General features: G+C 69.1%; 44 protein-coding genes. 31 read left to right on the top strand and 13 right to left on the bottom strand.

Annotated features, from left to right (window positions below; genetic code table 11):
* Together ON26_RS29035 and ON26_RS29030 are read left to right on the top strand one after the other, a co-directional pair.
* Positions 1–1,164, top strand: a 1,164-nt coding sequence (locus tag ON26_RS29035; RefSeq protein ID WP_306307263.1) for an NAD(P)/FAD-dependent oxidoreductase, incomplete at its 5' end; no start/stop codon positions are given.
* A gap of 11 nt (positions 1,165–1,175) precedes the next feature.
* Complete coding sequence (locus tag ON26_RS29030) at positions 1,176–2,096, top strand: LysR family transcriptional regulator (RefSeq protein ID WP_040801113.1); 921 nt, start codon at positions 1,176–1,178, stop codon at positions 2,094–2,096.
* 25 nt (positions 2,097–2,121) lie between these two features.
* On the opposite strand, the gene ON26_RS29025 is transcribed toward ON26_RS29030, so the two are convergent.
* Positions 2,122–2,736 (bottom strand): TetR/AcrR family transcriptional regulator, encoded by a 615-nt coding sequence (locus ON26_RS29025; protein WP_040801111.1) that lies wholly within the window; start codon positions 2,734–2,736, stop codon positions 2,122–2,124.
* Between the two features lie 363 nt (positions 2,737–3,099).
* Here ON26_RS29025 and ON26_RS29020 point away from each other — a divergent pair, with 363 nt between their 5' ends.
* The 9 genes from ON26_RS29020 to ON26_RS28980 all read left to right on the top strand — a co-directional run bounded on the left by ON26_RS29020 (position 3,100) and on the right by ON26_RS28980 (position 12,477).
* Positions 3,100–4,077: a phosphotriesterase family protein gene (locus ON26_RS29020; RefSeq protein WP_040801110.1), complete on the top strand. Its 978-nt coding sequence runs from the start codon at positions 3,100–3,102 to the stop codon at positions 4,075–4,077.
* 52 nt (positions 4,078–4,129) lie between these two features.
* A complete protein-coding gene (locus ON26_RS29015; protein WP_040801107.1) occupies positions 4,130–5,083 on the top strand; it encodes a phosphotriesterase family protein in 954 nt (317 codons plus the stop codon).
* Positions 5,084–5,164: 81 nt separating this feature from the next.
* Positions 5,165–6,283, top strand: coding sequence for an FAD-dependent oxidoreductase (locus ON26_RS29010; protein ID WP_040801106.1), 1,119 nt, complete (start codon positions 5,165–5,167; stop codon positions 6,281–6,283).
* A gap of 15 nt (positions 6,284–6,298) precedes the next feature.
* Entirely contained in the window at positions 6,299–7,228 is a 930-nt protein-coding gene (locus tag ON26_RS29005; protein ID WP_040801105.1) for an alpha/beta hydrolase, read from the top strand.
* Positions 7,229–7,233: 5 nt separating this feature from the next.
* Positions 7,234–8,175 carry an MBL fold metallo-hydrolase gene (locus ON26_RS29000; RefSeq protein WP_040801138.1) on the top strand — a complete coding sequence of 314 codons (942 nt, stop codon included), beginning with the start codon at positions 7,234–7,236 and terminating at the stop codon, positions 8,173–8,175.
* 38 nt (positions 8,176–8,213) lie between these two features.
* Positions 8,214–9,938, top strand: a complete 1,725-nt coding sequence (locus ON26_RS28995; RefSeq protein ID WP_040801104.1) for a CocE/NonD family hydrolase — start codon at positions 8,214–8,216, stop codon at positions 9,936–9,938.
* A 12-nt stretch (positions 9,939–9,950) separates the two neighbouring features.
* Positions 9,951–11,132, top strand: a complete 1,182-nt coding sequence (locus ON26_RS28990; RefSeq protein ID WP_040801103.1) for a thiolase family protein — start codon at positions 9,951–9,953, stop codon at positions 11,130–11,132.
* Positions 11,129–11,824, top strand: coding sequence for a 3-oxoacid CoA-transferase subunit A (locus ON26_RS28985; RefSeq protein WP_040801101.1), 696 nt, complete (start codon positions 11,129–11,131; stop codon positions 11,822–11,824). The genes ON26_RS28990 and ON26_RS28985 overlap by 4 nt, the downstream gene beginning before the upstream one ends.
* On the top strand, positions 11,824–12,477 hold the full coding sequence (locus tag ON26_RS28980) for a 3-oxoacid CoA-transferase subunit B (protein ID WP_040801099.1): 654 nt from the start codon (positions 11,824–11,826) through the stop codon (positions 12,475–12,477). Before ON26_RS28985 ends, ON26_RS28980 begins: the two co-directional genes overlap by 1 nt.
* Positions 12,478–12,498: 21 nt before the next feature.
* On the opposite strand, the gene ON26_RS33675 is transcribed toward ON26_RS28980, so the two are convergent.
* Positions 12,499–12,921, bottom strand: a complete 423-nt coding sequence (locus ON26_RS33675; RefSeq protein ID WP_051027843.1) for a Zn-ribbon domain-containing OB-fold protein — start codon at positions 12,919–12,921, stop codon at positions 12,499–12,501.
* Between the two features lie 260 nt (positions 12,922–13,181).
* Here ON26_RS33675 and ON26_RS28970 point away from each other — a divergent pair, with 260 nt between their 5' ends.
* Positions 13,182–16,472 (top strand): protein kinase domain-containing protein, encoded by a 3,291-nt coding sequence (locus tag ON26_RS28970; RefSeq protein WP_040801097.1) that lies wholly within the window; start codon positions 13,182–13,184, stop codon positions 16,470–16,472.
* 233 nt (positions 16,473–16,705) lie between these two features.
* On the opposite strand, the gene ON26_RS28965 is transcribed toward ON26_RS28970, so the two are convergent.
* From ON26_RS28965 to ON26_RS28935, 7 genes are all read right to left on the bottom strand, one after another.
* On the bottom strand, positions 16,706–18,205 hold the full coding sequence (locus tag ON26_RS28965) for an aldehyde dehydrogenase (protein ID WP_040801096.1): 1,500 nt from the start codon (positions 18,203–18,205) through the stop codon (positions 16,706–16,708).
* A 226-nt stretch (positions 18,206–18,431) separates the two neighbouring features.
* A complete protein-coding gene (locus tag ON26_RS28960; protein WP_040801094.1) occupies positions 18,432–19,034 on the bottom strand; it encodes a TetR/AcrR family transcriptional regulator in 603 nt (200 codons plus the stop codon).
* A gap of 129 nt (positions 19,035–19,163) precedes the next feature.
* Positions 19,164–20,399 (bottom strand): cytochrome P450, encoded by a 1,236-nt coding sequence (locus ON26_RS28955; protein WP_040801093.1) that lies wholly within the window; start codon positions 20,397–20,399, stop codon positions 19,164–19,166.
* A 2-nt stretch (positions 20,400–20,401) separates the two neighbouring features.
* On the bottom strand, positions 20,402–20,635 hold the full coding sequence (locus ON26_RS28950) for a ferredoxin (RefSeq protein WP_040801091.1): 234 nt from the start codon (positions 20,633–20,635) through the stop codon (positions 20,402–20,404).
* A gap of 1 nt (position 20,636) precedes the next feature.
* Positions 20,637–21,503 (bottom strand): SDR family NAD(P)-dependent oxidoreductase, encoded by an 867-nt coding sequence (locus ON26_RS28945; protein WP_040801090.1) that lies wholly within the window; start codon positions 21,501–21,503, stop codon positions 20,637–20,639.
* Positions 21,504–21,754: 251 nt separating this feature from the next.
* Complete coding sequence (locus ON26_RS28940) at positions 21,755–22,933, bottom strand: thiolase family protein (protein ID WP_040801089.1); 1,179 nt, start codon at positions 22,931–22,933, stop codon at positions 21,755–21,757.
* Complete coding sequence (locus ON26_RS28935; protein ID WP_157172049.1) at positions 22,930–23,442, bottom strand: hypothetical protein; 513 nt, start codon at positions 23,440–23,442, stop codon at positions 22,930–22,932. Before ON26_RS28935 ends, ON26_RS28940 begins: the two co-directional genes overlap by 4 nt.
* 196 nt (positions 23,443–23,638) lie before the next feature.
* Between ON26_RS28935 and ON26_RS28930 the strand changes: the two genes are divergently transcribed.
* The 7 genes from ON26_RS28930 (at position 23,639) to ON26_RS28900 (ending at position 32,900) form a co-directional block, all read left to right on the top strand.
* A complete protein-coding gene (locus ON26_RS28930) occupies positions 23,639–25,309 on the top strand; it encodes an FAD-dependent oxidoreductase (protein ID WP_040801088.1) in 1,671 nt (556 codons plus the stop codon).
* Positions 25,310–25,385: 76 nt separating this feature from the next.
* Positions 25,386–26,867 (top strand): acetyl-CoA acetyltransferase, encoded by a 1,482-nt coding sequence (locus ON26_RS28925; protein ID WP_040801087.1) that lies wholly within the window; start codon positions 25,386–25,388, stop codon positions 26,865–26,867.
* 29 nt (positions 26,868–26,896) lie between these two features.
* Complete coding sequence (locus ON26_RS28920; protein ID WP_040801086.1) at positions 26,897–27,208, top strand: hypothetical protein; 312 nt, start codon at positions 26,897–26,899, stop codon at positions 27,206–27,208.
* Positions 27,205–27,642 carry a Zn-ribbon domain-containing OB-fold protein gene (locus ON26_RS28915; RefSeq protein ID WP_040801085.1) on the top strand — a complete coding sequence of 146 codons (438 nt, stop codon included), beginning with the start codon at positions 27,205–27,207 and terminating at the stop codon, positions 27,640–27,642. Before ON26_RS28920 ends, ON26_RS28915 begins: the two co-directional genes overlap by 4 nt.
* On the top strand, positions 27,639–28,823 hold the full coding sequence (locus ON26_RS28910) for a thiolase C-terminal domain-containing protein (RefSeq protein WP_040801084.1): 1,185 nt from the start codon (positions 27,639–27,641) through the stop codon (positions 28,821–28,823). Before ON26_RS28915 ends, ON26_RS28910 begins: the two co-directional genes overlap by 4 nt.
* A 26-nt stretch (positions 28,824–28,849) precedes the next feature.
* A complete protein-coding gene (locus tag ON26_RS28905; RefSeq protein ID WP_040801083.1) occupies positions 28,850–30,301 on the top strand; it encodes an aldehyde dehydrogenase in 1,452 nt (483 codons plus the stop codon).
* A 169-nt stretch (positions 30,302–30,470) separates the two neighbouring features.
* On the top strand, positions 30,471–32,900 hold the full coding sequence (locus tag ON26_RS28900) for a CaiB/BaiF CoA transferase family protein (protein WP_040801132.1): 2,430 nt from the start codon (positions 30,471–30,473) through the stop codon (positions 32,898–32,900).
* A gap of 184 nt (positions 32,901–33,084) precedes the next feature.
* On the opposite strand, the gene ON26_RS28895 is transcribed toward ON26_RS28900, so the two are convergent.
* From ON26_RS28895 to ON26_RS28880, 4 genes are all read right to left on the bottom strand, one after another.
* On the bottom strand, positions 33,085–34,236 hold the full coding sequence (locus ON26_RS28895) for an acyl-CoA dehydrogenase family protein (protein WP_040801082.1): 1,152 nt from the start codon (positions 34,234–34,236) through the stop codon (positions 33,085–33,087).
* A complete protein-coding gene (locus ON26_RS28890) occupies positions 34,233–35,405 on the bottom strand; it encodes an aromatic ring-hydroxylating oxygenase subunit alpha (protein WP_040801081.1) in 1,173 nt (390 codons plus the stop codon). The genes ON26_RS28895 and ON26_RS28890 overlap by 4 nt, the downstream gene beginning before the upstream one ends.
* Positions 35,406–35,571: 166 nt before the next feature.
* Complete coding sequence (locus ON26_RS28885) at positions 35,572–36,213, bottom strand: TetR family transcriptional regulator (RefSeq protein WP_040801080.1); 642 nt, start codon at positions 36,211–36,213, stop codon at positions 35,572–35,574.
* 111 nt (positions 36,214–36,324) lie between these two features.
* Positions 36,325–37,110 carry an SDR family NAD(P)-dependent oxidoreductase gene (locus tag ON26_RS28880; protein ID WP_040801130.1) on the bottom strand — a complete coding sequence of 262 codons (786 nt, stop codon included), beginning with the start codon at positions 37,108–37,110 and terminating at the stop codon, positions 36,325–36,327.
* 144 nt (positions 37,111–37,254) lie between these two features.
* Between ON26_RS28880 and ON26_RS28875 the strand changes: the two genes are divergently transcribed.
* The 12 genes from ON26_RS28875 to ON26_RS28820 form a co-directional block, all read left to right on the top strand.
* On the top strand, positions 37,255–38,205 hold the full coding sequence (locus ON26_RS28875; protein WP_040801079.1) for a PDR/VanB family oxidoreductase: 951 nt from the start codon (positions 37,255–37,257) through the stop codon (positions 38,203–38,205).
* Positions 38,206–38,243: 38 nt separating this feature from the next.
* The gene (locus ON26_RS28870) at positions 38,244–39,047 is read left to right on the top strand and encodes an enoyl-CoA hydratase-related protein (protein ID WP_040801127.1); all 804 of its coding nucleotides are present in this window, start codon (positions 38,244–38,246) and stop codon (positions 39,045–39,047) included.
* Positions 39,048–39,095: 48 nt separating this feature from the next.
* Positions 39,096–40,088 (top strand): GNAT family N-acetyltransferase, encoded by a 993-nt coding sequence (locus ON26_RS28865; RefSeq protein WP_040801078.1) that lies wholly within the window; start codon positions 39,096–39,098, stop codon positions 40,086–40,088.
* Positions 40,089–40,260: 172 nt separating this feature from the next.
* Positions 40,261–41,778 (top strand): class I adenylate-forming enzyme family protein, encoded by a 1,518-nt coding sequence (locus ON26_RS28860; protein WP_040801077.1) that lies wholly within the window; start codon positions 40,261–40,263, stop codon positions 41,776–41,778.
* 327 nt (positions 41,779–42,105) lie between these two features.
* Positions 42,106–42,936 carry an ABC transporter permease gene (locus tag ON26_RS28855; protein WP_373280970.1) on the top strand — a complete coding sequence of 277 codons (831 nt, stop codon included), beginning with the start codon at positions 42,106–42,108 and terminating at the stop codon, positions 42,934–42,936.
* Entirely contained in the window at positions 42,933–43,769 is an 837-nt protein-coding gene (locus ON26_RS28850; RefSeq protein ID WP_040801075.1) for an MlaE family ABC transporter permease, read from the top strand. Before ON26_RS28855 ends, ON26_RS28850 begins: the two co-directional genes overlap by 4 nt.
* A gap of 4 nt (positions 43,770–43,773) precedes the next feature.
* Positions 43,774–44,853 carry an MlaD family protein gene (locus ON26_RS28845; RefSeq protein ID WP_040801072.1) on the top strand — a complete coding sequence of 360 codons (1,080 nt, stop codon included), beginning with the start codon at positions 43,774–43,776 and terminating at the stop codon, positions 44,851–44,853.
* Positions 44,850–45,866 carry an MlaD family protein gene (locus ON26_RS28840; protein ID WP_040801068.1) on the top strand — a complete coding sequence of 339 codons (1,017 nt, stop codon included), beginning with the start codon at positions 44,850–44,852 and terminating at the stop codon, positions 45,864–45,866. The genes ON26_RS28845 and ON26_RS28840 overlap by 4 nt, the downstream gene beginning before the upstream one ends.
* Positions 45,851–46,846 carry an MlaD family protein gene (locus ON26_RS28835; RefSeq protein ID WP_083884434.1) on the top strand — a complete coding sequence of 332 codons (996 nt, stop codon included), beginning with the start codon at positions 45,851–45,853 and terminating at the stop codon, positions 46,844–46,846. The genes ON26_RS28840 and ON26_RS28835 overlap by 16 nt, the downstream gene beginning before the upstream one ends.
* 1 nt (position 46,847) lies before the next feature.
* Positions 46,848–47,840: an MlaD family protein gene (locus ON26_RS28830; protein ID WP_051027837.1), complete on the top strand. Its 993-nt coding sequence runs from the start codon at positions 46,848–46,850 to the stop codon at positions 47,838–47,840.
* Positions 47,837–48,841 (top strand): MlaD family protein, encoded by a 1,005-nt coding sequence (locus tag ON26_RS28825; protein WP_051027836.1) that lies wholly within the window; start codon positions 47,837–47,839, stop codon positions 48,839–48,841. Before ON26_RS28830 ends, ON26_RS28825 begins: the two co-directional genes overlap by 4 nt.
* The coding region (locus tag ON26_RS28820) for an MlaD family protein (protein WP_040801067.1) at positions 48,838–49,562 on the top strand (725 nt) is incomplete at its 3' end. The genes ON26_RS28825 and ON26_RS28820, both read left to right, overlap by 4 nt.

Genomic DNA, 49,562 nt, shown 5'->3' with positions numbered 1-49,562 from the left:
CGACACCGCATGAGCGGTCAGGGGCCGGAGGCGGCGGGGATTCGGCGCGTCGTCGTGGTCGGCAACGGGATCGCCGGGCTGACCGCGGCGGACTCGCTGCGGGACGCAGGCTTCGACGGCGAACTCACCATTGTCGGCGACGAGACGCACGCGGCGTACAGCCGCCCGGCGCTGTCGAAGGCGCTGTTGCTCGAGGGTGAGGGCATGTCCTCGCACGAACTGCCGCCCACCACGCACGGCGCGAAAGAGCTTCTCGGCGTGCGGGCTCGAGGCCTGGATGTGGAGAAGCGGCGGGTCTCCCTCGACGACGGCACCGACCTGCCGTACGACCGGCTGGTGATCGCGACCGGTTCGCGCGCCCGGCGGTTGTCCGACCTGCCCGGTGAGTTCACCCTGCGCGGTCTCGACGACGCGTTGGCCCTGCGCGAACGCCTGACCGGCAGACCGTCGGTGATCGTGGTGGGCGGCGGTGCGCTCGGCATGGAGATCGCCTCGGGCTGTCTGGCCGCGGGCTGTCAGGTGACGCTCGTGTCCCAGGGTGTGCCGCTGGTCGCGCAGTTGGGCGAGTATCTGGCCGGCGTCTTCGTCGAGGCTGCCCTGGAACGCGGCCTCACCCTGGTGGAGACCCGCTCGGCGCGGATAGCCGAGCGCGGCGGCAGTACGCGTGTGGTCCTCGACGAAGGCGCTGTCCTCGAGGCCGAGCTCGTGGTGAGCGCTGTCGGCGACATCCCCAATACGGAGTGGCTGGGGGAGACCGGCCTGACGACCAATGGTGTCGTCCAGGTCGACTCCCGCGGTCTGGTCCGTCCGGAGATCGCGGCGGTAGGTGACCTGGCGGTGTTCCCGACGCCGCACGGCATGCGGCGAATCCCGTTGTGGAGCAGCGCGATCGAGCAGGCCAAGGTAGCCGCGGCGGCGCTCGTCCGGGGCGGGCAGGCGGCCCCGCTCGAGTTCCAGCCGTACTTCTGGACCGAGCAGTTCGGACTCGCGCTCAAGGCGGTGGGGTATATGCCGATCGACGGTCCGCCCTCGTTCGTGGAAGGCGAGCACGGTGGTCCGGCGCTGATGCGCTGGTCGCACGAGGACGGATCCGGTGTGGCCGCCGCGCTGAACTACCGGATCCCGATTCCCCGGCTGCGTCGCCTGAGCAGGGCCGCCGCGTAAGGTTCGTCGCGATGAGCGACGAGGACGGGAGCACCACGGGTTCGGGGTTGGATCGGCTGGCGTCGGTCAACCTCAACCTGCTGGTGCCCCTGCTCGCGGTGCTGGAGGAGCGGTCGGTGACCAGGGCCGCCGAGCGCGTCGGCCTCTCCCAGCCCGCGATGAGTCACGCGCTCGGGCGCATGCGACGACTGTTCGGCGACGACCTGCTGGTCCGGCAGGGCAGCAGCGTCACCTTGACCCCGCGAGCCTTGCAGTTGATCGCCCCGCTGCGGACGGTGCTCCGGCAGACCGCGGACGTGGTGAACTTTCCCGGTTTCGATCCGGCGACGGATCGCCGGGTCATCACCGTCGCCATGACCACCAGTACCGCCTTCGTCCTGGGGCCGCGATTGGCGCGCCTGGTCGCCGAGCGTGCGCCGCACGCGACCCTGCGCCTGCGCACGATCACCGTGCCGACCGAGTCGACCTTCACCGAGAACGGCGTCGACGTCGTGCTCGTCTCCGAGGCGTTCGCCTCCCCGCACCCGCGCGAACGCCTCTACGACGATCGATGCGTGGTGGTGGCCTCGGCGGACAGCGCGCCGGAAGCGAGCGCGCTCGATCTGATCACCACGCTCGCGCATGTCGTGGTCGACAGCGAGCGGCGGGTGTTCCCGTACGGGGTGCTCGACGAGAAGGGCGTCTCCTATCGCGTCGGCCGGCTGATCTCCGACTTCCTGCTCGTCCCGTACCTGGTCGCCCAGGCGGGCGGTGTGGCGCTGCTGCGCTATCGGGTCGCCGATGCCATGCGCGCGCTCGTCGATCTGCGCATCGAGGAGTTCCCGTTCCCGATCCCCGCCCTGGGGATCGACATGGTCTGGAATCCGCATCTGGGTGACGCGCACTTCATCGCCTGGCTGCGTCAGGTTCTGTTCGACGCCGCCCGACCGTGAGCGGCGGGGCGCCCCGGCGCGCTGCTCAGTGCCTGCCGATGACGCCGAACCAGCTCTCGGTGAGGACGTCGAGCATCTCGTCGTGTTCGACGCCCCAGTGTCCCGGCGTCCAGTTGCGGGCGACGTGGTCGAGCTGGGTCATCGCGAGGACGCTGCGGAAGCGTCTGGTGCGGGCGGGAAAGCGGTCGGCGGTGTCGAGTCCGTCCTGGATGTCGCCGATGGTCTCGTCCAGCCACTCGCCGAACAGTGCCCGGATCTCCGGATCGACGGCGGCGGCTTCGAAAGCCGTTGTGGTGTAGGGGCGGATCGTCGTCCAGCGCTTCGCGGTGAGCTCGAGCCAGGCGCGGATCCGTTCCCGTGATCCGTCCTCGACCACCGAGACCAGCTCGCGGGCGGTCGACCCGTGCTCGACGGAAGGGACCCGGCCGAGTTCGGCATTGAGCCGCTCGGTGATGAGCGCCTTCATCAGGTCGACCTTCGAGGGGAAATAGGCGTAGAAGGTGACTCGCGTGGTGCCCGCCGCCGACGCGATGTCGTCGATGGTGGTCGCCGCATAGCCTTTGGCCGCGAACAGTTCCAGGCCGGTGTCGAGCAGGAGCTTGCGCGTCATCTCCTTCTGGGCCTTGCGAAGCGTCGCCATTCTGTGAGCGTAGAGCACCTCGTTGACGGTGCGTACCCGCCGGGTGCCGGGCGGACACCCAGCCTGGTCTCTTCACGCGTCGTCAAGAAAAGCCGCGTCTCGGGCATCGAGGTTCCCGGGCACCCGGAGCTGATCTTGTGCGCCGAAGAAGGTAGATTTACTTGCAAGACATTTACTTGACACTATGTAAGGCGATATGGCACCGTTCACAGGGACGGCGTGACCGCAGTCACTTGCCGGCCTCCGGCCCATGGGCCCGGCGTGCCGAGAAGTTTCGGGCCGACTGCCCGAACAGAAGAACCTGCCCGATCAGAACCATTCCGGCGCGAGCTCGCGCGCCGGCGCCGAAAGGAACAGCCAGTGATGGGCGACCGCACTGCCACCACCGTGAACACCATTCTCGGCCCCGTGCCCGCGGACGAACTGGGCATCGTCGCCGTGCACGAGGCGCTGCTGTCGGTGGTTCCCGGCGCGGAATACGCCTTCGACGTCACCATCGACCGCGCCGAGATCTTCGAGATCCTGGCCGGGAAGCTGCGCGAGTTCCGCGCCGCCGGCGGCGGGACGATCGTCGACAGCACCGGCATGTTCCACGGCCGCGACGTCCGGCTCTACGAAACCCTCGCCCGCGCGACCGGCGTGCACATCGTCGCCTCGACCGGCATGGGTCCGGAGGCCCTGCTCGGCGGCTACTTCCTGACCCCGCAGACCAACCCGCCCACCCCGTGGCCTGCCGAGAAATTCGCCGACCTGTTCACCAAGGAGATCACCGAGGGCATGGTGGTCCCCCGCGTGGAGCGCCGTGGCGCCGCGGGCCTGGTGACCACCACCGCGACCCGCGAGGGCATGACCGCGACCGACGAGAGCCTGTTCCGCGGCGCGGCCAGAACCGCGCTGGCCACCGGCGTCGCGGTCTCGATCCGCTACGGCGCCGATGCCGTGCACGACCTCGACATCGTTCTCGACGAAAAGCTGCCCGCCGACCGGGTGCTCGTCGGCGGCCTCGATCGCACCGACGCGGTCGCCGCCGGCGCCGCGCTCGAGGTCGCCCGCCGCGGCGCCTACGTCGCGCTGGACAACATCGGCTCCGAAGGCGACGACCACGTCACCGACGCCGAGCGCGCCGCCCTGGTGCGCGAACTGGTCGAGGCCGGGCACGGGAATCGGATCCTGTTGTCCGCCAACGCGATCGGCGTCGCCAAGGGTGGCCCCGGCCGCGAGCTGCCCTACAGCTACGTCCTGACCGGCTTCGTCCCCCTGCTCACCGCGCAGGGGCTCGGCGACGAGGACGTCCGGCGGATCCTGGCGGACAACCCGCGCGAGCTGCTGTCGGTGCGCTGAGGCGCGACTACCGACGACCATCGAACCCCGACTTTCGGAGAAGGTGAATGTTGTGTCGAGAGTGAACACGGTCCTGGGGCCGATCCCGACCGAAGAGCTGGGCATCGTGGCTGTCCACGAGCATGTCGGATACGGCATGCCCGGATCCGAACTGGACACCAAGTGGTGGAAGACCCCCGAGCAGCGCTACGAGGAGACCGTCCCGAAGCTGCGCAAGTTCCACGAATACGGCGGCGGCACCTTCGTCGACGTGACCGGCATCTGCAACGGCCGCGACGTCGACTACTACAAGTCGCTGTCGGCCAAGACCGGCGTGCACATCGTGGCCTGCACCGGCTTCGTCGGCGGTGACACCGCGCTGCCGTTCTTCGAGCGCGCGAGCGTGGAGTACCTGACCGAGCACTTCGTCCACGAGATCACCGTCGGCATCGGCGACACCGGCAGTCGCGCGGGCGTCATCAAGGTCGGCGTGAGCCGCGGCGGCCGGATGACCGAGCTGGACAAGCGCATCTACCGCGCCGCCGCCCGCGCCGCCCGCGAGACCGGCGTGCCGATCCTGACCCACCTGGCCATCGACGCCGAGAACGCCATCGCGATCTTCCACGAAGAAGAACTGCCGCTGGATCGCGTGCTCTTCGGCCACGTCGACGACGGCGTCAACGCCGAGAAGACCCGCGACACCTGGATCGCCGAGCAAGGCGGCCGGGTCGGCTTCGACACCTTCGGCTACGAGACCGAGCTCGAGGACCCGCCGTTCTGGGCGCGGCCCCGCAAGGAGCGCCTCGACCATTTCCTGCGCTTCCTCGGCGCGGGCCACCTGGACAAGGCGCTGGCCTCGGCCGACGCGAACTGCAGCCCGCTCGGCTGGCCCGGCGTGAAGGGCCACACCGTGAACTACATCTTCGAAGACCTGATCCCCGACCTGCGCGAAGCCGGCCTCGACGAAGCCACCATCAAGACCATCTTCGTCGACAACCCCGCCGACTTCCTGACCATTCAGAACTGAGCCCTGCGCGACTCGATCCGCCCGGTCGAGCCCGCGAAATCCACTTCGGCGCAATGCCGCGCCCGCCCAGAGAGAAGAACCATGCACTCGTCGGATCTGAAGAACCTGAAGATCGCCATCGTCGGCGCGGGCTACGCCGGCGCGGCGGCGGCCAAGGCACTGAGCCTGCTCGGCGCCGAGGTCACCGTCTACGAGCGTGCCACCGAGATCCGCGAGGTCGGCGCGGGCATCGGCCTGCGTCCGTCCACCATGGACCGTTTCCGGCAGTGGGGGATCTTCGACGCGATTGCGAAGGTCAGCTCGCCCAGCGACTACTTCGAGATCCTCACCGCCACCGGTGAGCAGATCATGCGGGATTCGTGGCCGGGGATCGACGACTACGCCGAGCCGACCACGACCCACCTGATCCACCGCGGCGACTTCATCGACGCGCTGCTGGGTGTGCTGCCCGAGGGCATGGTGCGGCTGGGCCACAAGCTCGAGAAGGTGGAGGATCGCGGTGACCGCTCCGTGCTGACCTTCGCCAACGGCGTGACCGCCGAAGCCGATCTGGTGGTCGGTGCGGACGGCATCAAGTCGGTGGTGCGTCAGCAGCTGTTCAGCGACAAGGGCCCGGTGTTCTCCGGCGAGCACGCCTACCGCGCGGTCATCTCCGCCGACGACGCCTACGGCATGGTCGTCGACGACAACCTGCGCATGTACATCGGCCGTGGCACGAAGGTGTACCTGCTGCCGCTGCGCCATCGCGGTCAGGTCTCCTTCGACATCACCGCCCTGTGCCCCGACAGCACCTGGGCGCCGAACGTCACCAAGGACGACATCGTCGCGACCGTGGCCGGCTTCGACGAGCGCATCGTGAACATCGCGCGCAACCTGGATATGGACACCGTGAACGTGCGCGCGGTCTACGACATCGACCCGGTCGACACCTGGCATTCGGATTCCGTCGTGCTGGTCGGCGACGCCGCGCACTCGATGCTGCACCACCAGGGGCAGGGCGCGAACTCGGCGATCATGGACGCCGGCGCGCTCGCCGACGCGCTGCGCGAGGCCGATTCGGTCGAGCAGGCCCTGGCCGCCTACCAGGCGACCCGCAAGCCGGTGACCGACGAACTGCAGCGCATCTCCCGTCAGGGCTGGACCGAAGAAGAGGTCGACGAGGTCTTCCCCGGTCAGAAGACCCCCGCGACCGCGAAGTAAGGACGAGCTCACGCCATGCCATTGCATCCGAAGATCGCCGAAATCCTCGCCACCCTGCCCGCCCCGCCGGACGGTCCGCTCGACCCGGTCGCCATGCGCGCCGGTGAGGAGTCCGAGGTCGCCCCGCTCGACCAGCGGCTGCCGCTGCGTGCCGTCGAGGACACGGTGGTGCCCACTTCGGCGGGCGGGGTGCCGGTGCGCATCTACACCCCTGCCGACGCCGACGCCTACGGTCTGCTGATCTACTTCCACGGCGGCGCGTTCTTCCTCGGCAGCCTGGAGACCCACGACCACATCGCACGAAATCTGGCGAAGGAGACCGGGCTTCGCGTGGTCTCCGTCGGCTACCGCCGCGCACCCGAAGCGGCGTTCCCGGCCGGTCTCGAGGACTGCTACGCGGTGGTGCGCTGGGCGGCCGACAACGCCGCGCGGCTCGGATGGAACGGCGAGACCCTCGCCCTGGCCGGTGACAGCTCCGGCGGCACCTTCGTCGCCGCGGTCACCGCGATGGCCCACGACGCGGGCTTCGACCGCATCACCCATCAGGTGCTCTACTACCCGTCGCTGGATCTCGACTTCGACGTCGACCGGTACGCCTCGTTGCGCGAGAACGCCACGGGATACGGCCTGGAGACCGCGGGCCTGAAGCCGTTCAACGCCTTCTACCTCGACAGCGGCGCCGATCCGGCCGATCCGCTGGTCTCGCCGATCAAGCGGGCCGATCTGACGGGTCTGCCGCCCGCGCTGATCGTCACCGGCGAATACGACCCGATGCGCGACGAGGGCGAGCTGTACGGCAAGCGCCTGGCCGAGGCGGGCGTCGACGCCACGGTCAGCCGGTACCAGGGCGCGGGCCACGGCTTCGTCCAGCACTTCTCCTGGCTCCCCGAGTACCACCGGGTCTACGAGGAGACGGCCGCATTCCTGAACCGGCGCGGGAAGTGACGGCCGTGGCACCCGAAGTCGCGATCCACCCCCTGGTCTCCCCGTGGGGCCGGTTCGGGCTGTACAGCTTCTTCATCGACGCGCCGGAACCGGCGATCGTCGACACCGGCATCGCCTCCTCGCCCGCCGAGGGCATGGCCCCGGCGCTGGCGAAGCTCGGCCGCCGGATCGAGGATGTGCGCTGGATCCTGTTGACGCACGGCCACATCGACCACGTCGGCGGGGCGCACGCGCTGTGGGAGCTCACCGGACGCCGCGCGAAGGTGGTCATCCACGAGGCCGACGCGCCCATGTTGCGCTCGCGGCAGGCGCATGTCGACGAGTACGTGGCCGGGCGTGGGCAATACCTGAACGATCCCGAGGGCGTGGCCAAGCAGGTCGCCGCGACGCACGCGGTGATCTCCGGTGAGATGGAGCCGACCGTGCTGGTCCGCGGCGGCGAGACCCTGTCGCTGGGCGGGGGAGTGACCGTCTCGGTGCACTCGATCCCCGGCCACACTCCCGGCTCGGTCGCCTATGTCGTCGACGGGCAGAACGACGCGTTCGTCGGTGACGCCGTCCAGGTGCACGGTGCCGCCAACGGCTTCCCCGGCTATGTCGATCCCGAGGCCTACCGTACGAGCATCCGGTACCTCCGGGACGAAATCGGGCCGCGCCGTTTGTATCTCGGGCATCCCTACCGTCGGATCGACGGAGAGCCCTACGGCGTCGAACTCGACACCGAGCAGGCCCGCGAGGCGCTCGAGCAGAGTCTCGCCGTCGAGGGCCGGGTCGGCGAATCCGCCCACCGGTGTCTGTGCGCGGGGATGCCCGCGACCGACTCGGTGTACTCGCCGTTCGCCGGCGTGGCCGAAGAACTCGGCTACGCGGGCGACCCCACCCTCGAGCCGTCGCCGTTCTTCACCTCGATGCACGGCTACCGCACGCAGTTCACCCAGCAGTCCTGACAAAGACCCACATCCCACGGAAAGGCAGTCGCAGGCTCATGGCCGACCTGGAAACGTTCGACGCCGGCGGGCAGATCATCCACATCCGCAAGAATCTGCGGGTTCCGATGCGCGATGGCATCGAACTGGCGGCCGATGCCTACCAGGGCGTCGACGACAAGCCGCGCCCGGCGCTGGTCGCACTGAGCCCCTACGGCAAGGAACTGCAGGCGCTGGCGCTGACCATGCCGCCGCAGCGGCGCCCCAGCCCGATGTGGGACGGCTGCATCGAGGCCGGTGACATCGCCCGCGTGGTGGCCGAGGACTACGTGCACGTCATCGGCGACCTGCGCGGCTCCGGTCATTCCGAGGGCGAGCACATCGGCAACTACAACGCCGGTGGCGTCTCGCTGGGCCAGGACGCCTACGACTTCATCGAGTGGGTCGCCGCGCAGCCCTGGTGCGACGGCAATGTCGGCATGATCGGCATCTCCTACTTCGGTTCCATGCAGGTGCTCGCCGCGGCCGAGCGCCCGCCGCACCTGAAGGCGATCTTCGTCTCCGGCGGCCACTACGACTTCTACGAGACCACCTACCACGGCGGCGTCATGTGGTTCATGCCACGTGCGGCGCGCGAGGGACGCGGCGGCGACTCGGGCTGGGCGTTCACCGACAACGTGAAATCCCGCATGCTCGAGACGTATTCGCCGGAGGAGATCGAGAAGCTGGTGGCCGAGCGCCTCCGTGATCCCGACGTCGCCGCCTGGCCGAACCTGGTGCATGTGCTCAACTACCCCAAGCACCACGAGGCCTGGTTCGACATCGTCATGAACCACCTCGACGGCGAATGGTACGAGGAGCGCAATCCCGTCACCCTGGCCCCGAACATCGACATCCCGGTCTACCTGCAGATCGACCAGGGCCGCGGCTGGACCATGGACGGCACCATCGAGCTGTACAACCAGCTGAAAGGCCCCAAGAAGCTCGATATCGGCCCGTACCCGCCGATGCAGTCGCGCCCGTTCATCGAAGAGCACGACAAGATGTTCCGCTGGTACGACTACTGGATCAAGGGCATCGACAACGGGATCATGGACGAGCCCGCGGTGAACGTCTTCGTCGAGGGCACCCGCGAACACGCCACCGGCGACCAGTGGCCGCCCAAGGACGTCGAGTACCGCTCGCTGTACCTGCGCACCCGCCGCAAGCTCTCCTTCGAGCACGAGCCGCTCGGCGCGGAATACGCCGCGCCGGACGGCTTCTACCAGGCGCCGCTCACCGTCACCGACAAGGTGGAGATGCTGAGCTGGAGCACCCCGGCGTTCGAGGAGCCCACCGAGATGATCGGCCAGGGCGCGGCGCACATCTTCGCCGAGATCGACCAGCCCGACACGAATTTCATCCTGCGAATGTGGGATGTGGCGCCCAACGGCAAGCGTCAGCTGATCACGACCGGCTACCTCAAGGCCTCACATCGCGAACTCGACGAACGCAGCACCGAGGGCAACCCCTACCACCCGCACACCCGCGCGGTGCCCGTGGAACCGGGGAAGATCGAGGAGTACGTGCTGCGGCTCTACCCGTTCGCCGCGACCTTCCTGCCCGGTCACCGGCTGGTGGCCGAACTGTCGAACAACGAGCCGCTGGCCGACGACCACAACGCGCTGCTGCCACCGGACGCCTTCCACCTGCCCGTCGGCCGCCCGGTCACGCACAAGATCTACCGCGACGCCGCGCACCGGTCCCGGCTGGTGCTGCCGTTCACCACCCGCACCGCGAGCTGAGGAGCTGGAGCCATGGCATTCGTCTACGCCGCCGCTCGTACCCCGTTCGGGCGGTTCAACGGCGCGCTGGCCGAGGTGCGCCCCGACGATCTCGCCGCGACCGCCATCCGGGGCGTGCTCAGCAAGGCGCCCGCGTTCGATCCCGCCGCCATCGGTGATGTGGTGTGGGGCAACGCCAACGGCGCGGGCGAGGACAACCGCAATGTCGGCCGGATGGCCGCGCTGCTGGCGGGGCTGCCGGTCTCGGTGCCCGCCACCACGGTCAACCGGCTCTGCGGTTCCTCGCTCGACGCGGCGATCATCGGCTCCCGCACGATCGATACCGGTGACGCGGACGTGGTCCTCGTCGGCGGTGTGGAGTCGATGACCCGCGCGCCGTGGGTCCTGCCCAAGCCTGATCGCGCGTTCCCGGCGGGCAATGTCACCGCCGTGTCGACCACCCTGGGCTGGCGGCTGGTGAATCCGCGGATGCCCGCGGAGTGGACCGTGTCGCTGGGGGAGTGCAACGAGCAACTGCGCGAACGGTTCTCGATCTCGCGCGCACGCCAGGACGAGTTCGCCGCCAGGTCGCACCGGCTCGCGGCGGCCGCCTGGGACGAAGGGTTCTACGACGACCTGGTGGTTCCCGTCGAGGGCGTGGAACTGGCGCGGGACGAGAGCATCCGCGCCGATTCGACCGTGCAGAAGCTGGCCGCGCTGAAGCCGAGCTTCCGCCGCGACGGCTCGATCACCGCGGGCAATGCCTCACCGCTCAACGACGGCGCCTCCGCCCTGCTGCTCGGCTCCGAGGCCGCCGCCGAGCGCCTCGGCCTGGACCCGCTCGCCCGGATCGCCGGGCGCGGCGCGTTCGCGCTCGAGCCGCAGGCCTTCGGCTACGCCCCGGTCGAGGCCGCGAACATCGCGCTCGAGCGGGCGGGCATCGGATGGGAGCAGGTCGGCGCGGTGGAGCTCAACGAGGCCTTCGCGGTCCAGTCGTTGGCCTGCGTGGACGCGTGGAAGATCGACCCGGACATCGTGAACGTCAAGGGCGGCGCCATCGCCATCGGGCACCCGCTCGGCGCCTCGGGCGCGCGCCTTCTCGGCACCCTGGCCAAGGTGCTGGCCGAGCAGGGCCAGCGGTACGGCGTCGCCGCCATCTGCATCGGCGTGGGCCAGGCCCTGGCCGTCGTGCTGGAGAACGTGGGAGCGGCATGAGCAAGGCACAGATCCTCGACAGCGCGGACGAGGCCGTCAGCGTCGTGAAGGACGGCGACACCGTCCTCGTCGGCGGCTTCGGTTTCGCGGGTATGCCGTTCGACCTGATCGACGCCCTGATCCGGCACGGCGCACGCGACCTCACCATCGTCTCCAACAACGCGGGCAACGGCGACGTCGGCCTGGCGGCGCTGTTGAAGGCGGGCCGGGTGCGCAAGGTGCTGTGCTCGTTCCCCCGGCAGGTCGATTCCTACGTCTTCGACGACCTGTACCGGCGCGGCGAGATCGAGCTCGAGGTCGTGCCGCAGGGCAACCTCGCCGAGCGGATGCGTGCGGCCGGCGCGGGCATCGGCGCGTTCTACTGCCCGACCGCGGTCGGCACCCCGCTGGCCGAGGGCAAGGAGACCCGCACCATCGACGGTCGCGACTACGTGCTCGAGTACCCGATCAGAGGCGATGTCGCCCTGATCTCCGCGCACACCGCCGACACCATGGGAAATCTGGTGTATCGCAAGACGGCTCGCAATTTCGGCCCCGTCATGGCCACCGCGGCCACCACGACGATCGTGCAGGTCTCCTCCGTCGTGGCGGCGGGGATGCTCGATCCCGAAGCCGTCGTCACCCCGAGTATCTACGTCGATCGCGTCGTCGCGGTCGAGGCCCGTCGCTACACCGTGGAAGGAGCGCGCTGATGCCGCTGGATCCCGATCGCCTCGCCGCGCGGCTCGCCCGCGACATCGAGCCGGGCAGCTTCGTCAATCTCGGTATCGGCCAGCCCACCAAGGTGGCCGACCATCTGCCCGCCGAGCTGGGCGTCGTGCTGCACACCGAGAACGGCATGCTCGGCATGGGCCCGGCCGCGGTGGGCGAGCAGATCGACCCCGACCTGACCAACGCCGGGAAGGTGCCGGTCACCGAGCTGCCGGGCGCGGCCTACTTCCACCACGCGGACTCCTTCGCCATGATGCGCGGCGGTCATCTCGACGTCTGCGTGCTCGGCGCCTTCCAGGTCTCGGCGAACGGTGACCTGGCCAACTGGGACACCGGCAAGCCGGGTTCCATCCCCGCCGTGGGCGGCGCGATGGATCTGGCCATCGGCGCCAAGCGGGTCTACGTGATGATGACGCTGTTCGCCAAGAACGGCAGTCCGAAGATCGTGCCGTCGTGCACCTATCCGCTGACCGGCCTGGCCTGCGTCAGCCGGGTCTACACCGATCACGCGCTGTTCGAGATCACACCCGAAGGGGTCGCGGTGCTGGAGACCTTCGGTACGCCGATCGAGGAATTGCGCGAACGATTGGATATTCCGTTGATCGACTCCCGATCCGAGGCGACTGTTTCCTGAGCAGGCGGGCCGGGGAATTCGTCAGGCTGCCCTGTCGAGGGCAGCTCCCCGAAATGTCACCGGCGCGAACACCGGAAAATCACCCGTCATGCTCTCGGCGCGGAATTCCACACGCACATTGCCGGCCAGGTCGTCGACCACGGGCGATTCGATAGCGGCACAGATCCAGGGCCCTTCGTCGAGTGCCACGATCGCCAGGACGATCGGCACGGGGTGCGCCTTTCCCCGGACGGCCTGATGGTGAATGCGCCAGGAAACGATACGACCGATGCCCGGAGATCGCACTCGCTCGAAATCGCGGGAATGGCATTGCACGCACGCCAGCGCCGGTCGCGACATCAGCTGACTGCAACCTTCGCAACGACGCATCGGGAAACCGGCTGCCGAGTCGACGTCGGCGCGGATGCCGGTGTGCACTTCTGGCTTCTGCTCACAGATCTGCATGGGATCCTCGTCGGTCGCGGGAGACGAGCTCTTGACCCTTCGACCATCCCTGCGGGGCCGTACCCGTGGCCACGGTAGGGCGACCGGGGGGTATACCTGTTTTTCGGCCCGGAAACGGCCCGCGACCGGTGCGTACCCGACCGGGAGCGCACCGACCACGGACAACGTCCGCCCAGGTCGATCGGCGTAAGCTGTTCTCGACGGAAGGACGGCATGATGCCTGGAGCCCGACGACGCTCCGGTCGTGGTACCCACGGCCGATGACCGCCGACGAACAGGAAGCCACCCGCCGTGAGGCATCGATGCCCCTGGCGGCGGACCTGCACGCGGCCGGATTCGCCGACGCCGTCGAGGTCGGGCGGGGCGGTTTCGGCGTGGTCTATCGGTGCGCACAACCCGCGCTGAACCGGACGGTCGCCGTCGAAGTGCTCTCCGCGGAATTCGATGCCGCGAATCGTGCGCGATTCCTGCGCGAACAACGGGCGATGGGCCGGCTGACCGGTCACCCTCATATCGTCACCGTGCTCGAAACGGGAACGACGGCGAACGGCAGACAATATCTGGTGATGCCTTCCTATCCGCTGGATTCGCTCGACGCGCAGATTCGGGAACGCGGTCCGCTGCCCGTGGGCGATGTCATCACGATCGGGGCGAAAATCGCCGATGCGCTGGAAGCCGCGCACAGTGTCGACGTCGTCCACTGTGACGTGAATCCCGCGAATATTCTGCTTGCCGAAAACGGTGAACCCGCACTGGCCGATTTCGGTATCGCGCGAATGGGCGGCGAATTCCGGACCTCGATCGGAACGGTCACGGGTTCGCCTGCGCTCACCGCACCCGAAGTCCTCGAAGGTTCGGCTCCCACGCCCGCCGCCGACGTCTACGGACTCGGCGCCACCATGTTCAGCGCGCTGACCGGGCATGCCGCCTTCGAGCGGCGCAGCGGTGAGAACGTCGTCACCCAGTTCCTGCGGATCACCACACACCCGGTGCCGAGCCTGACCGAGCAGGGCATACCCGACGAGGTGGCCGCGCTGGTGTCCGCGGCCATGAGCCGAAATCCGAACGACCGGCCCACGGCGCGCGAACTCCGCACGGCGCTCGTCGCGATCGAACAGCACGACCGGTACCCGATCGGTGGCCCGGCGTCTCCGGGCGAGTCGACCGATCGCGAGCGCCCAGCCGCGAAGCCGGAGATCAGCGGAGTGCGCTCGCCGCGCGTGGCGTTCGGGCAGGGCAGCGAAGGCAATCTGCCGCTGGAATTGACGAGCTTCATCGACCGGCGCACCGAGACCTCGGAGATCAAGAACCTGCTGTCGTCCGCCCGGCTGCTGACCCTGACGGGCATCGGCGGCGTGGGCAAGACCCGCTTGGCATTGCGCGCCGCCGGGCAGACCCGGCGGGCTTTCGCCGACGGGGTGTGGCTCGTCGAGTTGGCCGACCTGGCCGACGAGACGCTGGTGCTCGAGGTGCTGGCGGCCACCATGGGCGTCCGCGACGACGCGCTCAAACCCCTGCTCGACGTCGTCCTCGAACTACTGGCCGAACGGGAGGTGCTGCTGGTACTGGACAACTGCGAACACGTGATCGACGTCGTCGCGGAAGTGTCCGAGACCGTATTGCGCGAGTGCCCCGATGTGCGGATCCTGGCCACGAGCCGGGAACCGCTCAATGTCGCGGGGGAATCGGTCGTGCAGGTGCTGCCGCTGAGATCGCCCGACCCCGACACCGAGCCCACACTGGCGGAGATGCCGCGCTTCGACGGCGTGCTGTTGTTCGCCGAACGCGCCGCCGCCGCCATTCCGGGTTTCGAGATCGCCGAGGACAACAAGTCCGATATCGCGCGGATCTGTGCCCGCCTCGACGGCCTGCCGCTGGCTATCGAACTGGCCGCCGCGCGCATGCGCACCATGTCGGCGGCGCAGATCGTGCAGCGACTGACCGATCGCTACGCGCTGCTGACCCGGGGCAGCCGCACCGCCCCGACCCGCCAGCAGACGCTGCGGTGGTGCATCGACTGGAGTCACTCGCTGTGCTCGCCGAAGGAACAACAACTGTGGGCGCGGCTGTCGGTCTTCGCGGGCAGTTTCGCGCTCGAGGCCGTCGAGCAGGTGTGCTTCGACGAGTCGGTCGCCGGCGCCGGCGAGAGCCCGATCGACACGCTGTCGTCATTGATCGACAAGTCGATCGTCATCCGGGAAGAGTCCGCCTACGGTGTCCGCTTCCGGATGCTCGAGACCGTCGCCGAATACGGACGCGCGCAGTTGTCGGAGTCCGGCGAAGAAGGAGCGCTGCGCCGACGGCACCGTAGGTGGTACGAGCGGCTGTCCGCGCTGGCGGCGGCCGATTGGATCAGCGATCGGCAGGCCGAATGGAGCGCCAGGCTGGAGCGGGAACTGCCCAATCTGCGCGCCGCACTGGATTCCCTGCTGTCCGAGGACACCCCTGAGTCGGCCGAGTCCGCGGTGGCCATCATCGCGGCGCTGTCGGAGTTCTGGACCTTCCGCGGGCTGCACGGCGAAGGGCGTGCGTGGGCCGATCGCGCGCTCGTGCACCCGGGCATGCGGTCGGTGCCCTGTCGTGTCCAAGGACTCTGCCTCAGCGCCCATTTCACCGCAGCCCAGGGTGATTTCGACGGCGCGACCGATCGGCTGAAGCTCGTCCGCACCTATCCCGAACGTGATATGACCTCGGCCGTCCTCGCGCGTATCGCGCACACCGAGGGCCTGCTCGCGATCACCCGCGGCGACCCCGTCGGCACCGAAGCGCCGATGCGGCGGGCCGCCGAGCTGCTGCGGTCCGAGCCGGCTTCCGCATTGCGTGTCAGCGCGCTGACCCTGCTCGGCTGGTCCTACGAACTACGCGGCGACCCCGGGATGGCCGATCGCTGCTATCAGGAAGTCCTGGTGATCACGGACGGATGCGGTGAGTCCTACTACCGTTCGGCGGCGTTGCGTGGCATGGGCGTCGTCGCCCAGCAGCGCGGCGCACTCGATCAGGCCCGTCGGCTGTTCGAGAACGCGCTGCGGCTCAATCGGCTGATGTTCAGTCCGCATCTGGCCGCACTGAATATCGATGCGCTGGCTTGTGCGCTGCCGGAGACCGAGGCCGAGCGCTCGGCCGTCCTGATGGGCGCCGCGAAAGGATTGTGGCCGACCGGCCACAGCCTCCTGCTGAACATGTCCCGGTTCCACGCGCGATGCGATCGTGCGGTACGTGCCGCCCTGGGCGAGCGCAGATACCACGCGGCCACCCGGCAGGGGCAGGCACTGGGCGCGGACGCCGCGCTCACCTACGCGCTCCGGGACCGGGACAGCTCCAGCTCCTCGCGCACGGAGCCGGCCGTGACCCTGACCAAACGCGAACGCCAGGTCGCCGAACTCGTCGCCCAGGGCTTGAGCAACCGGCAGATCGCCGCCAAGCTGGTGATCTCGCAACGCACCGCTCAGGGGCACGTCGAGAACATCCTCACCAAACTGGGATTCAACTCGCGGACCCAGATCGCGGCGTGGATAGTCGGCCCGGGCAGGCAGGAAGGCGCCGGGGACTAGGCTGTGCCGCATGGGTTTCGACGGGGCTGCCGAGGCGCAGCGGGTGTCCGCGCTGCGGGATGCCGAGGCCAAGGTCGCCCCGCCGGCGAGAACTCCACCTCGCCACCGGTACCAGGCAGGAACGAATCCGGCCCCGCCGGGGCACGGGCGGGGCCGGATTCGGGTGCGGTGAGGTCAGTGGACGGGCGCTGCGGGCCTTCGAGATCGGAGGCGCCGCAACGACGGTCGTTCGGTCACTTGGCCGGGGCCGGAGCGGGGAAGTGGACGGTCTTGGTCTCGAAGAACTCCGCCAGGCCCTCCGGGCCGCCCTCACGGCCGATGCCGGACTGCTTGTACCCACCGAAGGGCAGGGTGAAGTCCATGGCGGCGGTGTTGACGCTGATGGTGCCGGTGCGGATCCGGCGGGCCAGGGCGTAGCCGCGCTCGGCGTCCTCGGTGTACACCGCGCCGGACAGGCCGTAGATGGAGTTGTTGGCGATGGCGACCGCGTCGTCCTCGTCCTCGTAGGTGATGATCGAGATGACGGGGCCGAACACCTCTTCCTGGGCGATCCGGTCGTCGGGGCGCACATTGTCGAGCAGGGTCGGGGCCACGAAGAAGCCCTTGTCCTGGCCCTCGGGGCGGCCGCCGCCGAGCACCACCGTGGCGCCGTCCTGCTTGGCGACCTCGATGTGGTTCAGCACGCGCTGGTAGTGATGAGCCGACGCCAGCGGGCCGAGGAAGTTGGTGGGCTCCCACGGATTGCCCATGGGCAGGGCGCCGTAGGCGAGCTTCAGCGCTGCCACCACCTCGTCGTGTCGGGCGCGGGAGACGAGGACGCGGGTCAACGCGACACAGGCCTGGCCGGACTGCATGCAGCCCGCCATCGGGAGGCTCTGCAGCACGGTGTTCAGGTCGGCGTCGTCGAGGATGATGGCGGCCGACTTGCCACCGAGTTCCAGCGAGACGCCGGCGACGCGTTCGCCGGCCAGGGACATGATGCGACGGCCCGCGGCGGTGCTGCCGGTGAAGGTGATGTGGTCGACGTCCGGATTGGTGACCAGCGCCTCGGAGACCTCGCGATCGGCGCACAGCACGCTGACGACGCCTTCGGGGATGCGGCCCTCGGCGACGAGTTCGCCGATGATGTCGGCGAACACCGAGGGCGACTCCGGCGCGTCGGGGGCGGTCTTCAGCACCACCGAACAGCCCGCCGCGAGCGCGGGCGCCACCTTGAAGGCGATGGTGCCGATCGGTCCGTTCCACGGAATGATCGCGGCGACAACGCCTTTGGGTTCCTTGACGATTTCCGAGATGCCGCCGTCGGCGCGGGTCCGCTGCTCGGACAGTTCGGTCGCCCTGGCCACGGCGGCGACCGCGCGGAAGAGGCCGCCGACCATCTGCTGGGTCGGGCGGCTGATCGACACCGGCACGCCGACCTCGATCACGCCGATGGTGGTCAGCTGGTCGACGCGCTGTTCCAGGCGGTTCGCGATCTCGTCGAGCACGTCGGCGCGCTCGGCGATCGGCTCGGCCGCCCACTCGCCGCGCTCGAACGAGGCGCGGGCGGCGGCCACCGCGGCGGCGATGTCCTCGGCCGTGGCCAGACGCACCCGGGACACGGTCTCCTCGCTGAACGAGTCGACCAGTTCGGTCCAGTCGTCGCCGGTGGAATCGGTCCAGCGGCCGCCGATGAACACCTGCTCGCGGTCGGCGATCGCGGGAGTTGTCGTCGAATCGATCGTGCTAGTCATGGTTCGATGTCCTTCTGTTTCCATTCGAGGGGACGGGCCGTGACGCTCACCGGCCTGGTCGCGAAATCCGCTGCGGCAGATCACTTGTGCGCGCAGGGTGCGACCATCGAGTGGGGTGTGACGGGCGCCGTCGGTGTGGCGCCGGTGGGATGCGGATCACACTAAACCTATAGGGTTTAGTTTGCAAGATGGCGTGCGGCAGTGCGCCGCGGGTGGACCGCCGGGGTCAGGCCAGGAAGGCGGGCAGAACGAAGGTTTCCAGCATCTGCCGATGCGCGGGGTCGCTCGGATCCTCGAAATCGAACCGGCCCACCAGGATGAGCTGGACGAGGCCGAGCCATTCGCAGGCCTTCGCATTGTCGATCCCGGGTCGCAGTTCGCCGCGCTCGCGGGCGCGGTCGAAGATCGGCCCCCACATCTCCAGCGTCAGCTCGGCCGCCAGATGGGAGGAGCCGACCACGGCCGCGGCAAGATCCATGTGCTCCGGGCTGACGATCAGCCGGATCAGCGGATCCTTGCGGCCGCGGTCGACAAGGAAGATCAGCCCGTCGATCAACTGGTCGCGGAAGCTCTCGCGCTCGAGCACGTATTTGGTGCCGCGCACGAACAGTTGCCGCGACCGCAGCCGGATCAATTCGGCGACGAGGGTGTCCCGGTCCCGGAAGTAGCGATAGATGGTCGGGCGGGACACGCCTGCGGCCTTGGCGATGTCGTCCATTGTGGTCTTGGCGACGCCGAAGTGCAGAAAGGTGGACTGAGCCGCCTCGAGGATCTGGCCACGTGCCTCCTCGAAGTCCGAGCTGAGCACATTGCTGTTGCGTCGGGCCATGTCAGTCCTGCCCTCCACGAATTCGATGCGGACCGCCGTCTCCCTTGACAATACCCGCGAAACGTTCTGCGTTGGTCGTCCGGCCCCGGCGGTGTGCGGCACAAGTCTCCGCACACCGCAGGCCACCGGTCAGGATACCGGGGTGAAGCGGATCGGTAGCCGTGCGCATCCGCGAACCTGGCTGGCGTGCAGCACGGGCGGGTCCGACTCGACCAGGTCGTAGTCGGGGATCCGCCGGTGCAGCTCCTCGAGCGCGATCCGCAGTTCGATCCTGGCCAGGTGCGAGCCGATGCAGCGGTGCGCGCCCGCGCCGAAGGACAGATGCCGGTTCGGCATCCGGTCCAGCTCGAGCTGGTCGGGCGACTCGAATTCCGCGCTGTCGCGGTTGGCGCCGCACAACATGAGGATCAGCTGGTCGCCCTCGGAGATGGTCACGCCGCCCAGCTCCGTGGTGCGGGTGGCGCGGCGGCCCGGGATCACCGCCGCCTCGATGCGCAGGATCTCCTCCACGGCGGAGGGGATGATGCTCTCGTCGTCGATGATCTGCTGACGCTGCTCGGGATTGTGGACGAGGTGGATGATGCTCCAGGCCAGCGAGCCCTGCACGGTGTGCAGGCCGGCGATCAGCAGCAGGAAGAACATCCGGTTGAGCTCTTCGTCGGTGAGCAGGCGGGTGCCGTCCTCGAGTTCGAACTCGGTGTGGATGATCGTGGAGGTGATGTCCTCGCTCGGGTTGGTGCGGCGCTGTTCGATCATCTTCTGGAAGTAGCCGAACATCTCGAAGGCGGCCTTGGCACGGGCCATCGTCGACTCTTCTTCGGTGCCGCCGGGGACGCCGGTGAGGATGATGTCGGTCGCCTCGGTGAACAGCGGGGCGTCCTCGATCGGCCAGTCCATCAGCGCGAGGAACACCCGGGCGGGCAGCTCGTGGGCGAACTCCGCGATGAACTCGGCTTCGCCCTTGCCCGCGAACCCGTCGATGAGGTCGTTGACGACATCGCGGATGTCCTCCTCCAGGGCCTTCATCCGATTCGGGCTGAACAGCGGCTGCAGGGCGCGCCGGTAGCCGGTGTGCTCCGGCGGATCCAGTTCGATCGGGATGAACTTGCCGAAACCGGCGGCCGTCGAGACCAGGTTGTTCGGGTAGCTGGAGAAGGTCTCGGCGTCGCGCAGGACTTCGTGGATCTCGTGGTAGCGGGTGACGATCCAGTGCCCGCCGTGCGCGGTGGAGTACACCACCGGGCCCTTGGCGGCGAGTTCGGCGACACGCTCCTGGACGGTGTCGACCGGGTGGGCGAGGGACGGGTCGTAGACGTCGAAGTCGACGACGAGCTCGGGTGGAACGGCGGAAATACTCGTGGTCATCGCTATCGGTCCTCTGTATCGGAGGGGGCTGCGGTCGTCAGCGACAGCGCGCGTTCGGGGCAGACGGATACGGCGGTGTCGGCGTCGTCGAGTTGCGTCTCGGGAACCGGATCGACCAGGACGACAGGGTCGCCCTGGTCGTCGGACTCCACCAGGATCGGCGCGACCGCGTAGCACATGCCGTGACCGGCGCAGGCTTTGCGGTCGACGACGAGACGGACTGGGGGAGTGGTCATCTCACAGGTCCCCGGGGGAGCCCTTGTCCTCGGCGAACCACATGCCGACCCGGGCGAGGGTGCCGCCGTCGGTGGAGGGCAGGACCAGGCCGGAGATGTATGCGGAGTCGTCGGAGGCCAGGAACAGCGCGACCTTGGCGTTGTCCACCAGTGACGGCGGACGGTTCAGCTTGAGCGGGATGGGCGAGATCGACGGATCCCATTCGCCCGCGACCTGCTCGTAGGACTGGCCGACCACCGGCGAGCCGGGCGGCATGAGGAAGTTCGGCGACATGCCGTGCGTCGGGGCGATCGCGTTCACGCGGATGCCGTAGCGGCCCAGGTCCAGGCTCAGGCCGCGGACCATGCCGTTCACGCCGGCCTTGGTGGCCGAGTACATGGCGATGTTGTGGTAGGCCTGGATGGAGGCCGCCGACGAGGTCGCCAGAATGGTGCCGCCGCCGTTGGCGCGCAGCGCGGGCACCGCCGCCTTCGCGGAGTAGAAGACGCCGCTGAGGTTCACGCCAAGGACGTGCTGCCAGTCGGCGTCGGTGAGGTCCTGGAAATCGACCTGCTCGCCGCCCGCGACGGAAGGGACGCCGCCGCGCGAGACCACGCCCGCGTTGGCGAACATGATGTCGAGCTTGCCGAACTTCTCGACCGTGGTCGCGACCGCGGCGTCGACCTGGCTCTCGTTCGCCACGTCGGCGGTGATCGCCAGGGCGGTGCCGCCCTGCTCTTCGACGATCTTGACGGTCTGCTCCGCGCGATCGGTGTCGATGTCGACGACGGCGATCTTGGCGCCTTCGGAGGAGAAGAGCTGGGCGCACTGACGGCCGAATCCCGATCCGGCACCGGTGATGACGGCGACTTTGCCTTCGAGCTTCATGGGTGATTCTCCGCTGTCGAGGAATGGGTGCGACGGGCCTCGAGCGAGGCCGGCGTCGGGGGAGGTGCCGGCGTGGGCTGTGACGGGCATCCCAAGAGCGGTGCGACCGTCCGGCGGTGGAACGAAAGTGCCGTACCTCACAGCAGAAGTTACGCCACGAGACGAGTGACGTCAATCGTCATTTGTCATTCGATCGAACTTCTTGTTCGCTCGCCTCGGGCGGATCATGCTTCTGCACAGGTCACATGCGCCTAAAGGCGTTCGATTACGGTGGCGTTGGCCATGCCGCCGGCCTCGCACATGGTCTGCAATCCGTATCGGCCGCCGGTGCTTTCGAGGTGGTTCAGCAGGGTGGTCAGCAGCCGGGTGCCCGAGCTGCCCAGCGGATGGCCCAGGGCGATCGCCCCGCCGCGCGGATTCAGTCGTTCCGGGTCGGCGTGCAGATCCCGCTGCCAGGCCAGCGGTACCGCGGCGAAGGCCTCGTTGACCTCGTAGGCATCGATGTCGTCGATCGACATGTGGGTGCGCGACAGCAGCCGCTGGGTCGCGGGCACCACGCCGGTGAGCATCAGCAGCGGATCGCTGCCCGCGACGGCGAAGCCGTGGAAGCGCGCCCGTGGGGTCAGTCCGAGCGCCCGCGCGGTGTGCTCGGAGGCGATGAGCACCGCGGACGCGCCGTCGGTGAGCGGGGAGGAATTGCCCGCGGTGATGTTCCATTCGATCTCGGGGAATCGGGTGGCCGCGTTCTCGCATCGGAAAGCCGGCCGTAGCGCGGCGAGTGCGTCGAGGTTCGCGCCGGGGCGGACCGTCTCGTCGGTGTCGGCCACCCGTACACCCCGCTCGTCCTCGATGGTGACGGGCACGATCTCGTCGGAGAAGTCGGCGGCCGCGGCGCGGGTGTGTGAGCGCACGGCGAACTCGTCGAGGGCGGTGCGATCGAGTTTCCAACGGGCCGCGACGATCTCGGCCGCGATGCCCTGGTTCACCAGCCCCTCGGGATAGCGGGCGGCGACGCCGGGACCACGGGCGTCGCGGTCCATCACGGCGGTGCCCATCGGCACCCGGCTCATCGACTCCACCCCGCAGGCGATGACCAGGTCGTAGGCGCCGGCCATGACGCCCTGGGCCGCGAAATGCACCGCCTGCTGGCTCGACCCGCACTGCCGGTCCACCGTGGTCGCCGGCACCGACTCCGGGAAGCCGGCGCTCAGCACCGCGTTGCGGGTGATGTTGAGCGACTGCTCGCCCGCCTGCCCCACGCAGCCGCCGATGACGTCGTCGACCAGCGCCGGGTGCACATCGTTGCGCTCGACCAGGGCTGACAGCACCCCGGCGAGCAGCGCCGCGGGATGGACGCCGGAAAGCGCGCCGCCGGGTCTGCCCCGCCCGGAGGGGGTGCGGATCGCGTCGATGATGACGGCGGATGTCACAGTTCTTCCCTTCTGACGGAGTTGGTGGAGGGCTTCGGCGCGAGGGTGCGCAGACCGGCGTCGACGAGGAGCGGGACAGCCGCGCCGGTGGTGCCGAAGCCGTCGCCGACGGTGCGGCCCGCCAGGTGGCGCTGGTGGATGCCCTCGGCGATCACCGCGAGCTCGAAGTAGCCGAGGGCGCGATAGAACGGCAGTTCCGACAGGTCGGCGCCGGTGGCCGTGGCGTATCGCGCGGCCATGTCGTCGGCGGTCGGGAATCCGGGGTTCGCGGTGGGCGCGTGCCGGGCGAGGAAGCCCTCGGCGCGCCCGAATCCGGTCAGGCCGACCGCGGCGAGCGGCACCGCGTGCAGCGCGGCCAGAGTGTCCACTTGCGCCCGCAGCTCGGGCCGCGCGGCGGGCAGGTGCTCGCGCAGGTGGTCGCGCAACGCGTCGAGGTCGAGTCCGGGCAGGCTCACTCTGTGCTCGGTCGTCGCGCCGGTACGTGAGCCGGCATCGGAAATGGCAGGCACCAAGCCTCCTTGTGGGTATGCGGGGGCGGCGCCGGCTGGGGGTGCCGCCGGGGTGGAAGCGCAGAACGCGCTGATCAGTGAAGAGCCCCTTGCGCCTTGCGTGATGCGCATCACCGAGCGTATAACAAATAACGTTCTCTGTAATGTGTAATACACCTCACTGTCCGTGCCGTGGTGCGCGGGAATCGGAGGAACGATGGCGCATGTCGTCACCCAGCCCTGTTGCAACGACGCGAGTTGCGTCGCCGTCTGCCCGGTGGACTGCATTCGCCCCCGGCCCGACGAACCCGGTTACGCGCGTGCGGAATTGCTGCACATCGACCCGGCGACCTGCATCGATTGCGGCGCCTGCATCGAAGAGTGCCCGGTCGACGCGATCGTCCCGGACACCGACCTGACCCCGCTCGACGCGCCGTTTCTGGAGATCAACGCGGCGTACTTCGTGGATTCGCCCATCGCGGGCACGGCCCCCGCGCCGTCCGTGCCCGCGCCTGCTCTCGGCAGCGGGCCGTTGCGGGTCGCGATCGTGGGATCCGGGCCCTCGGCCTGCTACGCGGCCGAGGAGTTGCTCGCCCATCGCGATCTCGATCTCGCGATCACCATGTTCGAGCGGCTGCCGACACCGCTCGGGCTGGTCCGCTACGGCGTGGCGCCGGACCATCAGAAGACCAAAGCGGTCGCGCAGGCGTTCGGCCGGACGCTGAACCGGAAGGAGTTGTCGCTCGAGCTCAATGTCGAGGTCGGCGTGCACATCAGCGAGGAGGAGTTGCTCGACTTCCATCACGCCGTCGTCTACGCGACCGGCGCGGCACGCGGCCGGGAACTCGGCATCCCCGGCGAGGATCTGCCCGGTGTGCATCCGGCCAGTGATTTCGTGGCCTGGTACAACGGGCATCCCGACCACGCGGCGCATCGGTTCGACTTCTCCGCCGAGCGCGCGGTGATCGTCGGCAACGGCAATGTCGCGCTGGACATCGCCCGCATCCTGGTATCGGATCCGGCGACGCTGGCCCGCACCGATATCGCCGACCACGCGCTGGAAGCGTTGTCGCAGAGCCGGATCCGTGAAGTCGTGATCGCGGGCAGGCGCGATCCGGCCGCCGCGGCCTGCACGGTTCCGGAACTGCTCGGACTCGGCCGGATTCCCGGTGTCGACATCGTCGTCGGCCGCGGCGGCACGGGCGACGGGATGGGCGAGGTCGAGCGCGGGGACTACCGGACCAGGCTCAAGACCCGCATGATCGCCGACTTCGCGGCCGGGTCCACGGGTTCCGCGGACAAGCGGATCCGGCTCGAGTTCCTCCGCTCGCCGCAGGCGGTGCACGGGCAGGGGCGGGTCGAGTCGATCGACCTGGCGCACAATGAGCCGATCGGCGACGGTAGCGGAGCGGTGCGCGCCACCGGGGAGGTCGATCGGCTCGAATGCGGGCTGGTGCTCACCGCGGTCGGCTATCGCCCGGCGCCGATGGCCGGGGTGCCGTTGCGCGCGGACGGCGGCGCCGTGGCACACGACCTGGGCCGGGTGGTCGGCGCGGACGGAGCGCCCGTGCCCGGCCGCTATGTCACCGGCTGGGCCAAGCGCGGTCCGTCGGGCGTGATCGGGACCAACAAGCCGTGCTCGGCCGAGTCGATGGCGAGCCTGCTGGCGGATTTCGCGGCGGGGGCGCTGTCCGCGCCGACCCGGTCCCTCGACGAGCTCGAAGCCCTCCTCGCGCAGCGTCAGCCGCTGCGCATCGGTAAGCAGGGGTGGAAGGCCATCGACGCCGCCGAGCGCCGCAACGGCCGGGCCGGGCGACGGCCACGGGTGAAGTTCGTCGATACGCAGGAGATGCTGGGCGCCGCGGGCGCTCTGGCGGCAAACCTCTGAACGGCCGTTGTAAATCTAATAGCGTTAGATATAGTCTCGCTGTGCGCGAGAGCGACGAACGAAGGAGGAGAGTGCGATGACGCTCGATCCACGGACCCCGGTACTGGTCGGGGTCGGCCAGCACAGCGAGCGTGACGGCGGCCGGGAACCCATCGACCTGCTGACCGAGGCCGCCCGCAGCGCGGCCGCCGACGCCGGATCGGCCGCGCTGCTGCGGGAGATCGACGCCGTCCGGATCGTGCGGCTGCTGTCGTGGCGCTACCGCGATCCCGGCGCCCTGCTCGCCGAGCGCCTCGGCGCGCAGCCCCGGCTCACCGGCTACACCGGCAACGGCGGCAACACCCCGCAGACGCTGGTCAACACCGCGGCCGCGGAGATCGCCGCCGGGAAGCTCGACGTCGTCCTGGTCGGCGGCGCGGAATCCTGGCGCACCCGGAGCAAATTGCGCGCGCAGGGTATCCGGCCGGATTGGACGGAGCAGGACGAGTCGGTGCCGAAGGCGCCGCTCGTCGTTCCCGAGGTGCCGATGTCGGCGGAGTCCGAGCGCCGCATCGGCCTGGACCGCCCCGCCTACATCTACCCGCTGTTCGAGCAGGCGCTGCGCCTGGCCGCCGGGAGTTCGATCGCCGAGCACGCCGACCGGATCGGCGCGCTGTGGTCGCGGTTCAGCGCGGTCGCTGCCGCCAACCCGCACGCGTGGACGCGGCGCGAGTACCGGCCCGCCGAGATCACCACCGCCACGCCGGACAACCGCTGGGTGAGCGCGCCCTACATCAAGCTGATGAACTCCAACAATATGGTCGACCAGGCCGCCGCATTGCTGGTGTGCTCGGTGGAAGTGGCGCAGCGGCACGGCATTCCGCGCGACCGCTGGATCTTCCCGCATGCCGGGGCCGAGGCGCACGACACCTACGCGGTGGCCGAACGGGGGGCGCTGCACCGCTCGCCCGCCATTCGGATCGCCGGGGCGCGCGCCCTCGAACTGGCCGAGGTCGGCCTCGACGAGATCGCCCACGTCGACGTGTACTCGTGCTTCCCCTCGGCGGTGCAGGTGGCAGCCGCCGAGCTGGGTCTGCCGATCGACGATCCGGCCCGCCCGCTGACGGTCACCGGCGGATTGACCTTTGCCGGCGGACCGTGGAACAACTACAGCACCCACGCCATCGCCACCATGGCCGAGACGCTGCGCCGCGATCCCGGCGCGCGCGGCCTGATCACCGCCAACGGCGGCTACCTCACCAAACACGCCTTCGGCGTCTATTCGACCGAGCCGCCTGCGCACGGGTTCCGGCACGAGGACGTGCAGGCGCTCGTCGACGCCGAACCGGCCACGATCGCGCTCGACAGCTACCAGGGCACGGCCGAACTCGAGTCGTGGACGGTGGTCTACGACCGCGACGGGAAGCCGGAGACCGCGTTCGTCGCCGCGCGCACTCCCAGCGGCGAACGGACGCTCGCCCGAAGCACCGAACCGACCACGTTGAGCTGCCTGGCCACCGAGGACGCCGCGGGCAAGGCGGTCGCCGTCGACGCCGACGGCGGCTGCGTCCTCATCTGATCGACACCGACCACGACGAAGGAAAACCGATGTCTCTGGAAGAGTTCCGCGCCAGGTACGAAGCGCACGTGAACAAGGTCGCCGCCGGTGACACCGCGGGCGCGCTGGCCGACATGGTGCCCGCCCGGCTGGCCACCGTCTTCGACGGCGTGACCGTCCCGCGCGGCGCCGTGACCGCGGTGGAGGTGCGCGATGTGCGAGCCGAGGGTGCGACCCACATCGGCGAAGCCGTGTACACCACGCCCGACGCCGTGATCGGGCTGCGCTCGATCTGGGAGAACCACGACGGGGTCTGGCTCGCCGCCGCCCTGGAGAACTTCCCGGTCGAGGCCCGTTCGTGAGCGTCGAATTCCCCTGGGGTCCGGCGCCCGACGGCGTGGACACGCCGTATTGGGAGGGCCTGCTCGCCGGGGAACTGCGGTTGCAGCGCTGCACCGAGTGCCGGGCATGGATCTGGGGACCACAGTGGCTGTGCCCGCACTGCCACACCTTCGATCCCGGCTGGGAGAGCGTGCAGCCGGTCGGCACCGTCTACAGCTGGTCGCGTAGCTGGTACCCGTTCATCTCCGAACTGCCCGTCCCCACGCCGTATGTGACCGTGCTGGTGGAGCTGCCGCAGGCCGGGAACCGGCGGGTGCTCGGCATCCTGAGCGAACCCGAGCCGGCGAAGGCGCGTGTGCGCATCGGTGACCGGGTGACCGGCCGCTTCGAACTCGACGAGGGCGCGACCTGGCCGTTGCTGCGCTGGACCCTGGAACCGGAGGGAATCCGATGAGCACCATCGATATGCGTGGCGCCGCGGCCGTCGCAGGCATCGCCGAATTGCATTACCGCCGTGGCGAATCCCCGGACGGCGAGCTGCGCATGACGTTGCGGGCGATTCTGGACGCCTGCGCGGACGCCGGGATCTCGCCCCGCGAGCTGGACGGCTTCGTCTCCTATGCCGGTGGCGGGCACGACGGTTCGGTGATCGGCGCCGCGCTCGGCGTCGACGACATCCGGTTCTCCTCGATGATGTGGGGCGGTGGCGGCGGCACCGTCGCCGCCGCGATCAACGCCGCGGCCGCGGCCATCGCCACCGGCCAGGCCGAGTGCGTGGTCGCCTACCGGGCCATGGCGCAGGCCGACACCGGTCGCCTCGGCTACGCCAAGTACTACTACGGACCGCACTTCCTCGCCCACGGCATCGGCTCGCCCGCTCAGGTCTGCGCCATGCGCACCCAGCGGATGCTCGAGCACGACGGCGTGCCGCGCGAGGCCATGCGCGCGCTGGTGCTGGCCGCCTACCGCCACGCACAGAACAATCCGACCGCGCAGGCCTACGGCAAGCCCCTCGATGAACAGACCTACGAACAGTCCCGGCTGGTCACCGAGCCGTTCCACCTGTTCGACTGCTCGCGGGAGAGCGACGGCGCGGTCGCACTGGTGCTGGTCTCCGCGCAGCGGGCACGGACGCTGAACCAGCCGCCCGCCTACGTCATCGCGGGAGCCCAGGGCGCGCCCGGCGGTTACTCGGCACGCATCGACAACGACGACCAGTACGCCACCGCGGGCTTCGCCGGTGCCAACGGGCGTCCAGGCGTGGCCGACCGGCTGTGGGCCGCCGCCGGGGTCGGGCCGTCCGATATCGATGTCGTGCAGGTCTACGAGAACTTCAGCGGCCCCGCCGTGGCCGCGCTCATCGATCACGGCCTGGCTCCCTCGGGCCCGGCGGCCGGCTCGGTGCTGACCGTCGACAACCTGACCGCCGGGATCGGCGCGCTGCCGGTCAACACCAGCGGCGGAAATCTCGGCGACGCGTTCGTCAACGGCATGAATCTCGCGGCCGAAGCCGTCCGCCAGATCCGTGGCACCTCGGCCAATCCGGTTGCCGGCGCCGAACTCTCGCTGTTCATCGGCGGCCCGATGGCGCCGCTGGTCAGCTCCACCCTCTTCGGGCACGAAGACGCCCTCTGAATCCATCCCCGTCGCGGAGGTTCCCCATGGACGAAACCAATCTCGACCGGCTCGACCTGTTCATCGACGGCCGCTGGGTCGCACCTCGCCAGGGCGGCCACACGGATGTGATCGAGGCCGCCACGGAGAAGGTGCTCGGTCGCGCGGCGTCGGCTTCGACGGCCGATATCGATGCCGCCGTGGTCGCGGCGCGCACCGCCCTGCACGGGCCGTGGGCCGACTACACCCCCGAGCAGCGCGCCGACGTGCTCGATCGATTCGCGGCGGCATTGAAGGCGCGGGCCAAGACCACCGCGGCGCTGGTCAGCCGGGAGAACGGCATGCCGATCTCGTTGTCGATCGGCGTCAACGGCTACGGGCCGGCCGCGATGTTCTCCTACTACGCGGGCCTGATCCGGTCCGCCGCGGCCGAGGACGTGCGACCTGGCGTGTTCGCCGGGCGAACCGTGGTGCGCCGCGATCCGATCGGCGTGGTCGTCGCGGTCACCCCGTGGAACTACCCGCAGCCGTTGAGCGCCATGAAGATCGCGCCCGCGCTCGCGGCCGGGTGCACGGTCGTGCACAAGCCCGCGCCCGAAACCGCGCTGGACGCTTTCCTGCTCGCCGACGCCGCGCTGGCGGCCGGTCTGCCCGATGGCGTGCTCAATATCGTGCCGGGCGACCGGGACGCGGGCGCCCATCTCGTCGCCCATCCGGGCGTCGACAAGGTCGCCTTCACCGGATCGACCGGTGCGGGCCGGGCCATCGGCGAGGTCTGCGGACGGTTGTTGCGTCCGGTGACGCTGGAGCTGGGCGGCAAGTCGGCCGCCATCGTCGCCGAGGACGCCGACCTGGCCGTGTTCGCCGCATCGCTGCTGGACGTGTCGCTGCCGAACAACGGTCAGACCTGCCACGCGAGCACCCGCATCCTCGCGCCGACTTCGCGCTACGAGGAGGTGGTCGAGGCGGTCACCGAGACCGTGCGCGCGCTGCGCATCGGCGACCCGCTCGACCGCGAGACCGCGATCGGCCCGTTGGTCAGCGCCGCACAGCGGGACCGGGTGCTCGGCTACATCGCCTCGGGCGACCGCGCCGGTTTCCGCCGCACCACCGGCGGTTCGATCCCGGCCGAGACGCCGACGGGCTGGTTCGTCGAACCCACCGTCTTCGCCGATGTCGACAACACCGCGCACATCGCCCAGGAGGAGATCTTCGGCCCGGTGCTGACGATCACCCCCTACACCGGCGAGGACCACGCGGTCGACCTGGCCAACGACACCGCCTACGGCTTGGCCGGCACGGTGTGGACCACCGACGAGGAGCGCGGGATCGCGCTGGCCGCGCGGATCGAGAGCGGCACGGTCGGGGTCAACCACTACGCGCTGGACCTGGCCGCGCCGTTCGGCGGAGTGAAGGCCTCCGGTCTCGGTCGCGAACTGGGGCCGGAGGGACTCGCTCCGTATCAGCAGCCGAAGTCGATCTACCTCGGCACGCGCTGATCGGTAGCGGAAAGACCATGCGGAGGCGAAAGGCAGTGTGGCAGTGAACGGCAACGTATCGGTCGGCGGCAGTGTGCCAGTGCAAGGCCGTGTGTCAGGACAGGGCAGTGCGGCAGGAGAAGGCAGCGTGTCGGCGCAAGGCAGCGCCTCTGTGAAAGGCGATGCGGCAGTGCTGCTTCCGCTCGACGGGGTCCGCGTACTGGATCTGACCGACGGCCTCGGCGAATCGTGCGGCCGGTACCTGGCCGATCTCGGAGCGCATGTGGTGCGCGCCGAACCCGTGCGCGGGTCGGCGTCACGACAGGCCGAGCCGCGCGTCGAGGGCATCAGCATTCCGTTCGCCCTGCGCAATGCCAACAAGCTCGCGGTGACCGCCGACCCGAGCACCGAGTCCGGGCGTGAACGGCTGGCCGAACTGATCGCCGGCGCCGACATCGTGATCGAGTCGTTCGCGCCGGGAACTCTGGCCGGGTACGGGCTCGCGGCCGATCGGTTCCGCGCCGAGCGTCCCGAGCTGGTGTGGGTCTCGATCACCGGTTTCGGGAGCAACGGGCCGTATGCGGACTGGACCGCCACCGAACCGGTGCTCTACGCCCTGAGCGGGGCACTGTCGCGCTCCGGTGCGCCCGACGCGCCGCCGTTGCTGCCGCCCGCCGGGCTGGTCGAAGAGGCGGTCGGCGCGCATGCGGCCTGGTCGGCGGTACTCGCCTACTATCGCCGGATCCGTTGCGGGCAGGGTGAATTCGTCGACCTTTCGGCACTCGAGGTGATGGTGCACGGGTTCGACCCCGGCTTCGGCACCCAGGGCTCCGCCGCGGCGGGAAGGGCCGAGGACTTCCCGCGCAACCGCCCGAACGCGGCGAACTTCTATCCGGTGTTCGCGTGCGCCGACGGTTACGTGCGCATCTGCCTGCTCGCGAAACGGCAGTGGCGGGCGATGTTCGAGTGGCTCGGCTCGCCGGAGGAGTTCGCCGACCCGAAATACGACACGATCCCCGGCCGGTTCGCCGCCGCTGACCGGCTGCATCCGCTCATCGGCCGCCTGTTCGCCGGGCTCACCCGAAACGAACTGGTCGCCGAGGGGGCCGCACGCGGCATTCCGCTCGGCGGACTGCACGACATCGCCGAGGTGCTGACCCAGCCGCATTTCGTCGAGTCGGGCGCGTTGATCGATGCGGAACTCGCTCCGGGCTTGTCCGCTCGGGTGCCCTCGGGCTACCTGAGCATCGACGGCGCGCGCGCCGGTATCCGGCTGCCCGCGCCGGTGGCGGGGGAGCACGACGGGCTGGTCGACCCGTGGTGCGACGTGCGGATGCCTGCGGCGGCCGGCCACAACGGGCCGACCGGCCGGACGCGGGAGGGGACCAGTCCGCAGGCCGCTGACCGCCCGCTGACCGGCCTGCGCGTGCTCGACCTGGGCGTGATCGTGTTCGGCGCCGAGTTGAGCAGGCAGCTGGCCGACTACGGCGCCGATGTCGTCAAGATCGAGAACGCGACCTTTCCCGACGGCCTGCGCCAGACCAAGCGCGGCGCGAAACTGGCCGCCTCGGTGGCGTGGGGGCATCGCAACAAGCGCAGCCTCGGACTGGATCTGCGCAGTCCCGAAGGTCTGGCGTTGTTCCGCGCGCTCGCCGAGGACGCCGATGTGGTGCTGGCCAACTTCAAGCCGGGCACCCTGGCGTCGATGGGGCTGGCACCGCGGGAACTGCTCGCTCTCAATCCCCGCCTGGTGATTTCGGAGAGCAGCGCCTTCGGCGGCAGCGGCCGGTGGAGCAACCGGCTCGGATACGGACCGCTGGTGCGCGCCTCCTGCGGAGTGTCCGCACTGTGGCGCTACCCGCACGACCCGGAACTGCTGTGCGACGGCATGACCGTCTACCCCGACCACATCGCCGCCCAGGTGGCCGCCGCGGCGGTGCTCGCCGCGCTGGTCCGCCGGGAGCGCACCGGACGGGGCGCCGTCATCGACATCGCCCAGGCCGACACCGCGCTGGTGCAACTGGGCGTGCAGCTCACGCTGGAGTCGCTGCGCCCGGGGTCGGTCGTCGCCACCGGCAACGCCGATCCCCACCACGCGCCCTCGGGCGTCTACGCCTGCGCGGGCGACGACGAATGGTGCGCTGTGACAGTGCGTTCCGATCGTGCATGGGCAGCCGTGTGTGAACTCGCCGGTGCACCGGAACTGGCCGACGATCCGCGCTTCGCCACCGCCGCGGCGCGCATCGAGCACCGAGCCGAGGCCGACCGGGTACTCGCGGACTGGCTGGCGCGCTTGCGGCCCACGGAGGCCATGCAGCGCTTGCAGGAGGCCGGCGTGCCCGCGGGCGCCATGCTCCGGCTGCCCGAACTGCTCACCGATCCGCACCTGAAGGATCGCCGCAGCTTCGCCTGGCTGTCCCACGACCTGATGCCCGCGCCGCTGCCGACGGCCACCTCCGTCGGGCACTTCGCCCATATCGCCGAACCGCCGCTGCGGCAGGCGCCGGTCGCCGGCGAGCACACCCGCCAGATCTGCCGCGACGAGCTCGGCCTGAGCGACGAGCGGATCGACGAACTCGTCGAGGCCGGAGTTCTGCAACCCCCGGCGGCCACGACCTGAGCGGGGTCTGCCTGTTGGCTCGAGAGGCCGGTGCCGCATCGATGCGGCACCGGCCTCTCGAGCATTCCGAGGACGGAACGGCCGTGGGCGCCGCCATCGGCATCGCCTCGTGGTCGGCGTCGGACCAGACGACAGCGGCGGTGCGGACCGGAGTCCGCACCGCCGCAGCGTTGTTCGCCGATAATCAGGCGCGCATCAGATCACGATGGATGATCTCCTTCATGATCTCGTTGGTGCCGCCGTAGATCCGCTGGATGCGAGCGTCGATGTAGGCCTTGGCCACCGGGTACTCGATCATGTACCCGTAGCCGCCGTGCATCTGCACCCCCGCGTCGATCACCCGGCCCTGCAGCTCGGTCGCCCACAGCTTGGCCTTGGCGGCGTCCACGGCGGTGAGGGTCCCGGCGTTGTACTCCCGGACGCAGCGATCGATGTAGGCGCGCGAGACCTCCACGGCGGTCTGCAATTCGGCGAGGGTGAACCCGAGGCCCTGGAACTCCCCGACTCGCTTACCGAACGCCTTGCGCTCGCGCACGTAGTCCAGGGTCCAGCTCAGGACCGCCTCCGCGGATACCTGGGCCGCGATGCCGATGCCGAGCCGTTCCAGCGGCAGGCTCTGCATGAGATACCCGAAGCCGCCGCCGAGTTCGCCGAGCAGATTCGCCTTCGGCACCCGGACATCGTCGAAGAACAGTTCGGCGGTGTCCTGGGCGTGCAGGCCGACCTTGTCGAGCTTGCGGCCGCGGGAGAAGCCGGGCGTGCCGTCCTCGACCACGAACAGGCTGAACCCGCGCGAGCCCGCCTCGCGATCGGTGAGCGCGAAGACGATGACCAGATCGGCCAGGACGCCGCTGGTGATGAACGTCTTGGACCCGTTGATCACCCAGTGGTCGCCGTCGGGGACGGCAGTGGTCTGCACGGCCCGCAGGTCGCTGCCCGCGCCGGGTTCGGTCATGGCGATGGCGCCGATGGTCTCGCCGGTCGCGAAGCCGCGCAGCCAGCGCTCGCGCTGCTCGTCGTTCGCGTGGCGCAGCAGATAATTGAGCACGATGTCGTCGTTGGTCGAGAAGCCCGACTGCAGGGCCGAGGCCCCGACCCGGGCGATCTCGGACTGGACGACCACCCGGAACCGGTAGTCGGTCTCGCCCGCGCCGCCGTACTGCTCGGGCACCGCCAGCCCCAGCAGGCCCTGCGCTCCCGCGGCCAGCCAGGTGTCCCGATCGATCAGCCGGTCGCTGTCCCACTTCTCCATCTTCGGCACGACATGCCGTTCGACGAAGCCGCGCACGGTCTGGGCGAACAGTTCGTGGTCGGCCTCGAACAGATCGGATCTCATCCGGAGTGCTCCATCAGCTTCTGGGTCTCCCGGCGGAAGACCTGGTTGGCAACCTCGTTGCGGCCGAGCACCATCCGCCCCGCGCTGGCGCTGGTCATGCCGCGCTGGGAGTCGCGCAGCAGCGGGAAGTCCTCGGCGTGCAGCACGTCGAGCAGGATCTGCCAGTTCTTGCCCCACAACCGGGTCCAACGCTCCTCGGTCATCCCGGAATCCTCGATCGAGGGGACGATCAGGCGCATCTCCATCCGGCACCGCTGCGGATCGGTCGGGTGCGGACGGAAGGTGAGCAGCTGGAAGTGGTCGGGCTGACGCAGCAGGGTGCTGTTCGGCAGCAGGAAGTGCGTCTCGGTGACATCGTTCGCCAGGCTGCGGTCGCCCGGATCTTCTTCGATCCAGCGGTCGATCGACTTGCGCGGGGCGATGAACCGGCAGTGCTTGCCGAAGTCCTCGAAGGCCATCACATTGGTGTGGATGTGCTTGGCCGCGGTGTTCGGGTGCGCGTACTGGATGTGGTAGCCGTCCAGGAAGGCGTCCTGCATGATCTTCCAGTTCACCGGCTCGTCGAAGCCCTCGGCCTTGACGCAGACCTTCGACTCGAGGTCGTAGGTGCTCATGATGGCGTCCATCTCCGGCCCGAGCCAGGAGGCCACGTCGATAGTGGCATCGGCATCGTCGACCACCCAGATGAAGCCGTGGCGTTCCTCGGTCGGCAGCTCGATCAGCCCGAGCGTTTCGCGTTCGGGTTCACCGAAGGTGTTGTCCCTGGTGATGGTGCGCAGCGTGCCGTCGATGTCGTAGGACCAGCGGTGGTACGGGCAGGAGAACAGCCGGCAGCGGCCCTTCTCCTCCTTCTCCACCAGCGCGCCGCGATGCCTGCACAGGTTGACCATCGCCTTGACGCCGCCGTCGCGCTGGCGGACCACGATGATGTTGTTGCGCGGCATCTGCAGGGTGAAGAAATCCCCTGCCCGGGGGATCTCCGAACCGTGCGCGACGATCGACGGCGACCGCCCGAAGATCAGATCGCGCTCCCGCTTGGCGATCCCCGGATCGGTGAACTCCTCCGGTGTGAACCAGGTGATGTCCTCGAACTCGTCGGTGGTGTCGTTGCGCAGATGCGTCAGCGCCCGCCTGATGCGTTCCTCGCGGGGAGCCCCGACCTCGGTCATGGCATTCCTCCAATACCTTCTGAGCTGTTCGGATTTGTCGCTAAATCTAACCCATTTAGGTTTAGGTGTAAATGGCGGGATCATCGGCGGGGGTTGGGCAGGGCAGCGAAAAGCCCCGCCGCCCTGGCGTGACCAGGGCCGACGGGGCCGGTTCGGACGGGAAACCTCAGTCCGGCAGCGCGGCTTCCCTTGTCTCGTCGCGCGTCACGCCGCGCAGGAAGCTGCGCACCATCTCCTCGAAGAGCTGCTTGGAGGTGAGGGTGTTCTCGGCCAGGGCGCGGCTGAGCACCGGCTGCGACTTCGGATCGACATTCGGGAAGATCGTGCTGCGGGTGCTCGGCGGCCGCATCGCCTCGGCGAGGGCGGCGCCGATGGTGATCCGCTCCATGCCGTCGAGGATCTGTACGTGCAGATGGGCGGGCACGCCGGAATCGGCGAGGAACTGCGCGGTCTCCTCGTAGGTGCCGATCAGCAGATCGCGGGGCAGGTATTGCAGCAGGATGGGCGCGGCATTGCGATGGCGCAGGATGGAGCGGCGCAGGTTCAGCGCGAGGGTCACGAAGAACTCGGGCCAATCCGGGCCGGGGCGACGGCGGGGGATCGGTCCCGCGCCGGCGATCTGCCTGGCCACCGCGGCCAGGATCTCCGACTTGTCCGCGAAGTGGTGGTAGAGCGAGGGTGCCCGTACCCCCAGATGCTTGGCCAGTTTCGGCAGACTGAACGCCTCCAGGCCTTCGGTGTCGATGATCTCGATGGAGGCGGCCACCACCGATACTCGGCTGATCAGCGGTTGCGACGGTCGGGGCATACGCGGCTTTCCACTCGGCTCGAACCAGGACCTTTACCTAGCGACGTGAGGTTGATCGTAGCGGGCGGCGAGATGCCCCCCGCTCCGCGACATCGGTGACGGCGCGCCCACTCAGTGGCCGGAGGTGCCACCGTCCACCGCGAGGGTCGAGCCGGTGATGTAGCCAGCGCCTGGACCGGCCAGGAACACCACGGCCGCATCGATTTCGCGCTGGGTGGCGGTGCGCCCGAGCGGGCAGTCGCGCAGGAAATCCGCCAGCGTCTGCTCGGACATCTCGCCGATCATGTCGGTCTCCACGAAGCCGGGCGCGATCGCGTTCACCCGGATGCCTTTGCGGCCGGACCACTGGTTCGCCAGGTCGCGGGTGAGACCGATCAGTCCCGCCTTGCTCGAGGCGTACGCGGCCTGCGGGAGTACGGATTTCACCAGCCCGAGCATGCTCGCGACATTGACGATGCTCGAGCCCGGCCGCATCGCCGCGGCGCAGGATCGGGCGGCCCAGTAGGCGCCGAAGAGGTTGACGTCGAGCACCTTGCGGTAGTCGGCGGGCTGCTCGCGCAGCGCGGGCGCGACGTGGCTGACTCCGGCGTTGTTGATCAGGATGTCGAGCTGCCCGAGTTCTCGCATGGTGAGATGCGCCAGTGCGTCGCACTGATCGGGGTCGGTGACGTCGGTGGGTGCGACCAGACAGCGTCGCCCGCGGTCGACGACCGACCGCGCGACCTGCTCGAGCCGGTCGCGCCGCCGTCCGGCGACCACGACATCGGCGCCCGCCTCGGCCAGCGCAAGGGCGATTCCGGCTCCGAGTCCGCTTCCCGCTCCGGTCACCACCGCGACGCGCCCGTCCAAGCGGAACAGATCGAGTACGGATGTGCCGGATGTGTGCTCCGCGCCCATCAGGGCCTCCTCCATTATCTGATGTCTTTAGATAGATCGACGGAACCCCTTTTGCGGAATCCGCGTCTACGTCGCACTTGCTTGCGTTTAATCTAACGGCATAAGATTTAGCACGGCATCTGATAGCGAGGAAACGGGAGCGCGATGGACGAAGATCGGACAGCCCGCCGGTTGCGGGTCACCGCCAAGGAACCGGCCGCCGACGGCGTCGTCACAGTGACGCTTGCCGACCCGGACGGCGGCTCGGTGCCGGGATGGGAACCCGGAGCCCATATCGACCTGGTGCTCGGCGACGTGGTCCGGCAGTACTCGTTGTGCGGCGACCCCGCCGACAGCTCGTCGCTGCGGATCTCGGTGCTGCGCGAACCGGACGGCCGCGGCGGCTCGATCTACGTGCACGACAAGCTGCAGGTCGGCGATCTGGTCGAGATCGGCGGTCCGCGCAACAATTTCGCGCTCGCCGAGGCGGCGTCGTATCTGTTTGTCGCGGGCGGCATCGGCATCACGCCGCTGCTGCCGATGCTGGCCCTGGTACACGAGCGGGGACTGCCGTGGCGGCTGCTGTACGGCGGGCGCAGTCTCGCGAGCATGGCCTTCGCCGACGAGCTCACCAGGCGCTATCCCGACCGGGTATTGCTACGCCCGCAGGACGAACACGGGCTGCTCGATCTCGGCGCCGCGCTCGACGCGACGGCGCCGGGAGTCGCGGTGTACTGCTGTGGACCCGAGCCGCTGTTGCAGGCGATCGAAGCCGAGTGCCGCGACCGCGACGGGTCGACGCTGCACACGGAACGTTTCGCGGCCAAGGAGATCGAACCCTCGACGGCCGGCGCGTTCGAGGTCGAGCTGGCCCGCACCGGAACCGTGGTGCAGGTCGCGGAGTCCGAGTCGGTGCTCGAGGCCCTCCAGCGCAGCGGCGTCGATATCGAGTTCTCCTGCCGGGAGGGCACCTGCGGCACCTGTGAGGCGGCGGTCCTCGGCGGCACGCCGGAGCATCGCGACTCGATCCTCACCGAGGAGGAGCAGGATGCGGGCGACGTCATGTTCGTCTGCGTCTCCCGCAGCTGTACCCCGCGGCTCGTACTCGACCTCTGAACGTCGTCCACCACTTCATGATTCCGCCAGGAGGCACCGTGTCCGAGTCCGTGTCCTTATCCGAACCCGCAGCGCTGTACGAGCTGCGCGACCACATCGCCGTCATCACGCTCAATCGGCCCCATGCGATGAACTCGGTGAACGCGGCGCTGTCCGCCGCGGCGGGTGACGCGCTCGCCCGGGCCGCCGACGATCCGGACGTGCGGGTCGTCGTGATCACCGGCGCGGGGCGAGCCTTCTGCGCCGGGGCGGATCTCAAGGAGATCGCCGCGGGCAGGAGTATCTACGACCCCGAACATCGCGAGCGTGATTTCGCCGGCATCGTGCGGCACTGGATCCCCAAGCCGGTGATCGCCGCGGTCAACGGCTTCGCGCTCGGCGGCGGCACCGAGATCGTGCTGTCGGCGGACCTGGCCGTCATCGACGAATCGGCCACGCTCGGCCTGCCCGAGGTGCGGCGCGGGCTCATCGCCGCCGCGGGCGGGCTGCTGCGTATCCATCGTCAGGTGCCCGCCAAGGTCGCGGCGGAGATCGCACTGACCGGTCAGCCCGTCTCGGCGGCGCGTGCCTACGAGCTGGGTTTGGTCAACAAGGTGGCGGCAGCGGGTACGGCGCTGACCGTGGCGCTGGAGATGGCCGCGGTCATCGCGGCCAATGCGCCACTGGCCGTTCAGCAGAGCAAGACGGTGCTGCACGACAGCGCCGCGGGGCAGGTCGGCTGGTCCTCCGGGGAATGGGATGTCAATCGCACGGCGGCGAAGATCGTGATGACCAGCGCGGATGCCAAAGAAGGCCCGCGCGCCTTCGCCGAGAAACGACAGCCCCGCTGGAGCGGGCGTTGAGCGGCCGACCGGACCGTCGGACGGCCGAACGAATGAAGAGGTGAGCCGATGATCTCCTACGCCTGGTGCGAACGTCTCGACGACGAGGACCTGGCCGAGGCCGAGAAGCTGGTGACCGAGGCGGCCGAGTACGACGCGGAAGCCGGGTTCACCACCATCGATCCGCGGCTCGTGCACGCCGGATCCGGGCCGGGCCACACGGTCCGGCATCTGCCGGTCAAGGCGCGCCGGGAGCTGAGCATCCGACCGGACGCGCCGGTGGTGATGGTCGCCTACCTGCACCTGAGCATCGACGAGCACGGACAAGGCAGTGCGGCGCTGGTGGTCCATCCCCGCTACCGGTCGCGCGGGGTCGCCACCTCGCTGGTCGAGGAACTCGGCCTGGAGGTGTCGGCGCGGGATGGATGGTGCGGCACCGGCGCGACGTCGCTGCGCGGCTGGGCCTTCGGCAGCCACCCCGCCTCGGAACGGCTCACCCGGCGCTTCGGCGTGCGGCCGGTGGCCAGGCTCTGGACCGTGCTGCGGCACCTGTCGGGCCCGATGGCGGTGCCGTTGACAGTCGATGACGGTCCCGGTGACGTGAGCATCGCCGCGCACGACCTGGCCGACCCCGCGACGGCGAAGCGAGTGACCGACGTGCTCGCCCGCGGCGGCCTGACGAAATCCCAGTTCGAGCAGTTCTCCGCCGAATTCGCCGATCGCTCCGGCGGGGTGCTCCTGGCGACCGGGCCGGACGGCTGCGACGTGGGCTTCGTCTGGTTCGATCCGAGCCAGCGCATCCATCTGGAATTGCGTACCGCCAGGGTGCACGCGCTCGTCCTGGACACCGCAGCGCGGGGCGGCGGCCTCGGGGCGAGGTTGCTGACCCGCGCCCTGACCGAACTGGCCGCCGAGGGCGCGCAGGTGGCGCAGATGCGTGTGGACCCCGACAACGAGGGCGCGCTACGTATGCTGCGGCTGCTGTCGTTCGAGCAGGAAGACGCGCACGCCTGCTATCAGATCGGCGAATGGATCGACCCCCCGTTGTTTCCGCGCGGCTGAATATCGGCCCTCGGACGTCCGTGCGGATGGTGTTTCCGAGAGTTACGAAAACAGTCCCGCCCAGCTCTTGCATCACTTAAACTACTGTCGTTAGATTAATCGGTGACGGACATCACTTTTTGTCAGGTGTTCGCGCGAGCATGATCAACGTAACGAGAAAGTCGAGGACGACATGGCAGCGACCATCGGATCCGCCCTGGCCTGGTGGGCTCGGTCGAAAGGGGATCGGACCGCGATCGTCGTGGACGACGCCTCGCTGACCTACCGGCACCTGCACGACTGGTCGGGCCGCATCGCGCGCTCGCTGGCCGAGCGTGGGGTGCAGCGGGGTGAGCGGGTGGGCGTTCTCGGCCCGAATTCGCTCGAGTGGCCGGTCATCGCCCTGGGCGTACTGAAGGCCGGTGCGGTACTGGTCCCGTTGAACCCGCGGCTGCGTCCCGCCGAGTTGCGCAAGGTGCTCGACGACGCGGGCGCGAAGGTCGTGGTGGCGCCCGAGGAGTTCGGCGAAACCCTCGACGCGACCCGGGCGCTCGGCGACGACTTCACCGCGATCGGTTTCGGTGAGTTCATCGCGGTCCGCGAGGGCGAGCCCGAGGACTTCCGCGTCGATCTGGAACCGGACGAGCCCACCGCCCTGCTGTTCACCAGCGGCTCCACCGGCCTGTCCAAGGGCGTCATCTGCACCAACCGCACGCTGCTCAATATCGTGTTCGAGGCCTCGCTCACCGAGGAGGGCTTGCGTCCGGGCACCACGACGCTGCTGGTGCTGCCGCTGGTGTTCACCCCCGGCCTGGTCTGGGGCCTGCTGATGACCGTGGTGCTCGGCGGCACCATCGTCATCGAGAAGGAGCTGGTGCCCGGCCGCGCCGCACGCCTGCTCGGGGAACAGAAGGTGCAGGCCATCTTCGGCGTCCCGCTCATCTTCGAGGCGATCTCGCGGGCGCCGGAGTTCCAGGAGGCGGACCTGAGCTCGCTGCGCACAGCCATCGTCGGCGGCGCCGCCGTGCCGGTGTCGCTGCTGGAGCGGTGGGCGGACAAGGGGGTGGCGCTGCGGCAGATCTACGGCATGACCGAGGCGGGCGGCGTCGCCACCGCGACGTTGCTGCAGGAAGCGGCCGACCATCCGGACTCCTGCGGCAACGGCTCGATCTTCACCGAACTGAAGGTGGTCCGCTCCGACGGCACCGAGGCCGCGCCGGGCGAGGAAGGCGAGATCCTGCTGCGCGGTCCCGGCGTGACCCCCGGTTACTGGAACGATCCGGAGTCCACGGCCACCGCCTTGGCCGACGGCTGGCTGCACAGCGGCGATCTGGGCACCAGGGACGCCGACGGCAGGCTGAAGTTCGTCGACCGGCTCAAGGATCTCATCATCACCGGCGGCATCAATGTCTCTCCGGTGGAACTGGAGCAGGTCGTCAGCACCCTGCCCGGAGTCGAGGAGGTCGCGGTGATCGCCGCGAGCGACGAGCGCTTCGGTGAGACGCCCGCTGTCATCGTCAAGGGCGACGACAGCCTCGACGAAGCTCGCATCGTCGAGCACTACCGCGGCCTGGTGGCCGACTACAAGGTGCCCCGCTATGTGGTGATCCGGGACGAGCCGCTGCCCAGGCTGCCCAGCGGCAAGCTGTCCAAAACCGCCATCCGCGAGGAGTATCGCGACATCTCCGAGCGCTTCGAGAAGGTGCGCTGACCGGCGCTCGACACTCGACTGAATTCCGCACGACCCCGGCGGAGCGGTCTGCCCTGTGGCACCGCTCCCTCGGGGTCGTTGCCGTCTGCGCGCTCTGTCATGGGGCCATTCGGCTCTTTTGCAACAGGTATCACTTCGGGTATTGCGCTGACGCGGTGATTCATATAACTTCTGACGTCAGACGTTGTTTGTATCACAGTTCGCCGGCCGCGCTACGCGGTGCTCGTCGCGAACCGAGCGACGTCGTCAACGGGCGTGTGCGTTTTCCGCCCGGCGCTTCACATCATCGTGGCAACAAACGACTCCCACCAAAGGAGGTGCCGGAAAGTGAGCACAGTCCACGTCCCGATCGTCTCTCGCGCCGCCGACTATCTCGTCACCACGCCGGCCAAGAGCCTGGCCACTCTGGGCCGCTCGGCCCAGCTGACCGCAGCGGTGGTCCGCTACTCCGTAGTCGACACCGTCCGGCTCCGTATGCCGGTTGGCGAACTCGTGGACCAGATGTGGTCGCTGCTGAAGGTGACCGCTCTGCCCGCACTGCTGATGGCCGTCCCGATCGGCGCCGAGGTCTCGGTCCAGGTCGGCGGCATCATGAACCAGGTCGGCGCGAACTCGCTGGCCGGTGCGGCCAGCGGCCTCGGCGTCGTCGGCCAGGGCGCGCCGATGGCCGCCGGCCTGCTGATGAGCGGGGCCGCGGCCTCGGCCATCGCTTCCGATCTGGGCGCGCGGGCGGTCCGGGAGGAGATCGACGCCATGCGCGTCATGGGCGTCGATCCGGTCGAACGACTGGTCATGCCACGCTTCCTGGCCATGATCGCGGTCGCGCCGATCCTGTGCATTCTCATCATCTTCGCCGGCGTCTTCGCCGGGCTGCTCATCTCGGCCAACGTCAACAACGTGGTGCCGGGCAGCTTCTGGCAGTCCTTCGGCGCCTTCGCCACTCCCACCGACCTGGCCTTCTCGGTGCTCAAAGCCCTGCTCTTCGCCGCCATCGTGGTGCTCATCGCGAGCCTGCGCGGGCTGGAGGCCAAGGGCGGCCCGAAGGGTGTGGCCAACGCGGTCAACGCCTCCGTGGTCCTCAGCGTCTTCTGCATCTTCATCACGAACCTGCTCGTGAGCCAGCTGCAGATGATGTTCTTCCCGGCCCGGCTCGCATGATCGGCGGCAAGGTAGCGCGCGGGACACAGCGCGCCACAACAGGATTCCTCGACGAGATCGGTCAGGTCGTCCTCTTCACCGCCAAGGTGATCTGGCTGCTTCCCAAGACCGTCAAGCACTACCGTCGCCAGACGGTCAAGACCATGAACGACATGGCCTGGGGGAGCGGCTCGCTGGTCGTCGACGGCGGTGTCATCAGCCTGATGTTCTTCCTCGGTGTCGCGGTGGGCGCGGTGGTGGCCATCGAGGCGTTCATGGCGCTGAACCTGCTCGGCTTCGGCGCACTGACCGGCATCATCGGCTCCTTCGGCAATATCCGCGTGATCGCCCCGATCATCACCGGCATCGGCTTCGCCGCCCAGGCGGGCTGCCGGATGACGGCCGAGATCGGCGCCATGCGGATCTCCGAGGAGATCGACGCCACCGAATCCATGGGGCTGCAGGCGATTCCGTTCGTCGTCGGCACCCGCCTGCTGGGCAGCATGCTGGTGGTGCTGCCGGGCTACCTGATGGGCCTGGTGGTCAGCTTCTTCACCGGCGCCTTCATCGTCAAGGTGTTCCACCGCCAACCGGAGGGCACCTACGACCACTATTTCGCGCAGTTCCTCAGCATTCCCGATCTGGTGGCCTCGGTGATCAAAGCGGTCGCTTTCTGCGCGGTCGTCACCATCATCCACTGCTACTACGGCTATTTCGCGACCGGCGGCCCCGCCGGCGTCGGTTCGGCATCGGGACGGGCCATCCGGGCCAGTCTCGTGGCGATCGTCGTACTGAACTTCGCCATGACCGTCGCGATCTGGGGTCTGAGCCCGTTGCTGGTCTTCAAAGGATAGGTCGATGGGGAAAACACGTAACCAGGATTTCGTACGCGGCGACGACAGACGCCAGGCCCGCGTCGTGCACGGATCGGCGGTCGCGGCGCTCGCGCTGGCCGCGGTCGCGGTGGTCGGCGCGGTCTGGGTCCGGCCGCATTTCGACGAGCCGGACGGCCTCGCGCTCGACGTCGAGCTGCCCTATGTCGGTCCGGGCGTCGGATCGGGCACCAAGGTGCTGCTGCACGGCGCCGAGGTCGGCGAGGTGACGGCGCTGGACCGGCCCGACGCGGGCACGGTCCGGATGAGCCTGCTGCTGGATCCGGCCGAGATCGACGGTCTGACCAACTCTTTCGAGCTGGACTTCCGCCCACAGAATTATTTCGGCATCACCGCGGTCGGTCTGGTGAGCAGCCCCGGCGGTAATGCCCTGACCGACGGCAGCACCCTCGACCGCACCCCGGCCGGCGACTTCACCATGTCCACCATGCTCGAGAAGGGCTCGGTCGCCATCGACGGGACGCTGACCAACAATATGGTCGCCGCGCTCGACGAGGCGGTGCGCTACACCGACGGCCTGACCCCGCTCATCCAGTCCGGCATCATCTTCGCCGACCGGGTCGCCGAGACCCAGCAGGCGCTGCCCACCGAGCAACTGCGCTACATCAACGACATCCTCGCCGTGCTCCCCGGCTTCAGCACCGAGGCCGTCGATACGCTCGGGATCGTCTACGACAGCGACTACAACCGCAGGCCGGACGGTTCGACCGGCGTCGACGACGAGTTCATGGACTACAGCGACGCGGGCCTCGGCCTGGCCGCCAACAGCCTGTTCGGCAAGGCGGGCAGCCTGCTGGCCTCGCACGGCAGCGAGGTCACCCCGGTCACCCTGCTCGTGAAAGCGCTGACCGATGCCATGCCGCACATCCTCGACGACGGCAGCACCCCGGCGAAGCTGCGGGAACTGGTCGACGGCTACAACGCGGCGTTCAGCGGCCCCGAGGGCGCGAAGACGCTGAACCTGCGCCTGGTGCTCGACGACCTGCCGATGCTGTCCGGGCCGCTCGGCGTGCTCGGCCTGCCCGCCCAGGAGGGTGCCCGATGAGCCCGCGCACGCAGATGACGGTGACGCTGGCCAAGCTCGGCGTCGCGGTGGTCGTCGCGATCGCCCTGTTCGCGGTGGTGCTCAGCGCCATCAAGAACCCGCTCGACACCGAAACCCGTTCCTATACGGCGGAATTCACCGACGCCTCCGGTCTGCACGTCAACGGCGACATCCGGACGAAGGGTGTGCGGATCGGCAAGATCCACGACATCGAGCTGGTGCACGAGCTGGGCCGTTCGGTCGCCAGGGTGGAGTTCACCCTCGATACCGACTACGAGCTCTACGACAACACGGTGCTGGCGGTGAAGTACCAGAACCTCACCGGCGTCCGCTATATCGACCTCGATCAAGCCGACCAGCCCGGCAGCCCGGTCGATCACCTGTCCGCGGAGGTCACCCGGCCGTCGTTCGACATCACCGAGCTGTTCAACGGCCTGCAGCCGGTGCTGAGCACCATGAGCACCGACGAGGTCAACGCCTTCATGGAGAACGCGCTCACCCTGCTGCAGGGCGACGGCGGCGGCCTGACCCCGATGCTCGACAACGTCGCGCGCCTGGCCGATCTCGCGCACGACCGCGAGCAGGTCATCGCCACCCTGGTGGACAACATGGCGCGGGTCGCCGACTCCATGGGCGGGCGCTCGCCGCAGGTGAACGAGTTCATGCATTCGCTGAGCTTCCCGATCGCCAAGGCGATGACGGTGCTCACCGAGTTCCCCAAGACGGCGGCCTTCGGTCCGGAGTTCCTCACCCCGGTGCACCAGTTGCTGATCCAGCTCGGCCTCACCCGCGATCTGAACGTCGAACAGCTGGTCGGCCAGGCGTTCGCCTCCATCCCCGACGCGGCCGAGGCGCTGAGCCTGCTGCCGCCCGCTCTCGCGGGACTGCAGCTGCCGCAACTGTCCACCCCGGCCGCCGGCGCGCTGCAGTGCAGCAACGGCGTCGCCCAACTCCCCACGGAGGTCAAGGTGCTGCTCAACGGAAGCGAGGTCGTCCTGTGCGCACCACGGTGACAAAGGCGCTGCACCGGCTCACGCACAGCGAGGTCGGACTCGGTGTGGCGGTCGTGCTGGTGGCGGTGATCCTGCTGGGAGCGACCACGCTGCTCTACCTGCGCCCCGCCGGGCAGCGGACCATCACGTTCGAGACGACCGACGCCTCGGCGCTCTCGCCCGGGCTGGAGGTGCGTGTCGCCGGTGTCGCGGTCGGCAAGATCACCTCGATCGCGCTGCGTCCCGATGTGGTCGCGGTCGAGGCCCGCATCGACGACACCACGGTCGTCGGCGACGAATCCCGGGTCGAAGTGCGGATGCTGACCCCGGTCGGCGGCTACGCGGTGACCCTCATCCCGCTCGGCGACGAGCCGCTCGGCGATGCGGTGATCCCCAGCAGCAATGTGACCGTCCCGTACTCGATCGGCGACGTCCTGCAGGCCGCGCCGACGGTGACCGACCGGGTCGAGGGCGCGACCATCGACGCCGACATCGAGCAGGTCGCCGCCGCGCTCGAGCACAACACCACCTCGGTGGGCTCGATGATCTCCGGCATGAACAGCATCGCCGCGGTGATGGACCGGCAGCGGCAGCAGGTGCGTGAGATCGCCGATCTCGCTTCGGAATATCTGCACTCCTTCGAGGCCGACCGCGAGTTCGTCTTCGATCTGGTCCGGCAGGTCGACATGGTCGTGACCACCTACAACAACACCCACGTCGGCTTCAACGAGGCCTACCGCCTGCTCGGCGAGGTGCTCATGCGGCTGCAGCCGATCGAGGCGTACTACCTCGACCACCGGCAGGAGGTCATCGACGCCGCCGATCGGGCGCGCACCTCCATCGCCGACTTCACCGCGGACATGGGGCCTGCCATGGACCAGCTGATGAGCCTGCGCGATCAGCTGATGGCCTGGCTGGGCCCGGACGGTCTGGCCGCCGTGCGCGGCGGCACCGTGCTGGCCTCGGAGATCTGTGTCCCACTTCCCGGACGGACGTGTTGATATGCAGCGGAAGAGAATTCAGCTGGCCGGAGCGCTGGTGCTCACCGGTATCGCCACCGCGGGGGCGGTAGGATTCACGGTGCTCGACACCGAGCCCGAACAGCTCAGCGGCTACTGCGCGCAGATGCCCGACGCGATCGGCCTCTACGAGGGCAACCCGGTGACGCAGATGGGGGTCCGGATCGGGGTCGTCGATTCGATCGAGGAAAAGGGCGACCATGTGCGGGTCGGCTTCACCCTCGATTCGGGTCGCCGTATACCGGCCGGCGTGCAGGCGGTGACCAGGTCCAAGTCGATCCTGGCCGACCGCAGCCTGGAACTGGTCGGCAACTACCAGGACGGCCCCCAGCTCGCGGCGGGCACGTGCATCCAGCTCGCCAGCAGCCACACCCCGAAGAGCATTTCCGAGATCACCGGCTCGGCCGCCGATTTCATCGACGAGCTGAGCCCCGACACCGGTGCCGAGAGCTTCCGGTCCGCGGTATCCGGGCTGTCGGAGGCGCTGCGCGGACAGGGCGAGAACGCTCGCGCGATGATGCTGCACGCGGCCTCGGCGGCGAACAATCCGGATCAGCTGATCGCCGACTTGGGCGCGATCATCCGCGACATGGCGCCGCTGACCGAGGACGCGCTGGCCAACTGGCCCGCCATCCAATCCATCCTGGACCAGATGCCCGCGGTCGCCGCGGCGGGAATCGACCTGTGGCCGGGCGTCATCGACGTCTGTGTCGGCGTCGGCTGGGTGGTCAACGTCCTGCACGACGTGCACACCAACTACGGCGACCTGCTGTGGCCCGCGTTGCACGGCCCCGTCACCGAGGCCGTCCAGCTGGCGGCGGGCCGGGCGGGGGATCTGCGCGCCCTGGTCGAGTCGATCCCGGCCGTCGCGGCATTGCTGCGACAGCAGACCGGTGCCGACGGCTCGATGACGCTGTCCTACCAGCCTGCCGCGGGCGGCCCGCTGGACCTGCTGCTCGGAGGAGGCGCCCGATGACCAGGATCGCGAAGCTCCGCCGGACCGCCCTCGCCGCGCTGTGCTGCGGCGTGCTCGCCACCAGCGCCTGCTCGCTCGGCCCGGACGATCTGCCCTCGGTGCGCGGCGGCATCGGCGACGGCCACGCCATGTACATCGAGTTCGCCGGCATCATGAATCTGCCCGGCGGCGCGGACGTCATGATGGACGGCCTGCGGGTCGGTGAAGTGCGTGAGGTCGCCGTCCAGCCGGACACGGTGAAGGTCACCGTGAAACTGAAGGAGGGTTTGCAGGTACCCACCGATGTGCGGGCGGTCATCCGACAGGACACCCTGCTCGGCGACACCTATATCGCCCTCGACCACGGCGAAGTCGACACCGCGGGCCCGTTCCTGGCGCCGGAGGCAACCATTCCCGTCGAGCGCACCAGCTCGCCGCCGCAGCTCGAGGACACCATGGCGGTGCTGGCGTATTTCGTCAACGGCGGCAGCATCCAGCGCATCCAGGACGCCATGGGCCGGATCAACGGCGTCATGCCCGCACAGCACGATGTGCAGCGACTGGCCTCGGTGGTGGCCACCGACCTGCGCGACCTGGCGGGCGACACCGGCGAGATCGACCGCCTGCTGAACGGTTTCGACGCCACCGCGGTGGCGGTGAACTCACGCTCGGAGATGCTGACCACGATCTTCTCGCAGGAGGCCGAGCACTACTGGCGGCGTGTCGCGGTCAATATCGTCTCCTACATCAGCCAGATCCTGCCCTCGGTCGGCAGCGTCTACGAGGGCGGCCTGTGGCTGGTGCCGATGCTGAACTCGCTGGCCGCGACCGGCGGTGTCGTGCGCGAGATCTGGGACGAGGGCACGGTCACCACGGCGAAATTGTCGGACTTCCTGCGCCTGACGGTGCTGCCGTTCGCCGAGAACCCGTCGGTGAATCTCCGATCCATCGAGTCCTCCCAGGGCGACCAGATCGTCGCGGATGTGGAGAACCTGCTGCGGATGCTGGGAGCTGTGCGATGAACCTGAAAACCCCGCTGTCGGTCCTGGGCATGGTGGCTATCGCCGCCTCGTCGCTGGTGTATCTCGGCCGGATCGGTCTGGAGCACGACGCTTTCGGTGAGGTGCGCACCGCGAGCATGGTCATCCCGGAGACCAACGGGCTGGTCGCCGGGTCACGTGTGCTGGTGCGCGGCGTCGCGGTCGGCCATGTGACCGCCGTGCACGCCTCGGCGGCCGGGATCACCGTCGACTGGAACTACGACGGCGAGACCGGCATCCCGGCCGACAGCCGCTACCGCGTGGACAATTTGTCCGCGCTGGGCGAGGCCTATCTGTCGGTGCTGCCGCAGACCTCGACCGGCCCGTATCTGGAGGACGGCGCCGAGATACCGGCCGAAAAGGTCTCCGTGCCGACCACTTTCGACGAACTGTCCCAGCGCCTGACCACGATGCTCGAACAGGTCGAGCCCGAACAGATCCGCGCCATCTTCGCCACCGTCGACGTCGCGCTGCCGGAGGATCCGTGGGTGCTCGGCGATCTGTCCCGGGCGGGCGAGCTGCTGGCGGGCACGTTGTTGCAGCAGTCGGGAAACCTCACCGACCTGTTCAACGCCGTCCAACCGGTGCTGCGCCAGACCGGAACGGTGCCGGGCGATCTGGCCGCGGCGGCCCCGCTGCTCACCGATTTCGGCGAAGGATTCCGCGGCACCCTGGCCGGCATCTACTTCGCCGCGTCGTTCGG

The sequence above is a fragment of the Nocardia higoensis NBRC 100133 genome (genome assembly GCF_000308595.1).
GTDB classification, from domain to species: Bacteria; Actinomycetota; Actinomycetes; order Mycobacteriales; family Mycobacteriaceae; genus Nocardia; species Nocardia higoensis.
This window is presented reverse-complemented; position numbering and strand designations above follow the sequence as displayed.

Bases quoted from the DNA above. Each gene is read 5' to 3' on its own strand.
- ON26_RS29030 (WP_040801113.1), top strand. From the start codon at position 1,176: ATGAGCGACGAGGACGGGAGCACCACGGGTTCGGGGTTGGATCGGCTG.
- ON26_RS29025 (WP_040801111.1), bottom strand. From the start codon at position 2,736: ATGGCGACGCTTCGCAAGGCCCAGAAGGAGATGACGCGCAAGCTCCTG.
- ON26_RS29020 (WP_040801110.1), top strand. From the start codon at position 3,100: ATGGGCGACCGCACTGCCACCACCGTGAACACCATTCTCGGCCCCGTG.
- ON26_RS29010 (WP_040801106.1), top strand. From the start codon at position 5,165: ATGCACTCGTCGGATCTGAAGAACCTGAAGATCGCCATCGTCGGCGCG.
- ON26_RS29005 (WP_040801105.1), top strand. From the start codon at position 6,299: ATGCCATTGCATCCGAAGATCGCCGAAATCCTCGCCACCCTGCCCGCC.
- ON26_RS28995 (WP_040801104.1), top strand. From the start codon at position 8,214: ATGGCCGACCTGGAAACGTTCGACGCCGGCGGGCAGATCATCCACATC.
- ON26_RS28990 (WP_040801103.1), top strand. From the start codon at position 9,951: ATGGCATTCGTCTACGCCGCCGCTCGTACCCCGTTCGGGCGGTTCAAC.
- ON26_RS28985 (WP_040801101.1), top strand. From the start codon at position 11,129: ATGAGCAAGGCACAGATCCTCGACAGCGCGGACGAGGCCGTCAGCGTC.
- ON26_RS28980 (WP_040801099.1), top strand. From the start codon at position 11,824: ATGCCGCTGGATCCCGATCGCCTCGCCGCGCGGCTCGCCCGCGACATC.
- ON26_RS33675 (WP_051027843.1), bottom strand. From the start codon at position 12,921: ATGCAGATCTGTGAGCAGAAGCCAGAAGTGCACACCGGCATCCGCGCC.
- ON26_RS28970 (WP_040801097.1), top strand. From the start codon at position 13,182: ATGACCGCCGACGAACAGGAAGCCACCCGCCGTGAGGCATCGATGCCC.
- ON26_RS28965 (WP_040801096.1), bottom strand. From the start codon at position 18,205: ATGACTAGCACGATCGATTCGACGACAACTCCCGCGATCGCCGACCGC.
- ON26_RS28960 (WP_040801094.1), bottom strand. From the start codon at position 19,034: ATGGCCCGACGCAACAGCAATGTGCTCAGCTCGGACTTCGAGGAGGCA.
- ON26_RS28955 (WP_040801093.1), bottom strand. From the start codon at position 20,399: ATGACCACGAGTATTTCCGCCGTTCCACCCGAGCTCGTCGTCGACTTC.
- ON26_RS28950 (WP_040801091.1), bottom strand. From the start codon at position 20,635: ATGACCACTCCCCCAGTCCGTCTCGTCGTCGACCGCAAAGCCTGCGCC.
- ON26_RS28945 (WP_040801090.1), bottom strand. From the start codon at position 21,503: ATGAAGCTCGAAGGCAAAGTCGCCGTCATCACCGGTGCCGGATCGGGA.
- ON26_RS28930 (WP_040801088.1), top strand. From the start codon at position 23,639: ATGGCGCATGTCGTCACCCAGCCCTGTTGCAACGACGCGAGTTGCGTC.
- ON26_RS28925 (WP_040801087.1), top strand. From the start codon at position 25,386: ATGACGCTCGATCCACGGACCCCGGTACTGGTCGGGGTCGGCCAGCAC.
- ON26_RS28920 (WP_040801086.1), top strand. From the start codon at position 26,897: ATGTCTCTGGAAGAGTTCCGCGCCAGGTACGAAGCGCACGTGAACAAG.
- ON26_RS28910 (WP_040801084.1), top strand. From the start codon at position 27,639: ATGAGCACCATCGATATGCGTGGCGCCGCGGCCGTCGCAGGCATCGCC.
- ON26_RS28905 (WP_040801083.1), top strand. From the start codon at position 28,850: ATGGACGAAACCAATCTCGACCGGCTCGACCTGTTCATCGACGGCCGC.
- ON26_RS28895 (WP_040801082.1), bottom strand. From the start codon at position 34,236: ATGAGATCCGATCTGTTCGAGGCCGACCACGAACTGTTCGCCCAGACC.
- ON26_RS28890 (WP_040801081.1), bottom strand. From the start codon at position 35,405: ATGACCGAGGTCGGGGCTCCCCGCGAGGAACGCATCAGGCGGGCGCTG.
- ON26_RS28885 (WP_040801080.1), bottom strand. From the start codon at position 36,213: ATGCCCCGACCGTCGCAACCGCTGATCAGCCGAGTATCGGTGGTGGCC.
- ON26_RS28880 (WP_040801130.1), bottom strand. From the start codon at position 37,110: ATGGGCGCGGAGCACACATCCGGCACATCCGTACTCGATCTGTTCCGC.
- ON26_RS28875 (WP_040801079.1), top strand. From the start codon at position 37,255: ATGGACGAAGATCGGACAGCCCGCCGGTTGCGGGTCACCGCCAAGGAA.
- ON26_RS28865 (WP_040801078.1), top strand. From the start codon at position 39,096: ATGATCTCCTACGCCTGGTGCGAACGTCTCGACGACGAGGACCTGGCC.
- ON26_RS28860 (WP_040801077.1), top strand. From the start codon at position 40,261: ATGGCAGCGACCATCGGATCCGCCCTGGCCTGGTGGGCTCGGTCGAAA.
- ON26_RS28850 (WP_040801075.1), top strand. From the start codon at position 42,933: ATGATCGGCGGCAAGGTAGCGCGCGGGACACAGCGCGCCACAACAGGA.
- ON26_RS28845 (WP_040801072.1), top strand. From the start codon at position 43,774: ATGGGGAAAACACGTAACCAGGATTTCGTACGCGGCGACGACAGACGC.
- ON26_RS28840 (WP_040801068.1), top strand. From the start codon at position 44,850: ATGAGCCCGCGCACGCAGATGACGGTGACGCTGGCCAAGCTCGGCGTC.
- ON26_RS28830 (WP_051027837.1), top strand. From the start codon at position 46,848: ATGCAGCGGAAGAGAATTCAGCTGGCCGGAGCGCTGGTGCTCACCGGT.
- ON26_RS28825 (WP_051027836.1), top strand. From the start codon at position 47,837: ATGACCAGGATCGCGAAGCTCCGCCGGACCGCCCTCGCCGCGCTGTGC.